Source organism: Streptomyces sp. NPDC004752 (genome assembly GCF_053601275.1).
This window is the reverse complement of the sequence record NZ_JBSGBN010000073.1, coordinates 1-48,768: the sequence shown is the minus strand read 5'-3', so window position 1 is coordinate 48,768 and position 48,768 is coordinate 1. Positions and strand designations below refer to the sequence as shown.

48 protein-coding genes and 2 pseudogenes are annotated in these 48,768 nt (G+C 68.2%); 35 read left to right on the top strand and 15 right to left on the bottom strand.

The window, feature by feature from the left end; genetic code table 11:
• Nucleotides 1-182 precede the first annotated feature (182 nt).
• Both ACWEKM_RS27555 and ACWEKM_RS27550 read left to right on the top strand, forming a co-directional pair.
• Nucleotides 183-1,265 carry an AI-2E family transporter gene (locus ACWEKM_RS27555; protein WP_451623934.1) on the top strand — a complete coding sequence of 361 codons (1,083 nt, stop codon included), beginning with the start codon at nt 183-185 and terminating at the stop codon, nt 1,263-1,265.
• Nucleotides 1,266-1,486: 221 nt separating this feature from the next.
• Nucleotides 1,487-2,188, top strand: coding sequence for a hypothetical protein (locus ACWEKM_RS27550; protein ID WP_451623933.1), 702 nt, complete (start codon nt 1,487-1,489; stop codon nt 2,186-2,188).
• Here the strand turns inward: ACWEKM_RS27550 and ACWEKM_RS27545 are convergent.
• On the bottom strand, nt 2,181-3,002 hold the full coding sequence (locus ACWEKM_RS27545; protein WP_451623932.1) for a LysR substrate-binding domain-containing protein: 822 nt from the start codon (nt 3,000-3,002) through the stop codon (nt 2,181-2,183). The genes ACWEKM_RS27550 and ACWEKM_RS27545 overlap by 8 nt on opposite strands.
• A 117-nt stretch (nt 3,003-3,119) precedes the next feature.
• Nucleotides 3,120-3,929 (bottom strand): polysaccharide deacetylase family protein, encoded by an 810-nt coding sequence (locus ACWEKM_RS27540; RefSeq protein ID WP_451623931.1) that lies wholly within the window; start codon nt 3,927-3,929, stop codon nt 3,120-3,122.
• Between the two features lie 338 nt (nt 3,930-4,267).
• Between ACWEKM_RS27540 and ACWEKM_RS27535 the strand changes: the two genes are divergently transcribed.
• The 9 genes from ACWEKM_RS27535 (at nt 4,268) to ACWEKM_RS27495 (ending at nt 13,492) form a co-directional block, all read left to right on the top strand.
• Nucleotides 4,268-5,137 (top strand): MurR/RpiR family transcriptional regulator, encoded by an 870-nt coding sequence (locus ACWEKM_RS27535; protein ID WP_451623930.1) that lies wholly within the window; start codon nt 4,268-4,270, stop codon nt 5,135-5,137.
• A 13-nt stretch (nt 5,138-5,150) separates the two neighbouring features.
• Nucleotides 5,151-6,020 carry a metallophosphoesterase family protein gene (locus ACWEKM_RS27530; protein WP_451623929.1) on the top strand — a complete coding sequence of 290 codons (870 nt, stop codon included), beginning with the start codon at nt 5,151-5,153 and terminating at the stop codon, nt 6,018-6,020.
• Nucleotides 6,017-7,387: a metallophosphoesterase family protein gene (locus ACWEKM_RS27525; RefSeq protein WP_451623928.1), complete on the top strand. Its 1,371-nt coding sequence runs from the start codon at nt 6,017-6,019 to the stop codon at nt 7,385-7,387. The genes ACWEKM_RS27530 and ACWEKM_RS27525 overlap by 4 nt, the downstream gene beginning before the upstream one ends.
• On the top strand, nt 7,384-9,042 hold the full coding sequence (locus ACWEKM_RS27520) for an ABC transporter substrate-binding protein (RefSeq protein ID WP_451623927.1): 1,659 nt from the start codon (nt 7,384-7,386) through the stop codon (nt 9,040-9,042). The genes ACWEKM_RS27525 and ACWEKM_RS27520 overlap by 4 nt, the downstream gene beginning before the upstream one ends.
• A 77-nt stretch (nt 9,043-9,119) precedes the next feature.
• Nucleotides 9,120-10,142: an ABC transporter permease gene (locus ACWEKM_RS27515; protein WP_451623935.1), complete on the top strand. Its 1,023-nt coding sequence runs from the start codon at nt 9,120-9,122 to the stop codon at nt 10,140-10,142.
• 119 nt (nt 10,143-10,261) lie between these two features.
• Entirely contained in the window at nt 10,262-11,077 is an 816-nt protein-coding gene (locus ACWEKM_RS27510; protein WP_451623926.1) for an ABC transporter permease, read from the top strand.
• Nucleotides 11,074-12,072 carry an ABC transporter ATP-binding protein gene (locus ACWEKM_RS27505; RefSeq protein ID WP_451623925.1) on the top strand — a complete coding sequence of 333 codons (999 nt, stop codon included), beginning with the start codon at nt 11,074-11,076 and terminating at the stop codon, nt 12,070-12,072. The genes ACWEKM_RS27510 and ACWEKM_RS27505 overlap by 4 nt, the downstream gene beginning before the upstream one ends.
• Nucleotides 12,069-12,824 (top strand): ABC transporter ATP-binding protein, encoded by a 756-nt coding sequence (locus ACWEKM_RS27500; protein WP_451623924.1) that lies wholly within the window; start codon nt 12,069-12,071, stop codon nt 12,822-12,824. The genes ACWEKM_RS27505 and ACWEKM_RS27500 overlap by 4 nt, the downstream gene beginning before the upstream one ends.
• 5 nt (nt 12,825-12,829) lie before the next feature.
• A complete protein-coding gene (locus ACWEKM_RS27495) occupies nt 12,830-13,492 on the top strand; it encodes an HAD family hydrolase (protein WP_451623923.1) in 663 nt (220 codons plus the stop codon).
• A 70-nt stretch (nt 13,493-13,562) separates the two neighbouring features.
• Here ACWEKM_RS27495 and ACWEKM_RS27490 read toward each other — a convergent pair whose 3' ends face one another.
• Entirely contained in the window at nt 13,563-14,444 is an 882-nt protein-coding gene (locus tag ACWEKM_RS27490) for an SDR family oxidoreductase (protein ID WP_451623922.1), read from the bottom strand.
• 88 nt (nt 14,445-14,532) lie between these two features.
• On the opposite strand from ACWEKM_RS27490, the gene ACWEKM_RS27485 reads away from it, so the two are divergent.
• Nucleotides 14,533-15,111, top strand: a complete 579-nt coding sequence (locus ACWEKM_RS27485) for a TetR/AcrR family transcriptional regulator (protein ID WP_451623921.1) — start codon at nt 14,533-14,535, stop codon at nt 15,109-15,111.
• A 234-nt stretch (nt 15,112-15,345) separates the two neighbouring features.
• A complete protein-coding gene (locus ACWEKM_RS27480) occupies nt 15,346-16,563 on the top strand; it encodes a glycoside hydrolase family 3 N-terminal domain-containing protein (protein WP_451623920.1) in 1,218 nt (405 codons plus the stop codon).
• A gap of 59 nt (nt 16,564-16,622) precedes the next feature.
• Here ACWEKM_RS27480 and ACWEKM_RS27475 read toward each other — a convergent pair whose 3' ends face one another.
• A complete protein-coding gene (locus tag ACWEKM_RS27475) occupies nt 16,623-17,558 on the bottom strand; it encodes a DMT family transporter (protein ID WP_451623919.1) in 936 nt (311 codons plus the stop codon).
• A gap of 76 nt (nt 17,559-17,634) precedes the next feature.
• Here ACWEKM_RS27475 and ACWEKM_RS27470 point away from each other — a divergent pair, with 76 nt between their 5' ends.
• The 6 genes from ACWEKM_RS27470 (at nt 17,635) to ACWEKM_RS27445 (ending at nt 22,206) form a co-directional block, all read left to right on the top strand.
• A complete protein-coding gene (locus ACWEKM_RS27470) occupies nt 17,635-19,017 on the top strand; it encodes an aminotransferase-like domain-containing protein (protein WP_451623918.1) in 1,383 nt (460 codons plus the stop codon).
• A gap of 164 nt (nt 19,018-19,181) precedes the next feature.
• Nucleotides 19,182-19,529, top strand: a complete 348-nt coding sequence (locus tag ACWEKM_RS27465) for a YciI family protein (RefSeq protein WP_451623917.1) — start codon at nt 19,182-19,184, stop codon at nt 19,527-19,529.
• On the top strand, nt 19,526-20,764 hold the full coding sequence (locus tag ACWEKM_RS27460; RefSeq protein ID WP_451623916.1) for an RNA polymerase sigma factor: 1,239 nt from the start codon (nt 19,526-19,528) through the stop codon (nt 20,762-20,764). The genes ACWEKM_RS27465 and ACWEKM_RS27460 overlap by 4 nt, the downstream gene beginning before the upstream one ends.
• A 210-nt stretch (nt 20,765-20,974) precedes the next feature.
• Nucleotides 20,975-21,466, top strand: coding sequence for a DUF2975 domain-containing protein (locus ACWEKM_RS27455; protein WP_451623915.1), 492 nt, complete (start codon nt 20,975-20,977; stop codon nt 21,464-21,466).
• Nucleotides 21,466-21,687: a helix-turn-helix domain-containing protein gene (locus ACWEKM_RS27450; protein ID WP_451623914.1), complete on the top strand. Its 222-nt coding sequence runs from the start codon at nt 21,466-21,468 to the stop codon at nt 21,685-21,687. Before ACWEKM_RS27455 ends, ACWEKM_RS27450 begins: the two co-directional genes overlap by 1 nt.
• A 339-nt stretch (nt 21,688-22,026) precedes the next feature.
• Complete coding sequence (locus ACWEKM_RS27445) at nt 22,027-22,206, top strand: hypothetical protein (RefSeq protein WP_451623913.1); 180 nt, start codon at nt 22,027-22,029, stop codon at nt 22,204-22,206.
• A 96-nt stretch (nt 22,207-22,302) separates the two neighbouring features.
• Here ACWEKM_RS27445 and ACWEKM_RS27440 read toward each other — a convergent pair whose 3' ends face one another.
• The 7 genes from ACWEKM_RS27440 to ACWEKM_RS27410 all read right to left on the bottom strand — a co-directional run bounded on the left by ACWEKM_RS27440 (nt 22,303) and on the right by ACWEKM_RS27410 (nt 29,216).
• Nucleotides 22,303-23,016, bottom strand: a complete 714-nt coding sequence (locus tag ACWEKM_RS27440; protein ID WP_451623912.1) for a GntR family transcriptional regulator — start codon at nt 23,014-23,016, stop codon at nt 22,303-22,305.
• A 234-nt stretch (nt 23,017-23,250) separates the two neighbouring features.
• Nucleotides 23,251-24,075 (bottom strand): alpha/beta fold hydrolase, encoded by an 825-nt coding sequence (locus ACWEKM_RS27435; protein WP_451623911.1) that lies wholly within the window; start codon nt 24,073-24,075, stop codon nt 23,251-23,253.
• 86 nt (nt 24,076-24,161) lie between these two features.
• Nucleotides 24,162-24,893 carry a glycerophosphodiester phosphodiesterase gene (locus ACWEKM_RS27430; RefSeq protein WP_451623910.1) on the bottom strand — a complete coding sequence of 244 codons (732 nt, stop codon included), beginning with the start codon at nt 24,891-24,893 and terminating at the stop codon, nt 24,162-24,164.
• A 101-nt stretch (nt 24,894-24,994) separates the two neighbouring features.
• On the bottom strand, nt 24,995-26,119 hold the full coding sequence (locus ACWEKM_RS27425; RefSeq protein ID WP_451623909.1) for an ABC transporter ATP-binding protein: 1,125 nt from the start codon (nt 26,117-26,119) through the stop codon (nt 24,995-24,997).
• A gap of 19 nt (nt 26,120-26,138) precedes the next feature.
• Entirely contained in the window at nt 26,139-27,437 is a 1,299-nt protein-coding gene (locus tag ACWEKM_RS27420) for an ABC transporter substrate-binding protein (RefSeq protein WP_451623908.1), read from the bottom strand.
• Between the two features lie 31 nt (nt 27,438-27,468).
• Nucleotides 27,469-28,347 carry a carbohydrate ABC transporter permease gene (locus ACWEKM_RS27415; protein ID WP_451623907.1) on the bottom strand — a complete coding sequence of 293 codons (879 nt, stop codon included), beginning with the start codon at nt 28,345-28,347 and terminating at the stop codon, nt 27,469-27,471.
• Nucleotides 28,344-29,216 (bottom strand): carbohydrate ABC transporter permease, encoded by an 873-nt coding sequence (locus ACWEKM_RS27410; protein WP_451623906.1) that lies wholly within the window; start codon nt 29,214-29,216, stop codon nt 28,344-28,346. The genes ACWEKM_RS27415 and ACWEKM_RS27410 overlap by 4 nt, the downstream gene beginning before the upstream one ends.
• A gap of 477 nt (nt 29,217-29,693) precedes the next feature.
• Here ACWEKM_RS27410 and ACWEKM_RS27405 point away from each other — a divergent pair, with 477 nt between their 5' ends.
• From ACWEKM_RS27405 to ACWEKM_RS27375, 7 genes are read left to right on the top strand one after another with little or no spacing between them, the layout of a single operon-like run.
• Nucleotides 29,694-30,395 carry a phosphonate C-P lyase system protein PhnG gene (locus ACWEKM_RS27405; protein WP_451623905.1) on the top strand — a complete coding sequence of 234 codons (702 nt, stop codon included), beginning with the start codon at nt 29,694-29,696 and terminating at the stop codon, nt 30,393-30,395.
• Nucleotides 30,392-31,033, top strand: coding sequence for a phosphonate C-P lyase system protein PhnH (locus ACWEKM_RS27400; RefSeq protein WP_451623904.1), 642 nt, complete (start codon nt 30,392-30,394; stop codon nt 31,031-31,033). Before ACWEKM_RS27405 ends, ACWEKM_RS27400 begins: the two co-directional genes overlap by 4 nt.
• Before the next feature lies 1 nt (nt 31,034).
• A complete protein-coding gene (locus tag ACWEKM_RS27395; RefSeq protein WP_451623903.1) occupies nt 31,035-32,231 on the top strand; it encodes a carbon-phosphorus lyase complex subunit PhnI in 1,197 nt (398 codons plus the stop codon).
• The gene (locus ACWEKM_RS27390; protein WP_451623902.1) at nt 32,228-34,069 is read left to right on the top strand and encodes an alpha-D-ribose 1-methylphosphonate 5-phosphate C-P-lyase PhnJ; all 1,842 of its coding nucleotides are present in this window, start codon (nt 32,228-32,230) and stop codon (nt 34,067-34,069) included. The genes ACWEKM_RS27395 and ACWEKM_RS27390 overlap by 4 nt, the downstream gene beginning before the upstream one ends.
• Before the next feature lies 1 nt (nt 34,070).
• Nucleotides 34,071-34,796, top strand: coding sequence for a phosphonate C-P lyase system protein PhnL (locus ACWEKM_RS27385; protein ID WP_451623901.1), 726 nt, complete (start codon nt 34,071-34,073; stop codon nt 34,794-34,796).
• A complete protein-coding gene (locus ACWEKM_RS27380; RefSeq protein WP_451623900.1) occupies nt 34,793-35,992 on the top strand; it encodes an alpha-D-ribose 1-methylphosphonate 5-triphosphate diphosphatase in 1,200 nt (399 codons plus the stop codon). Before ACWEKM_RS27385 ends, ACWEKM_RS27380 begins: the two co-directional genes overlap by 4 nt.
• A complete protein-coding gene (locus tag ACWEKM_RS27375; protein ID WP_451623899.1) occupies nt 35,989-36,807 on the top strand; it encodes an inositol monophosphatase family protein in 819 nt (272 codons plus the stop codon). Before ACWEKM_RS27380 ends, ACWEKM_RS27375 begins: the two co-directional genes overlap by 4 nt.
• 172 nt (nt 36,808-36,979) lie before the next feature.
• Here the strand turns inward: ACWEKM_RS27375 and ACWEKM_RS27370 are convergent, their stop codons facing one another.
• The gene (locus ACWEKM_RS27370; RefSeq protein ID WP_451623898.1) at nt 36,980-37,969 is read right to left on the bottom strand and encodes a hypothetical protein; all 990 of its coding nucleotides are present in this window, start codon (nt 37,967-37,969) and stop codon (nt 36,980-36,982) included.
• A 61-nt stretch (nt 37,970-38,030) separates the two neighbouring features.
• Between ACWEKM_RS27370 and ACWEKM_RS27365 the strand changes: the two genes are divergently transcribed.
• Entirely contained in the window at nt 38,031-38,738 is a 708-nt protein-coding gene (locus tag ACWEKM_RS27365) for a TetR/AcrR family transcriptional regulator (RefSeq protein ID WP_451623897.1), read from the top strand.
• On the opposite strand, the pseudogene ACWEKM_RS27360 reads toward ACWEKM_RS27365, so the two are convergent.
• A pseudogene (locus tag ACWEKM_RS27360) lies at nt 38,695-38,845 on the bottom strand (IS5/IS1182 family transposase); the annotation flags it as partial. The gene ACWEKM_RS27365 and the pseudogene ACWEKM_RS27360 sit on opposite strands and share 44 nt — an antisense overlap.
• A 212-nt stretch (nt 38,846-39,057) precedes the next feature.
• On the opposite strand from ACWEKM_RS27360, the gene ACWEKM_RS27355 reads away from it, so the two are divergent.
• The 6 genes and pseudogenes from ACWEKM_RS27355 to ACWEKM_RS27330 all read left to right on the top strand — a co-directional run bounded on the left by ACWEKM_RS27355 (nt 39,058) and on the right by ACWEKM_RS27330 (nt 44,889).
• A complete protein-coding gene (locus ACWEKM_RS27355) occupies nt 39,058-39,687 on the top strand; it encodes a class I SAM-dependent methyltransferase (protein ID WP_451623896.1) in 630 nt (209 codons plus the stop codon).
• A 228-nt stretch (nt 39,688-39,915) separates the two neighbouring features.
• Nucleotides 39,916-40,584: an RNA polymerase sigma factor gene (locus ACWEKM_RS27350; protein ID WP_451623895.1), complete on the top strand. Its 669-nt coding sequence runs from the start codon at nt 39,916-39,918 to the stop codon at nt 40,582-40,584.
• Nucleotides 40,581-41,684 carry a CU044_5270 family protein gene (locus ACWEKM_RS27345; protein WP_451623894.1) on the top strand — a complete coding sequence of 368 codons (1,104 nt, stop codon included), beginning with the start codon at nt 40,581-40,583 and terminating at the stop codon, nt 41,682-41,684. The genes ACWEKM_RS27350 and ACWEKM_RS27345 overlap by 4 nt, the downstream gene beginning before the upstream one ends.
• A gap of 388 nt (nt 41,685-42,072) precedes the next feature.
• Nucleotides 42,073-42,267, top strand: a pseudogene (locus ACWEKM_RS27340) (FAD-dependent oxidoreductase); the annotation flags it as partial.
• A 47-nt stretch (nt 42,268-42,314) separates the two neighbouring features.
• Nucleotides 42,315-42,734, top strand: coding sequence for a substrate-binding domain-containing protein (locus ACWEKM_RS27335; RefSeq protein ID WP_451623893.1), 420 nt, complete (start codon nt 42,315-42,317; stop codon nt 42,732-42,734).
• A gap of 601 nt (nt 42,735-43,335) precedes the next feature.
• Complete coding sequence (locus ACWEKM_RS27330; protein ID WP_451623892.1) at nt 43,336-44,889, top strand: bifunctional metallophosphatase/5'-nucleotidase; 1,554 nt, start codon at nt 43,336-43,338, stop codon at nt 44,887-44,889.
• 377 nt (nt 44,890-45,266) lie between these two features.
• Here the strand turns inward: ACWEKM_RS27330 and ACWEKM_RS27325 are convergent, their stop codons facing one another.
• Complete coding sequence (locus ACWEKM_RS27325; protein WP_451623891.1) at nt 45,267-45,548, bottom strand: hypothetical protein; 282 nt, start codon at nt 45,546-45,548, stop codon at nt 45,267-45,269.
• Between the two features lie 99 nt (nt 45,549-45,647).
• Here ACWEKM_RS27325 and ACWEKM_RS27320 point away from each other — a divergent pair, with 99 nt between their 5' ends.
• On the top strand, nt 45,648-46,268 hold the full coding sequence (locus ACWEKM_RS27320) for a hypothetical protein (RefSeq protein ID WP_451623890.1): 621 nt from the start codon (nt 45,648-45,650) through the stop codon (nt 46,266-46,268).
• A gap of 294 nt (nt 46,269-46,562) precedes the next feature.
• The gene (locus ACWEKM_RS27315; protein ID WP_451623889.1) at nt 46,563-48,524 is read left to right on the top strand and encodes a LamG-like jellyroll fold domain-containing protein; all 1,962 of its coding nucleotides are present in this window, start codon (nt 46,563-46,565) and stop codon (nt 48,522-48,524) included.
• 39 nt (nt 48,525-48,563) lie between these two features.
• On the opposite strand, the gene ACWEKM_RS27310 is transcribed toward ACWEKM_RS27315, so the two are convergent.
• Nucleotides 48,564-48,768 (bottom strand): hypothetical protein (locus ACWEKM_RS27310; protein ID WP_451623888.1); only part of this gene is annotated, 205 nt, incomplete at its 5' end.

Sequence of the window (48,768 nt, the reverse complement as noted above, 5' to 3'; positions counted from 1 at the left end):
CGGCCTCCGGCCACGGGCCCGGCCCGCCGACCCGGGGCCACTGGCCCCGGCCGCCGAGCCTCCTCGGGCCGGACGCCGACCCTCGGACCGCCGAACCCCGGCGGTCCGAGGCCCAAGGATCCAAGAGACGGGAACGCCACAAGACCGTGTGTGAACATCACGACGCCCGGGTGACTCAGTCCATGCCTGTGTGGCTTCCGAAGGCGATAGCCATCGGCCTCGTCCTCACGGCGGTGTTCGAGGTGACCGTCTGGGCGGCCCGGCAACTCGTCGGTCTCGGGGTGATGCTGCTGGTCTCCTTCTTCCTCTCGATGGTCATGGAGCCGGCCGTGCGCCGGTTCGAGGTCCGTGGGATGCGCCGATCGATCGCTACACCGCTCGTGTTCGCGGTGACGCTGGCAGCGATCGGCGGCTTCCTCGGCGCCGTGGTGACGCTGCTGATCGACCAGACGGCCCAGGTGTGGCACCGGCTGCCCGACCTGCTCGACACCCTGGTCGACCGGCTCAACGATGCCTTCGGTACGAAGCTCACCACGGACCGTCTGACGCCCGGCTCCGGGAGCGTCGAGACATACGCCCGGCAGGCCGCCGACCATGTGTGGGGGCTGTCCACGACAGTGATCGGCGGCATCTTCCAACTGCTCACGATCGCGCTGTTCGCGTACTACTTCACCGCCGACGGCCCGCGGCTGAGGCGAGCCGCCCTGTCGCTGCTGCCCCCGCGGCGGCAGGCGGCCGCGCGCCGGGCCTGGACCATCGCTCTGGCCAAGACCGGCGGATACACATACTCACGGGCTCTGCTGGCCCTGTTCTCCGCCGTCGCCCACACGGTGGCGTTCACGGCGCTCGGCATCCCGTACACGGTGGCGCTGGCGGTCTGGGTGGGTGTCGTCTCGCAGTTCGTTCCCACGGTCGGAACCTATCTGGCCGCGGCCCTGCCGACCCTGGTGGCGCTGACGGTCGCCCCGGTGGACGGCCTCTGGGTGGTGATCTTCGCGACGGCGTACCAGCAGGTGGAGAACTACGTGCTGCAGCCGCGCATCACGGCGCGTACGGTCGAGGTCCATCCCGCCGTGGCCTTCGGATCCGTCCTCGCCGGAGCGGCACTCCTCGGAGCGGTCGGTGCCGTCATCGCCATTCCCACCGTCGCGACCGTGCAGGCACTCGGCACGGCATACCTGCCCCGGTACGAGATCCTTCCCTCCCGCGAGCCGACGGGCGACATTGAGCCGACGGGCGGCACACCGGGAGATGGCACACCGTGAGGCCAGGCCGACGGCAGGGGGCGCCGACCGGGTGCCGAACAGCGCTGGTTCGGGAGCTTGTTGGGGTGCCTGTTCGTGATCATGTGATGAGTCTGCGACAGCGATGTCCTGGAACGAAGACGCCGGGATCTCCTCGGCTCACAGCCCCCTCATAATGATCAAGCAAGCGCCAAGAAGCCGACACCGCTTCGGCCTCAACCACTGATCACCAAGGGGATTTCATGTCCGGCAACCGTCGCAAGGCCCTTCTCGTATCCGCAGTCCTCGTCGGCGGCGCCATGCTGATGACGGCGTGCGAGGACTCGGGCTCGGACGCGGCCACGGACACCGGCGCCGCGCACGGTTCTTCGTCCGCCCCTGCGACCGACAGTGCGGCCACCCCGTCCGGCTCGTCGACCGCGGGCAGTGACCAGGGCACCGGTAAGGGCTCCGACGCGACGGACAAGGGAACCGCGGACGGGGCCGACTCCGGCTCTGACTCCGGCTCCGGCGCCGACACCGGCAACGGCGAGCGGGAGCCGGTCGAGCAGAGCTGCGGCGCCAACGACATCTCCTGGAGCACCAGGCCCGAGACCCAGGCCGGCGGTTACATCCTGATCATCGCGAAGGCGAAGTCGGGGATCACCTGCTACCTGCCCCCCGCGCTTCCGACCGTGGCGTTCGGATCCGACGGCACCGAGGCGGGTCCCGCGGAGCAGACCGTCGGCAAGCAGATCAAGCTGAGCGGGAGCACCGCCGCCTACGCCGGAGTGAACCCGAAGACCACCAACGGAAACGGTGGCAAGGAACTGGACAGCATCATCGTCGCCGTCGGCGACAACGACCCCAACCCGGTTTCCCTGCCGGTCGGCACCATCACGGTCGAGGACCCGATCGTCACCAACTGGCACACCGCCCCGACGGACGCCGTTCCCTTCAGCTGAACGAACCCGCGGCGTGCTTGGCGGTGAGGGTGCTGGTGATCAGATTGCGGAGCCAGCGGTGAGCGGCGTCGCGGTCGTGGCGGGCGTGCCAGGCGAGGACGACCGGGATGGGCGGAGTGGGCTCCGGCAGGGGGTAGGTGCGTAGACCCGTGGGGAGTACGTCCGTGCCGAGCAGTGCCGGGGCGACCGTGATCAGGCCGTGGGCGGCTACCGTACGCAGCGCCAGGGACAGCGTTGGCACGGTGAACGCGACTGTCCTGCACACATTGTGACGCTCGATCAGATCACTGAGGCGGTCGTGGGTACGGCCACGCCGGGACACCACGACATGCGGCACCGCGGTGAAACCCTCCCAGGTCGAGGGGTTGTACGGCAGATCGTCTTCACCGAGTACGCGCAGACAGACACCGGGCGCGGTGGCGGTGAGCGGGGCGGCGAGGCGCGGCAGCAGCGCGTCCGCCACGACATCGTTGCACTTCAGCGTGAAGGTGCGTGTCAGCGTGCCCGGGTCGATCTCGGCGGTCGGTGTGAGGACGGCCTGGTCGCGGGTGACGATCTCGTGCACCTCCTCGCGGATCTCTTCGGCGTACGGCGTGGGCAGCATCGCCCGCCCTGCGCGGACCAGGATCTCGTCGCCGGTCGCCCGCCGGATCCGGCTCAGGGTGCGGCTCATGGCAGTGATACGGCCAAGGCCCTTGCCCAGTACGAAGCCGCCCGCACCGCCCGGTTCGATGCCGTCCGCGAGCACGCCGCAGCCGTTGAACAAGCCGCTGACGCCGCCGAGTTCGCGCAGCGGTATGCCACATTCAGCCACTGGATGCTGACCACGGCACCCGCCACCTGAGCCGGTCGGGCAGCCGACGTAGTCGGAGCGGCATCGGGTGCGGAACTCGTGCTGGAGTGCTCAGTGGAACCGGGTGGGGCTGGGGGGTCAGCGTACGGGGAAGCCGAAGGTGTGGCCCTGTCCCTTGAGTTGGGGGAGGATGCGGCGCAGGGCTTCGACGGTCTGGGAGCGGTCGCCGCCCGCGTCGTGGAAGAGGAGTGTGGGTCCGTTCGGCAGTTCGCGTTCGACGGTGGCGATGATGGTGTCGGTGCCGGGCTGTTCGAAGTCTTTGGTGTCGACGTTCCAGCCGAGTGGGCGCATGCCGTGGGAGGCGGCGAGTGTGCGGCTGTAGGGGGTGAAGGCTCCGCCGGGTGCCCGGTAGTACATGGGCCGTACGCCTCCGGACGCTTTGGTGATCATGCGTTCGGCGTCGAGTATCTGCTGTGACTGGTAGGTGTGGGACTTGGTGTCCATGGTGGTGTCGTGGGACACGGTGTGGTCGCAGAGCCGGTGGCCGGCGGCGACGACCTTCTTCACGAGGTCCGGGTGGGCCTGTGCCTGTGTCCCGACCATGCAGAAGGTGGCCTTCACCCCGTACTTGCGCAGCACGTCGAGTACTTGAGGGGTCCACACGGGGTCGGGGCCGTCGTCGATGGTGATGTTGACGCCGTGCTCTCCCTTGTCCGAGGCGTGTGCGATGGTCACCTCCACGGGCGTGACGTCGCTGCCGGGCGTGGCATGGGTGCCGGGTGTGACGTCGCTGCCGGGTGTGGCCGTTGCGGCTGCGTGGGGTGACGAGCCGTGGACGGCTCCGGCCTGGGCGGTCCACACGGAGGCGCCGGCGGCCAGCATCGTCACCCCGAGCGCCGCCCCGACCACCTTGCCGTGCCAGCCCCGCTTCGCGCCATGCCGTGTCATGTCCGCCCCGCTTTCCCGCAGTTCGCCGCCGGTCCCTGGCCGCCGCGCGACCACATTGCAGGACGAGGAGCGCCGGCTGGGGGATGCGTCTGTTACCGATCCCGAACATATCCGGGGGAGTTCGCGGACAACTCGGCAACTATCCAGCGCCTGCCCCACCGTCGGGAGCCGAATCGCCATGCGGCGGCCCCTCCACGCGAGGGTGCCGTAGCGCTCGCGGGCCGATCGTGCCGGCATGAATGGCACAGAATTTCATGGCTGGGCTTGCAATGAAATTTCAAGTCGCTGTTCACTTCGGTGATGCCTGCCGTTGGACCCTCACGCTTACGTTCGCTGCCATGACGGACACCGTGACGCAGAACGAACAGCCCGGACGAACCGTGGAGCTCGTTCGCGTGAACCTCAACTCGCTGTCGCTTGCGGAGCGCAAGGTCGCCGAGGCGATCTTGCGCGACCCGGTAGCAGTGATCCACCTGTCGATCAGTGAACTCGCCGCCCTGGCGGACTCCTCGGCTTCTTCGGTGGTCCGTATGTGCGTGAGCATCGGACTTCGGGGCTTCCAGGAGCTGAAGATTCGTCTCGCCCGCGAGTCCTTCTCAACTGAGAAGCAGCTGCTGGCTGCCATAGACCCTGGCGACACCCCGCCGAGCGCAGCCCGTAAAGTCATCGTGGGCACTGCCGCCGCCCTCGAACAGGCCGCTTCGGTCATCGACTTCAACGCCGTCGCCCGAATCGCCGAGGCGCTGCGCGGCGCGAAACGTGTCCTCTTCTGCGCCGTGGGAACGTCCTCGCCCGTGGCCGCGGACGCCGCACAGCGTATGGTCACGATCGGCATCGACGCACGTCATGTAGGGGACGTGCACGCACAGCATGTCGCTGCGCGCATGCTGACGAACGAGGATGTGCTGTTCGTCATCAGCCATACCGGGTCGACGACCGAGACACTTGCGGCGGCGAGGGCAGCGAAGGCGGCCGGCGCGACTGTAGTCGCCTTGACGAGCTTTTCCGCCTCGCCCTTGACCGAGATCTCGGACGACGTCCTTGTGGCAGGAACCGCGGAAACGGCTTATCGAGTGGAGGCGATGGCCAGCCGCATCGTCCACATCACGGTGATCGACGCAATTTTCGTTGTCCTGTCCTTGAACGACGCGAGCGCGGTGCGGCACCAAAAACTCGCCGCCGACATCATCATCGAACACCGGATCTGACGCGATGGCACTCATGAAAAGCTTCAAGTTGGGCGTCCTGACGGATCTGCATCTCGCTCCGCCCCGGTCGCCGTCCGCCGAATTCAACGGTCCTGTCGAGCGGGGGCGTAGCCGGGAGCTGCTGGATGCGGCCCTTCAGACGATGGACAGCGATATCGAAGCGCTGCTTGTGCTCGGCGACTTCGCCGACCGACCTGTTGTGGACGAATATGCCCGCGCCGTACAGCGGTTCGGGATGCTCGATGTACCGGTGTATGTCATCCCGGGGAACCATGATGTCCCGCGATCGGGAGAAAGAGATTCCCTCTCGGCGGCTCTCAGCGGTGCGCGTCATGTCCAGCAGCTTCACGCCCAGGCGATACCGGGGCTCGACGCCGACCTGCTGGCCGGAGGACTCGTCCGTGACGGAGCAGGCTTCCGTATGACACGGTGCGATGAGGCCCTGTCGCGGCGCACCAGCCGGACCCTGACGCTCTGGGCCACACACTTCCCTGTCCTGAGCACGGCGGACGAGATCGCGCGCCGCGGGTGGAAGTACGCGGGCGACGCCGCCAACCACGACTTCGTCCGGGCGAGCCTGACCGCGCTGGAAACTCCGGTCATCGCTCTCACCGGCCACTTGCATATCCGTAGCCATGCGATCGGCTCCAACATTCTCCAGCTCACGCACGGCGCGCTGGCCGAGGCACCCTACGACGCCACGACCGTGACCATCGAACGGGTGGCGGACCGGATCACGGTTCGGCGGACGGCACGGCCCGCTGCGCAGGCGCTGCCCGGATCGGCGGCGGCGGTCATCGATGCGTGCGACACGACGTTCGTCTGGGACGGTTCCCGTTGGTCCGACCAGGGCTCCGCACCGTACCGGAGTGACGGGCGATGACCTGGAACATCGGCGATTCGCCGATCCGCGCATTGGTCCCCCGCGGGCGCGGGCATCAATTCGTGCAGTACGCCGACTCGTGTTCCGGGGTGCCGGACCGCGTCGAGGCATCCCGGCATCAGCAGGTGACCGACGTCCTTCGCAGACTCACGCCGGCGCCGGAGTTCATCAGCTTCCCCGGCGACGCGGTCATGGATGGCGGTGAACGCGCGCAGTGGGATCACTGGATCGATCAGGAAGTCGCGTGGGCTCGGCAGCGTGATATCCCGATCCTCCAGGCCACAAGCAATCACCACACCTACGACGACAACAGCACGGACGTGTACCGGTCGGTCTGGCCGAATGTGCCGCAGAACGGTCCGGACGGTCAACAAGGTCTGGCCTATTATCTCCGGTTCGAGGATCTCCTCTACATCTCTTTGCACCAGCCGGACCCTGCCTGGGAGATGGGCAACGGAATGCAGCGCCAAGTCGCCGACACGGAGGCGGCTTGGCTGACTTCAGTCATCGATGCCCATCGCGATGTCGAGCACATCGTGGTGGCAGGGCACTACCCGGTGTTCCCGGTGAATGGTTACCGCGAGGCACCTCAGTGGTGCTTCACTCGTGGAGCCGGCGCCCAACTCTGGGACTTGTTCCGGAAGAACGGGGTGACGGCGTATCTGTGCAGCCATGTCATCGCGTTCGACGTCCAGTCGCATGACGGCATTCTGCACATCACCTCCGGCGGCGCCGGCACCGTTTACGGTCCTGGCGGCGCTATGCCGGGCCCACCCGAGTACCTGCACGCTGTTCAGATGGCGCTCGATCAGCACGGACTGCGTTACCAGGTACTCGATGTCCACGGTCGTATGCGGGAATCGTTGAGCTGGCCCTTTTCCGAGCCGTCCGCGGACTGGCGTACGGGGGCGGTGGAAACACCTGGGACACTCACCCCCGACAGGATGCTCGTCCTGAAAGCCGGCGAGACGGGTCATGGCCGAAAGATGGCTGAGGGAGCGTTGCGCCCCGGCCCTTATCGGGACTACATCGCATGGCTTGTGTCCGAGGACGGCAGGTTCCGATTCGGCATCGACTGCACTGTCGACCGCTTCACGCTGGAGCTGGAGTTGGACGGCGTAGGTCGACAACGATGGGTGGGGCCGACCGCTGATTACGGGACACAGATCTCGATCGAGCTGGCCCTGCATCCGGGTATGGGCCCGGGAGGAATGCTGTACCGCCACAACGGCAATTCCAGGTGGTCCTCGATGGAATCCAGCTCGGCGAGCGGACTCGAATCCTATTCCTCGCCGACCCGGGTAGCCACGCCGTCGTCACTGATCCAGCTCCAGCATCAGGTAATTCCGCTCGACCGACCAGCGTGAGCGACGGAAAGCCAACCCCGTTGCCCTCGCCGCTCGACCCCCTGAACACTCCACACACCCAAAGGAAAGCCGTGAACAGTACGACAGCCGGGACCACCGCCGTAACAGTGCGGTCCCGCACACGACGGCATGCCGCAGCCGCGGCGGTCGTCGCCGCGGCCCTCGTCGCCCTGACCGGTTGCAGCACCTCCACCTCGGACACGACGCGGGCTTCATCGTCCGCGGCCCCCAGCACGATCCGCATCGCGGACGACGCGATCGTCAAGACGCTCGACCCGATGGCCAACGCCTCTTATGAAGCTGTTCAGTTCACCTACTTCTGGGGCGGGTTTCTCACTACGTACAACGTCGGCACCCAAGGCGGACAGCCCCTGCTCGCCAGGTCCGTGACCGAGTCCAAGGACCGTCTCGGCTGGACCGTCGCACTCAAACCCGGCCTCAAGTTCTCCGACGGAACCGCGCTGACCGCATCCGACGTCGCGGCGACCTTCAAGCGGCTGAAGGGCCTGCCGGGCGTGACCGGCGACAACTTCGTCGGAAACTTCTTCAGCAACCTTTCTTCCGTCGCCGTTGCGGGTGGCGACAGTGTCGTGTTCGAGTTCAAGAAACCCGAGCCGGACTTCGCGAAAGAACTGGCGATGCCTGAAATGGTGATTCTCCCCGCCAAGGGAGTCGCGAAGGGGAACGCCTTCTGGCAGCATCCGGTCTCGGCGGGCCGGTTCCAGGTCGAGTCCGCGGACTTCACCACTGGTCAGTACGCCTTCACCGGAAATCCGTACTACTCGGGAACCAAGCCGAAGACGAAGAAAATCGTGGTGAGCGGTGTCCCGAACGCGGCAACTCGGCTCGCTCAGCTGAAGAGTGGCCAGGTCGAATACGCGGAAAACCTTCCTGGAAATCTTTTGTCGCAGCTCAACGGAGACCTGCGCCAGGATGTCGCCGCGTGGCCCGGTGGATCGCTGTATCTGCTGCCCAACTTCAAGAACCCGCTCCTCGCGAACTCGAAGATCCGCCAGGCGATCAACCTCGCCGTCGACCGGAAGCAGATCTCGGAGACGGCGCTGGGCGGGAAGAGCATCGGTGCCCCGCTGTATGGCATCCCGTGGAATCAGAACGGTGCCTCTCCGAATGTGCGGCCCACGGCCCGGGACATCGCCAAGGCGAAATCGCTTCTCGTCGGCACACCGTGCGAGAACGGTTGCAGCATCCCGCTGACCGCCTACTCGGATGCGGTGTGGCAACTCCCGCTCGTCGCGCAGGTCGTACAGCAGCAACTGAAGGAAATCGGCATCACGGTCAACCTCCGCCAGGTCCCCTTTGCGCAGTCCGGTGAGTGGCCGAAGACGAATTGGGGCATGTTCGTGGGCTGGACCGGCTTCTATGACGACTCGGCAACCTACCTCAGCGGTTTCTACCTGAAGAACGCGGGCGGCAGGGCCCGTTCCGGCTTCGATTCCCCTGAAATGGACTCGCTGAGCGACAAGCTGGCCACGGCCACGAAGGAAGAGACGCCACGCTTGGTTCAGCAGGCGAACGCACTGTATGCCGAAGAACTGCCGATCATCCCGTTGACCACGTTGAGCTACGTCGCCGGGAGTTCTCTGCCGAAGTCCGTTCTCGGCAACATCCAAGCGGCGTACATCACCGTGCCGTGACCGATCGTGACGGCCGGGGTCCGGGCCCCGGCCGTCGGAGCATCTCCCACCCGATTCCCTTTGTCGAGGAGTTGAAGATGGCGATCGTCGATACGCCCGAAAGCGCCGCTGTCCGGGGTGACCCGGGCCGCCGTCGGCGCGCCTCCCTACGGAAACTCGCCGCGTCGCTGGCACCGGTTCCGAACGCGTTGATCGTCGCCTTCTGCGTCGTGGTGGTGACGTTCTTTCTGATTCGCGTCGTGCTGGGTGACCCTGCCTATCAGTACGCCATGAACCAGAACGGAGGGCAGCCGCCCGCGCCGAGTCAAGTGGTGGCGATCCGTCATTCCTTCGGCCTCGACCGACCTGTGCTGGTGCAGTTCGGCAGCTACCTGGTCGGGCTCCTGCATGGAGACATGGGTTTCTCGTACCAGAATCTCAGCGTCCCCGTCTCGACCATTGCCCTCGGCAATCTCGGCACAACGGCGATCATGACCGCGCTGACCGTCGTGACGTCTGCGTTGATCGGCATCGTCCTCGGGCTTGCGGTGGCCCTCGCGCGGTCCCGGACGCTGGACAATATGGTGCGGCTCATCGCGATGGTCGGCATTTCGGCACCGACCGCGCTGGTCGGGCTCATGCTGATCCTCTCGGTGTCGGTCGCGGGCCGGCTCCTGCCGGCAGGCGGCTGGGGGAGCGGATACCCGGAGAACTTCCGCTACCTCGTGCTCCCCGTGGCCACCCTGGTGATCTGGTTCGCTCCGGCGATCCTGAGAGTCGTACTGGAGCGCGCCCGCGCCGTCCTCGACGAGCCCTTCGTGGAGGCCGCCCTGGCGCGCGGCGTCCCCCCACTTCGGCTGGTCGTCTTTCATGTGCTGCCCAGTTGCGCTCTTCCTGTGATCAACTTCCTTGCGTTGAAAACCGCCTGGCTGCTCAGCGGTGCGGTCGTCACCGAGTTGGTCTTCGGCATGCCGGGCCTCGGACACACGATGTCCAGCGCCATCACAGCGGCCGACTACCCGGTCATCCAAGCCTGTGCGCTGCTCGCCGGTCTTCTCGTCGTGGTCTGCACGATGACCGCCGCGATCGTGGGCCGCGCGATCGATCCGAGGACGCGCTGATGACCATGACAACACCCCCATCACCATCGTCGCCGACGCTGGAGACAACGCCTACGAGCACTACGAGCACCACGAGTACTACGCGATCGAGGGGGCGCCGCAGACGCACCGGTGCGCTCATGATGCGCACCGAACGGTGGATCGGTATCTCGCTCATTCTCGTGATCGCATTGGCCTGCGTCGTGGTCCCCGTCCTGGATTCGGTCAGTCCGACCGCGGTGGGAACACCCATGCAACCGCCGTCGGCCGCCCACCTTCTGGGCACCGACCAATTGGGCCGCGACATCTTCGTACGACTTTTCTACGCCGGTCGGATCGACCTGGTGCTGACGACAGTCAGTGTGCTCGCCGCGTCCTGCGTGGGCACGACCGTCGGCCTGGTCGTCTCGGCGCTCCCGAAGACACTTCGCAGCATCGCGCTCCGCTTGATCGACGCGCTGAACGCCATCCCCTACCTTGTGCTCGTCCTGGGGATCGTGGCCGCAGTCGGTACCAAGCAGGTGATCCTCGGAGCGCCCGCCGGTGCCGTCGCCGTGGTGATCGCTCTCGTCATCGCGGGCTGGGCACCGTACGCCACTCTGACCCTGTCCCAGGCCCTGCTGTGGAGGAAGCGCGAGTCGGTCATCGCCGCGCGCCTCATGGGATACAGCTATCCGCGCATCCTGCTCCGCCACATCGGACCGGCGATGCTGCCGGCGAACATCTCGTACGCCGCCACCCATGCTGTTTCGACCATGTCCGCCCTTGCGGCACTGGCGCTCCTCGGCGTCGGCGTCCAGGAACCGACCCCGGAACTCGGGCAGATGATGCAGCAAGGTATCGCGCTGCTCCCGGTCGCATGGTGGGTGTCCATCATCCCCGGCCTTGCGATCCTCGCCCTCGGCATCGGCTTCGGCCTGATCTCCGACTCGTTCGACGCGAGGACCAAACGATGACCAGACCGCTACTCGCCCTCGATGATGTCCATGTTCAAGTCGGCGACGTCGACATACTGAGCGGAGTCTCCCTCGAACTGCACGAAGGCCAAGCAGTCGGCCTGGTCGGTGAAACCGGATCGGGCAAGACCATGACCGTCCGGACCGCAACAGGTCTGCTGCGTCGCTCCGGAGGCCGGATCACCAGCGGCTCCCTCCGTATCGAGGACAACGACCTGACGCACGCCGACGACCGCGCATGGCGTCGATGGCAGGGCCGAAGCATCACTCTCGTCCCCCAGGCGAGCATGTCGAGCCTCAATCCCCTTCGGCGTGTTCGCGCGCAACTCGCCGAAGCCGTATCCCTCGCGGACCGACGGGCGGATGTCGCACAGACGTCCCTGCGGCTGCTTGAGTCGGTACGACTTGAGCCGACCCGCGAACTTCTCGACGCCCGCGCACACGAACTGTCCGGGGGCATGCGGCAACGAGTGATGATCGCGCTGGCGCTGGCCACACGTCCGAAAATCCTGGTGGCCGACGAACCGACGACCGCCCTGGACGCGTCCGTCCGCATGAGCATCCTCAATCTGCTGAACGAACTGCGCCAGGAACAGCGCCTCGCGCTCCTCATGGTCTCCCACGACCTGGGCGCGATCGCGGCGGCGACAGACACGACCGTCGTCATTTACGCGGGACGCTCCATCGAGGCCGCGCCCACTCGCCGACTGCTCGATGACCCACGGCATCCCTATACACGTGCGCTGCTCAGTGCCCAGCCACAGCGCACCACCCCAGGATCGCGGATACCCACCCTTCCCGGCGGGCCGCCGCAGCCGGGCGGGCACGGCACCGGTTGCCCGTTCGCACCCCGCTGCTCCCTGGCTCGCGAGATCTGCGTCTCACAGCCGCCGAAGATCACGGCACCCGCAGCAGACCGGACCGTCGCCTGCTACGGGGAACAGCCGGAACACAAGCCCGAGTTCACGCGAACGCGCACAGGGACGGCGTCATGACTCCTCCGGAAGAGGACGGACCGCTCGAAGTCCATGCGCACCACCTGGACTTCGCATACGCGCGACGTCAGGTACTCCACGACATCGATCTGCGGGTTTCGTCACATGAACGCCTCGGAATCGTCGGAGAGTCCGGCAGCGGTAAGAGCACCCTCGCCAAGCTGCTCGTCGGCCTGATCCACTCCGCCGGCGTGACCGTGAACGGTCGGCCATGGGCCGATGTACGGCGCTCCGAATCCCTCCGCCGGCGAGTGCAGCTCATACAGCAAGACCCATTCGCCTCGTTGACGCCTCATCTCACGGCGCAGAGTTCGGTGGCCGAAGCCGCTCGCGTGACACGGCGTCTGCCTGCAAAGGAAGCGGCGGCCGTGGCGGAGGAACTGCTCACCAGGGTGGGCATGAACCGTTCGGTCGGCAGTCGGCGTCCGGGGCGGCTCAGCGGCGGACAGTGTCAGCGGGTCGCCATCGCACGTGCGCTGGCGACCGGTCCCGGGCTGCTCATCGCGGATGAGCCCACGTCTGCTCTCGACCTGTCGGTGCAGGCGCAGATCATCAACCTCTTTCTCGACATCATGAACGCCGACCGGCTGTGCTTTGTGCTGATTTCTCATGATCTGGCCGTCGTTCAGCATCTCACCGATCGCCTGATCGTGATGCAGGGAGGTCGAATCGTCGAGCAGGGCGCCACCGTCGAAGTTCTTTCGGCACCCACCCACCCCTATACCAAGACGCTCGTCGGGAGCATGAACTGAAAACCGTGAGAACAAAGGCTGCGGTCTTCGACTGCGACGGCCTGCTCATCGACAGCACGGCAGCATGGGCGCAAGCCTTCAGCACGTCGGCCGAGGCGTTCGGCTACCAGCTCAAGCCATCGGAGCAGCACAGTCTTCTCGGGAGTTCCGTGGTGAGCGGAGCAGCGATCATCTCCAGACTGACCGGTGCTCCCGTCCAGGAGCTGCAAGGAATCATCGCCGACAGGCTGAGTGCGATCGTCGACGACGCACCGCCACCCTCGTTGCCCGGCGCCACCACCCTGATCGGGGAGCTTCATCGGCACATGCCGCTCGCAGTCGCCTCCAACGGCCCTGCCGAAGTCGTCAAGCTGATGCTGGATCACGCGGGCCTTCTCGATGCCTTCGAAACGGTCTGCACGGCAGCGGAGGCGGGCGCGGCGAAACCGGACCCGGCGGTCTACCTGACGGCGTGCGAGCACGTCGGCGCGGAGCCGGAACTCTCCTACGGATTCGAGGACTCGGCGGTGGGAGCCGAAGCCGTACTCGCGGCCGGAATGACACTCGTCGTCATCGGCACCCCGACCTGCGAGCTGCCCCCCGCCGCGATCACCGCACAGAGGCTTGACGAAGAGCGAATCACCAAGCTGATTGTCGGCAGCGGAGGCATGGAAGAACGGTCTTGGTAGACCACAAAGGCCGAGCCGTTGGGGCCAGGCCCGGGTGCTGGCAGCGAGCCTGCCTGGTCTTCCCCGCTGGTCAGGGCTGGATGTTCGCCAGGTCCTCCAGAAGGCTGGGGTGTTTCGGCTGCCAGCCGAGCGCCTGCCGGGTGTGGGTGCTGGACGAGGGCTGGTCGGTCGCGAAGATGGGACCGAGGGGGCCGTAGGTCTCCGTCGGCACCGACTCGACCGGCAGGCCCAGCCGTCGGCCGATGACCGCCGCGATGTCACGTACTTCGTCTCCCTCGTCGGCCACGGCGTGCCAGGAGGTACCGGCTTCCGCCTGCTCCAGGGCGAGCCGGAAGAGGACGGCCGCGTCCAGTGCGTGCACGGCCGGCCAGCGCTGTGCGCCGTCGCCCGGGTAGCCGGACACCCCGGTTCGGCGTGCGATGTCGGTCAGCAGACCGGCGAACCCGCCCGTGCCCTGGTTGTGCACCGTGCGCGGCAGGCGTACGGCCGTGCTCCGGACCCCGCGCGAGGCAAGGCCCAGGACCGCCGTGACCGCGCGACCGCGACCACCGACCGGCCCGTCGGTCGGCACCGGGTCGGCCTCGATGGAGGCGCGGCCCGGCGCCTGGGGCGTGCCCGAGACGGTGACGAAGGGGCGGTCGCTGCCGACGAGTCGCTCGCCGAGGGTCTCCAGGGCGGCAGTTTCCTCGGCGACCGACTGTGCGAGGGCCTCGGGGCTGCTGAAGTCATTGCCGAATGCGAGGTGGATCACCCCGTCGGTCCGAGTGACGCCGGTGCGAAGGGTGTCGAGGTCGGCGAGGGCTCCCCGGAGCGGCTCGGCGCCGGCCGCCTCGGCGGCCCGTGCCGACGCTTCGGAGCGGGCGAGCGTGAGGACGGTGTGGCCATTGCCGAGGAGTTCGGCGACGACGGCGGACCCGATCAGGCCGGTGCCACCGGTGACGAAAACGCGCATGGAAACACTCCCGCAAAGTGATGGGACTCTTGTCCCATCACTGTAGCCGAGTGATGGGACAAGAGTCCCATCGCCTAGGATGGAGATCATGGGTCGATGGGAACCGGGAGCGCGTGAACGCCTAGTCGTGGCTGCCGTCGATCTGTTCACCGAGCAGGGGTACGACGCCACGACGGTCGCGCAGATCGCCGAACGCGCCGGGGTCACCAAGAGCACCTTCTTCCGGCACTTCCCCGACAAGCGCGAGCTGCTGGTGGCCGGACAGGAGACGCTGAGCCGACTGCTGACCGAGGGGATCGCCGAGGCGCCCGGTGACGCCAGCCCGCTCGAGGCGGTCGCTGCCGGTCTCAAGCGGGCCTCGACGGCGATGGGCCCCATGAATCGGGAGCTCGCTCCTCGCCTCAAGGCGGCCGTCGCCGCCAGCGCCGAGCTTCAGGAGCGTGACGCCCTCAAGAGCGTCAGCCTCGCGGCCGCGATGACAACCGCTCTCGTCGCCCGCGGTGTGCCGGATCCGACCGCGGCCCTCGCGGGCGAGCTGGGCGTCCTCGCCTTCAAACGCGGGTACGCCGAATGGTCCGAGGGTGACCGCGATGCCAAGGACGAGTTCGCCGGGTACATCCTGGCCGCCCTGGACGAGCTGCGTGCGGCAAGCGCATCACTGGGCTGACCGGACCCACCTCACCCGCCCCACCCCGCCCCGAGCCGCCGCCGTCAGGGCACCGCCGCCGGGCACTGCCGACACCACGGCGGCGGCCCGTCCGCGCCGCGCACAGCGCGCACACCTCACCCGTTCGGCGTAGCGTGTGGGACCGCGGCGAGTGCGGGCGGCTTACGACCCGCTGCCGGGCGGCGGCTCGCCGGTCCAGCACGGCCAGCACTCTTCATGAGTCAGGAGCGCACCATGGTCATACCCGTCCGACAGCGCACCGGCGGCCGTTCCCCCGCCCTGCGTGCCGGCGTTGGACTCGTCACCACCCTGCTTGCCGCGAGCGCGTGCACCGCGTCGGCGGCGGCCGCGGGCGCCGCTCACACGTCGGGCTCCGCCGCCCCGGCCCGCTCGACGGCCACCACCTGCGCCGACCGGGTCTATACGGCGATGACCCAGGCGCAGCGCGTCGGGCAGTTGTTCATGGGCGGCGTCGCCGCCACCCGCCCCAGCACCACGGACCTGCATACCCTGCGCGCCTACCACGTGGGGTCCGTCATGCTGACCGGGCGCAGCTCCGCCGGGACCGTGGCCACGAAGAAGGTGGTCGATGGGGTGCGCGGGCAGGCGGACACGGTCGCCGGGCGGCGGGTCGGAATGATCGTGGCGACCGATCAGGAAGGCGGCCAGGTCCAGGTGCTCAACGGCCCCGGCTTCTCGGCCATCCCCGCCGCCCTGACCCAGGGCACCTGGAGCACCACGACGCTGCGCGACCGTGCGGAGGGATGGGCGCGGCAGCTCAGGGCGGCCGGCCTCGATCTCAACCTCGCCCCGGTCGCCGACGTGGTGCCCGCGAGCCTCGGTACCCGCAACGGCCCCATCGGCCATTACCACCGCGAGTACGGCCACACGCCCGGCACCGTGACCTCGCACAGCGGCGCCTTCGCGGCCGGCTTCCGCAAGGCCGGGGTCATGACCACCGTCAAGCACTTTCCCGGGCTGGGCCGGGTGATCGGCAACACCGACACCACGGCGAACGTCGTCGACTCGGTGACGACCGCCTCCAGTTCGAGCCTCACGCCGTTCCGCAGCGGGATCGAGGCCGGGTCGCCGTTCGTGATGGTCTCCCTGGCGAAATACACCAAGATCGACGCGGGGCATCTGGCGGTGTTCTCCCCGACGGTCATCGGTTCGCTGCTGCGCAGCCGGCTCGGTTTCCAGGGCGTGGTCATCTCCGACGACCTCGGGAAGGCCGTCGCGGTCCGCTCCTACACCCCGGCCCAGCGGGCGGTGAACTTCGTCAACGCCGGGGGTGACATGATCCTCACGGTCCAGCCGTCCACCGTGCCGGCGATGGCACAGGCGATCCAGTCCCGGATGGCGACGGACGCCTCCTTCCGTGCCAAGGTCGCCGCCGCCGTGCACCGGGTCCTCACGGCCAAGGTTGCTGCCGGCCGGCTCAGCTGCGGCTGAGGACCGGCGCCGGGGCGCTTGCCGAAGCCGCCGGAAGAGCGGCCGACCTGCCATGCCGGTCATGATCTGTTGCTCTCGCGGTCCAGTTCATCCGGGACGACGTATGGAGGCGGGAGCCCGGGCCGGGAGGCAGCAGGCGTGGCCGTGGCACGGGTGCGCTGGGCGAGCCACACGAGTGCGGCGATGGCGACGCCGACGAGGTAGGTGTCGGCTGCGAGGGGTTCGCCCAGGAGTGCGGCGGAGGCGACGAGGGTGAGGATCGGCTGAACCTGCTGGATCTGGCCGACGCGGCCGATGCCGCCGCGGGCCAGGCCGCCGTACCAGGCGAAGAATCCCAGCAGTTGGGAGACGACGGCGATGTAGGCCATTCCGAGGATCACCGAGGGTCTCAGGTCGTAGGTGTCGGTCAGGGAGGCGATGCACGCGGCCGGGATCGACAGCGGCAGCAGCAGGACAAGCGTCCAGGAGATACTGCGGGCGCCGCCGATGCTCTTGGCCTCTCCGGCTCCGAGCGCATACCCGAAGCCGGAGCACACGGTGGCTCCCAGCATGGCCAGGTCTCCCCAGCCGAATCCGGTGGTCGCCGCACCGGGCCGGGTCAACACCAGATAGGTGGTGAGCACGGCGATCCCGGCCAGGGATGCCGCCCAGAAGCCGGCCGAGAGTCGCTCGTCCCCGATCACCTGGGCGAACATCGCGGTGACCGCCGGCAGCAGCCCGAGGATGACTGCCGCTCGTCCCGAGTCGATCGACTGCAGCGCGAGAGAGGACAGCAACGGGAATCCGCCTACGACACCGAGGCCGGACACCGCCAGGCGTGCGGCGGCAGCCCCGCGCGGGACCGGCGCCCGCACCGCCAGCAGATGGACACCGGCCAGGACGCCGGCGATCGCCGCCCGCCACATCGTGATCCCGACCGCGTCGATACCCGTGACGGCGATCTTGTTGGCCGGCAGCGACAGACTGAATGCCAGCACCCCCAGCCCGCCCAGCACCCAGGCTGTCGTCGTTGCACGCGGCGAACTGTTACCCGAAACCGCAGTATGTTCAGTTGCGTTACTCTTATCCTTCATGGAAAACGATAGCAGCCGAGCTGTGCTACTGGCGGCGCTGCATGAGATGGCCGCACGCGAGCCGGCGGGGACGCGCTTGCCGACGGTGCGTACGCTGCAACGTGAATACCGGGTGTCGCCTGCGACGGTGCAGGCCGTGACCCGGGAGTTGGCTGCCGCGGGGCTCGTGGAAGTCCGCCCGGCCGCCGGTACGTTCGTCGCCGCCCGCCGAGCCCCGGCACCTCGGGACACCGCCTGGCAGCAGGCCGTGCTCGGCGGGCGGACCCCCGACGCAGCGGTGCGCGCACTGGACCTGGTGACCGACCCTCCAGCGGGCACGATTCGGTTGTCGGGCGGCTATCTGGACGAGGAGACCATCCCGACCCGGGCGCTGGGTGCCTCACTCGCCCGCGCCGGACGCCGCCCGGGGGTGTGGGGACGCTCACCCGTCGACGGCGAGGAGGCATTGCGGCGATGGTTCGCCCGCGCGATCGGCGGCGTTTCCCACGACGAGGTCGTCGTCACCGCCGGCGGACAGAGCGCCCTGTCGATCGCCATCCGCGCCCTGGCCCGTCCCGGCCGGCCCATCCTCATGGAAAGCCCTGCCTATCTCGGCGCGATCTCCATCGCCCGCACCCACGGCCTTGAGGTCGTACCCGTCCCCACCGACGCTCACGGAATGCGTACCGACCTGCTCGACGACGCCTTGACCCGCACCGGGGCTCACCTTGTGGTCGTCCAGCCCCTGTTCGCCAACCCCACCGGAACCACCCTGGCCCCCGAACGCCGCACCCAACTCCTCGACGCCGCGACACGGCACTCCGTGTTCGTCATCGAGGACGACTACGCCCGGGATCTGGCCATCGACACCCCCGTGCCGGCGACGCTCATGTCCGCCGACGAGAACGGGCACATCGTGCATGTGCGTTCCCTCACCAAGTCCATCGCCCCCGGCCTGCGCGTGGCCGCGCTCGCCGCCCGAGGGCCGGCCCTCGCCCGGCTGCGCGCGGCCAAGGTCCTAGACGACCTCTATGTCTCGGGCCCCCTGCAAGCCGCCGCGCTCGACTTCCTCACCTCCACCGCCTTGCCCCGCCACCTGCGCGTCGTGTCCCGTCAGCTCAACGACCGCCGTGACACCCTCCTGCGGGCCCTCACTGTCCACCTGCCCGCAGTGCACGTCACATGTGTGCCCCGGGGCGGTATGCACGTATGGGTCAGGTTTCCGGACGGCACCGATGCCGACGTCCTCGCCGCACGCGCACTGGCAGCCGGAGTCCTCGTCTCCCCCGGCACCCCCTGGTTCCCCGCCGAACCCGACGGCGCCTACCTCCGCCTCACCTACGGGCAGGTCTCCGCCGACCAGATCGAGGAAGGCGTCCGACGTCTCTCCCAGGCAATCTGACACAGCAGGAAGAGCCTGGCTGCGTGGGGCCGATCGCGCGGGCCTGAAAATTCTTCTGGCGGGTTGTCGATCCGCGGCCTCGCCATTCGTCATCCCGGTGTTGCCGCACCATGGGCAACGCACGAACCCGACGAACGACGAAAGAGGAGTTCACCGTGAAGTACATGCTGCTTATCATCGGCACTCAGGATGCCGAGCCCTCGACGGCCGAAGCCGACCAGGGCCTCATGGAGGCGTTCATGGCGTACCACAAGGCCGTGTACGACGCCGGGGTCATGGTTGACAGCAATGTGCTGGACTCCTTCGAGACCGCCACCTCCGTCCAGGTGGGCAAGAACGGGGAGCGCATGGTCACCGACGGGCCCTTTGCCGAGACCCGGGAGTATCTGGGCGGCTACTACATCCTCGACCTCCCCGATCTGGATGCCGCGATCGACTGGGCTGCCCGCTGCCCCGGGGCCCGCGCCGGACGGGTCGAGGTGCGCCCGATCCAGGTCCTCGACCTGTCATGACCGGCGGGCGAGCAGCCGGCGTGGTCGAGGCGGTGTTTCGTGAGGAGCGGGGCCGGCTGCTCGCCATGCTCGTGCGCCAGTTCGGTGACCTCGACCTCGCCGAGGACGCAGCGTCCGAGGCCGTCGAGGCCGCGCTGGAGCGCTGGCCCGTCGACGGGGTGCCGACGACCCCCGTGGCCTGGTTGCTCACCACCGCGCGGCGCAAGGCCGTCGACCGCTTGCGGCGGGACAGGGCCTACGCCGAGCGACTCGCGATCATGCACGTCGAGGCGCGGCAACTCGTCCCCGCGGTGCCCGAGCGGGAGAGCGACGACGTCCCCGACGAACGGCTGCGCCTGTTCTTCACCTGCTGCCATCCCGCACTGGCGGTCGAGGCCCAGGTCGCGCTGACGCTCCGGTGCCTCGCGGGGCTGTCCACACCCGAGGTGGCGCGGGCCTTTCTGGTGCCGGAGGCCACCATGGCGCAGCGGATCGTGCGGGCCAAGCGCAAGATCCGCGCCGCGCGGATCTCCTTCCGTGTGCCCGAGGCGGACGAGCTGGCCGGGCGTATTCCCGGTGTGCTGCGGGTGGTCTACCTGATCTTCACGGAGGGCTACGCCGCCAGCGCGGGCGAGGACCTGGTGCGCGCCGACCTCACCGACGAGGCGGTCCGGCTGGCACGTATCCTGCACCGGCTGTTGCCCGCCGAACCCGAGGTGAGCGGACTGCTCGCGCTGCTGCTGCTGGTCGACGCCCGCCGCGCTGCCCGCGTCGACGCGGCGGGGGAACTGGTGCCGCTGGCGGACCAGGACCGCGCTCTGTGGGACGCCGACCGCATCAGCGAGGGCCGCGACCTGGTCGTCGCCGCCCTGCGCGGGCCTCGCTCCGGCCCGTACGCACTGCAGGCGGCGATCGCGGCCGTGCACGCTGAGGCCGCCGACGTCGCCACGACCGACTGGCCGCAGGTCGTGGCGCTCTACGACGTGCTGTTGCGGGTGTCTCCATCGCCGGTGGTCGAGCTCAACCGGGCGGTGGCCGTGGCGATGCGCGACGGCCCAGAGGCTGGTCTCGCGGCATTGGACGCGCTGAACGCCGACGCATTGCGGGGCTACCACCCGCTCCCGGCGGCGCGGGCGGATCTGCTGCGCAGACTCGGTCGCACTGCCGAGGCGGCCGCGGCCTACCGGGCCGCGCTCGCGTTCGTCGACAACGAGCGGGAACGGGCCTTCCTGCGCCGGAGACTGGCCGACCTCTGATCACTGACAATCAGGTCCGGCACATACAACCCGCCCGCAACCGCATCCCCCGGGGGAAGCCGCAGGGCGCCTTCGCATCGCGCCATGCCGCAGGAGGGGGCGGCGGCATCCCGCCAGGGTGCGAAACCGCCGCCCACTCTCCGACCCAGCCTTTGCTTAACCTATCGAGATTCGATAGATTCCCATCGTAGCTCGATGGAAAGATGGGTCATGGGAACGCTGACAGTGCGCGCGCTGCGCGCCGTGCTCGTGGTGGTGCTCACCGGCACCGTGTTCGTACAGGCATTGATGGTGTGGGCGTTGGTCAGTGGGAGTGACCCGGAGGACGGGTCGCTCCCACTGACCCCGCTGCGCGTGATCACGATCCTGGGCATCGGGACGGCCCAGGTCGCCCTGGTCTGTGTATGGCGACTGGTAACGATGGTGCGACGCGGAACCGTGTTCTCCCACGCCGCCTTCCGGTACGTGGACGTCATCATCGGCGCGATCGTTGCGGCTGCTCTCGTGTGGTTCGCGGTCACGGCCCTGAATGCGCCCGGCCAGCGGGACGACCCGGGCGTCACCCTCATCATGGGCGGGATCGGCGTGGCCATCCTGGGAGTCGCGCTCATCGTGCTCGTGCTGCGGATGCTGCTCGCCCAGGCCGTCGCCCGCGACGTCGAAGCGGCGCAGATGCAGGCCGAGCTGGACGAGGTGATCTGATGCCGATCGCCGTCGACATCGACGTGATGCTGGCCAGGCGGAAGATGTCCGTGGGCGAACTCGCGGACCGCGTAGGGATCACGCCCGCCAACCTGGCGGTACTCAAGAACGGCCGCGCCAAGGCGGTGCGCTTTGCGACGCTCGCCGCGCTCTGCGAGGTGCTCAAGTGCCAGCCGGGCGACCTGCTTCGCTGGGAGGCCGAGGACACCGGGGGCGAATGAACCGCGCCTGCCGACGCGTCATCGCCGATCCCGCTTGCCTTTGACCAACTCCGCGAGCAACCCGGGGCCGTACCCGGGGAGATCCCGGGCCTGCCGGAGCGTCTGGCCGAGGTGCCCGACCCTCGCGATCCGCGCGGCGTACGGCACGCTCTGGTCGTCATGCTTGCGCTGACCGCGTGGGCGGTTCTGGCCGGAGCGCCTTCCCGCCGGCCGTGGGTGAGTGGATCACCGACGCCCCGCCGTCCGTGCAGCCTCACTGCGGAACAGACCACACCCGCCGAGCTTGCTCGGCTGATCCGCAGCCACTGGAAGATCGAAGCCCTGCACCATGTCCGAGACGTGACGTTCGCCGATGACGCCTCCCAGCTGCGAACCGGCTCCGCACCCCGCGCCATGGGGACCTGGCGCAACCTCGCCATCGGCGCCCTTCGCCTCGCCGGGAAGAGCAGCATCGCCGCCGGCCTCCGGCGCAACGCCTGCGATGCCAGCCGACCTCTCGCCCTCCTCGGACTCACATGATCACGAAACGGAGGTCACGCGACTACGCCGAAGCCCTGGGGGTTGTCGACGTTGGGATCGAGACCGCGACGGCCACCCGATTCTGAACCAGGGTGGTCATTCGGTGTCTCCTAGCTCATATTTCACTCGTAGAACGTCGGGTCGGGTCCAGCCGTCGGCGGTCTCGACTCTGCGGCCGGTCTTTGTGTCGACGAGGCAGCTTCGAAAGCGCCATACGAGAGGACGACCATCGAGCAGTAGATGCCGACCGGCTTCCTCGTCGACCACTTCGAGTTCAGCGCTCATCCACAGCCGTCTCGGTGCAAAACCAAGAGCGACCATCAGCTTGTGCGTGGACCCTCCATTGGAGAGCAGATCGCTGAACCCTGGAGCGAGGTCGGCGGGAAAGTACATGGTGTTGTAGTTCGCCGGGATGCCGTCGATCTTTCCCAGTCGAACCAGCTTGACGACCTGAGTGTTTTCCGTGAGGCGCAGCGTCTCGCGCAGAGAGGCCGGGGCATGCATCGTCTCGACGCTGAGAACGCTGATTTCAGGCTTTCCTCCCGCCTGCTTCACCGTCTCCGTCCAGCTCGGGCTCCCCTTGTCACTCACGGTGTACTCAAGTCGCCTGGCTACGTAGGTGCCTGAGCCGCGTGTCCGGGACACCAGGTGTCGGCGCTGCAACTCCTCAAGCGCCATTCGCGAGGTCAGACGACTCACTTGATGCTGGGCTGCCAACTCGTTTTCCGAGGGGAGCCGAGTTCCGGGGGGCGCATCCTTCATCGCGTCCGCGAGCTCATCGGCGAGCCGTAGATACGTGGCGGTAGCCACAGGGTGCTTCCCCTTCGTCGAAGATTCGTATCGGCGCACGAGGCACCCGCGCGACCACTCGGACGGCACGGGGGCTCCATCGGACGGCACGAGGGCTCCAGTCGACTGGCGTGTGCCTACCCGATGACCGGCGACCCCAAAGTCTACCAACCTGTCGCTGCCGAGCAGTTCGGTGCGTACACGTAGGGTCCTGCCGGCCCGTGCGCCGGCCCGTTGCTTGCTTCTACGGACGCGCTATTTGTCCCCCGTCAGGAACGTTCGGATGCGGCCAATGACTTCCTCGTTCGCCTGGTTTTGCACGGTGTGGCCCAATTTTGGCATCACCACGAGTTCTGAGCTTTCGATCAGGTCGGCGATTTCGGCGGAGCAGGCGGGCGGCGTGACCCAGTCGTCCTCCCCGCACATAACCAGTGCAGGAATGCGCAATGACGGGAGCCGATCGCGTATGTCGTAGGACTTTCCGAGATACAGACGCGCGTGAAGGTCCGTGTTGACAGGGTTCATGAGCGCCGACCTGAGCGCTGCCTCGGCCGATGTGTTCTCGTTGTACAGCCGGCTCATGGCAAACATGATCATCCGGTGCTCGGTGTCGCTCACGAGTCGCCCGCGGAGAAATCTTTCGACCATGTCCCGGGTGGCCATCGGTGCTTGGTGTGCACGCTTTTCGTAATGGGCGAGCGCCAGGTCCACGAATTCGTCACTGGCTGTGCCGCCGATGAGGACGAGTCGGGAAACACTCCCTTGGTACCGCAGGGCGTGCATCATGGCGAGTTGCGCGCCGAACGATATCCCGATGAGCGTCGCCGGGGACGATCCGACCAGTGCTGACCGCAAGGACTCAAGATCCTCCACCAGCTGATCAACAGTCAGCGGTTCCCTGGTTTCGGATTCGCCGAGGCCGCGCCGCTGGTAAGCGATCACACGGAATTCGTCGCCGAGTGACTGAAATGCGGCGAATGTCCCGGGAACATCTGAATTACCCCGCCCGCCGTGGAGAAGGATGATGGGAGGTGCGTCGTGATCGCCCACTTCTTGGTAGGCGTGCAGCGCGCCGTTCACGCGTGCTTTTCCGTGCATCCGTGATCAACTCCTATGTTTCCTATGTGTGTTGGGTCGAACAGGCATCCGCGCACCGCCCGGGAAGATCATCCCTTGAACACCTCGGCCGCGAGTTCGGGCTTGTCGGTGATGATGGCGTCGATGCCCAGCGCAGCGAGCTGTTCGAGGGCGGGCCGGTCGGTTGGGGTGCCGAAACTTGACAGCGGCGCGGCGACTGCGATCGTCGAGAACCCTGCGGCACGAAGATTGTCCAGGACGCCGGGCTCATAGTCCCTCGGCAGCACGCGTATCCACCGCGCGCCGACAGCGCGTGCGGTCGCCATGGCATCGGCGCCACCGGGGAAGAACGTTCCGATGCCCGCTTCCGGAGAACGGTCCCGGATCAGTGCCGCAATGGACGGCGTGTAAGCCGAAAACAGGCTGCGTTCCAGAGCGCCGTGATTTTCGACCGCTTCGACGAACCGATCGATCTCGCGACGCCCGGCAAACTTCACGTCCACGATAATCGGGGAGGTGCCCGTCAGGGCGAGGAAGTCATTGAATTCGAGTATGCTCGGGAAGATTTCGCGAGCATCGGACAGTGACACCGCGTCCATGCGCTCCGACTTTCCGCACAGGCGGCGGAAATCGTCGTCATGAAAGCAGACGATGTGGCCGTCGACGGTCAGCTGGACATCGGTTTCGAGGATATCGGCACCGGCAGATAGTGCCAGTTCGAAGGAGCGTGCACTGTTCTCGATCGCCAGCTCGGGTGCGCCCCGGTGTCCGATCACAGCCGGGGCGGCCCGGTGCATGCGAGTTTCCAACCAGAATGACATGTGCTGTTCCTCATTCGATGATGAGCGCGGTACGTGTGGTCAAGCACGGGGCGTGTGTCTCGGTCTGGTGATGCCTGGCTGGACGGAGACACACGCAACGTCTAGAGGGATCCGCTCGATGGTGGCAGTGTGTCGGGGAGCCGTCGGCCCGCGATGTCGAAGAGGTGGATGTCCGCGGTATTCGCCACGACCGTGATCTCGGCGGGCACCGCCTGTTGGGCGGGCATGCGCACCCGGACGCGCTGTTCATCGCCGGTACGGAAGTGCACGAGCCGTTCCCGGCCCAGCAGTTCGTTCTCCTCGACCGTGCCGTGCAGCACGAGGTCCGCGCCGGTGGCGTCCTCGGACCCCGCCACCACTCGGAGGTCTTCCGGCCGGACACCGAAACAACCAAGCCGGTCGTCGGCGAGCGCGGCGTGCGGTTGCGTGGGCAGGACGGTGTGCGACCCGGTCAGGTCGAGGATGTTCATGCTGCCGAGGAAGGAGGCGACGAACCGGGTGGCCGGCTGCTGGTAGACCTGCTCGGGCGGGCCGTCCTGCTCGATCCGCCCGTCGCGCATCACCACGAGCCGGTCCGCGAGGGCGAGGGCTTCGGCCTGGTCGTGCGTGACATAGAACGTCGTCGCACCGCTGTGGCGCTGCAGGCGCCGGATCTCCGTCCTCAGCTCACCGCGCAACTCGGCGTCGATATTGGACAGCGGCTCGTCCATCAGCAGCACGTTGGGTTCGCGTACCAGCGCCCGTCCGATACCGACGCGCTGCCGCTGACCGCCGGACAACTGGGCGGGCCGCGATCCCGTCACTGGACCAAGGCGTAGCAGGTCTGCCATGGCGCGCGCACGCCGACGGCGGTCCTGGCGGGAAACCTTGGCCATGCGCAAGGGATATTCGATGTTCTCCAGTACGGTCTTGGTCGGGTAGAGGGCATAGTTCTGGAAGACCATCGCGACACCCCGGTCACCCGGTTCGCGGTGGGTCATGTCCTCGCCGCCGATCATCATCCGGCCTCCGGAGATCCGTTCGAGGCCGGCGATACAGCGCAACAGGGTTGTCTTTCCGCATCCCGAGGGGCCGAGCAGGACGACAAACGTGCCCGGCTCCACGGCCAGCTCTATACCGTCGAGTGCGTGCCTGCCGCCGGGGTACACCTTTGTGATCCCCGCGACGCCGACCGACCGGCCGGGGGCCGCCGCCTGCCTTGCCTGTTCGGCTCTCACCGTGGTCATGCTCATGGACACACCCACTTCACCGGGTGACAAGGCTGGTGATGGACTGTGCTGCTTCGTCCAGCGCCCGCTGAACCGGCTTGGTGCCGCTCAGCGCCGCGACAACCGCGTCCTTGAGCCGGTCCTGCGCCTCCTCCGCGTTCGAGCCGGGGAACTGATACCAGGGCACCAGCGTCTTGATCGCGTTGGTACCGGCGGCCCGCAGCGGGTCACGGTCCAGGTAGTTCTTCAGATAGCGGGAATCGGTGAGTGCTTGCTGGTTGGCCGATGTGTAGCCGGTCGTCTTCACCAGCTGTGTCTGCCCGGACGGCCCGATCAGTTCCTGGATCACCCGCCAGGCCGAGCGCTTCACCTTCTCGTTCTCGGTGAGGATCACCGCGGACCCACCACCGGCCGGTGTGCGCCGGCGGCCGCCGCCGGGCACGGGGGAGAGGTCGGTGCGGACCGAGAACGAGGCTCCGTCGGCGACGGCGCTGGTCTGCGCCGAGCTCTGCAGCATCATGGCGATGTCACCGCGGATGAAGGCCGCGGTCAGGTCGGCCGAGGTGATGACGGTGCTGGTGCCGTCCGCCACGAGATCGCGCCAGTACTGCAACAGCCGCACCACAGGCTGCTGGTTGACTGTCACATGTTTCTCGTCCTGGTCCATCAGTGACCCGCCCGCGGAGCGGAGCATGTTCTGCAGCCCGAAGTTGGAGTTGGTGTCGTAGGGCCAGGCGACTCCGTACCGGGCGGCCTTGCTCTTGACGACTTCAGCCGCGTACGTCTTCAACTCGCTGAAGGTGGCCGGTGTCCGGTCGGGATCGAGTCCGGCTTTGCGCAGCGCGTTCACATTGAGGTAGAGCACGGTCGTGCTGACGGAGTAGGGGACGCCCATCGTGCGGCCGTCCATCTTGTCCACGCCCAGCAGGGCCGAGGAGTACTGCGAGGCGTCGAACTTCGCCTGCGCCATGAGGTCGTCGAGGGGCTGGGCGAGTTTGCTGTCGGCGTAGGTGCGCACCGAGTTGGTGCCCACGAGCGCGACGTCGGGGCGGTGGCCCGAGGTGAGATCCGCCTGCAGCCGGGTGTCGACATCGGGCCACCACGGCCCGCCCGCCTTCTCCAGCTTCACCGTGATGCCGGTCCGGCGCGTGAACTCGGCCCCCAGGGTGGCCTGGACATTACCGGCGATCTTGGGATCGGTCGGGATGAGCAGGTTGATCGTCTTGGCATCGGTGTTACCGGTACCGCTACTGCTTCCGCAGGCGGTGGTCGTGCCCGCGGCGGCAACGGCGAGGGCACCCATCAGGGCGCGCCGCCGGGATATCGTGACGTTCATCGGGATTTCCTTCACTTGGGTGGAGAGAGGCCTATTCGCCGCCGTTGGTGAGGGCGATGCCGCGCACCAACTGGCGCTGGACTAGGAGGAAGAAGAGCAGGAGTGGCAGTGTGGCCAGCGTCGCCGCGGCCATCTGCGTGCCGTAGCTGCTGAGGCTGTCCGGCGAGGCGTAGCGGGCGATGCCGTAGGGCACCGTGGCCGCCCGGTCGGAGCGCAGCAGCACCGAGGGCCAGAACAGATCGTTCCAGTGCCCCACCACGGTGAACACGGCGAACGCCGCCAGCGCGGGCCTGACGTTGGGCAGCACGATGCGCCACACCATCGCGACCGGTCCGGTCCGGTCCAGCCGGGCTGCGTCGAAGACGCTCTGCGGGAGCGAGAGAACGAACTGGCGGAAGAGGAAGATTCCGAACGCGCTGCCTACGCTCGGCAGCACCAGTGAGGTGTAGCTGTCCAGCAGGTTCACTTTGGACAGGGCGTAGAACACCGGGATCCCGGTCACCTGCGGCGGTATCGCCAGACACAGCATGACCATCCAGAACGACAGCTCGCGGTTGCGGAACCTCAGCCGGGCCAGGGCGTAGCCGGCCGGCAGCGAGGTCAGCACCTGTGCCATGAACACCACCGCGACGACGAGCACCGTGTTCAGGTACAGGCCGGGCCAGTCGACGTCATGCCATGCCTGCCGGAAGTTGTCCAGCGTGAAGCCTGACAAGCTCACCGACCCGGGCTTGAGCCGCTTGTTCGGGGTGACCGCGGCCAGTGCCATGAGTGCGAACGGGGTCAGCATGAACACCGCCCCCGCGGCGAGCACGGCGCGCAAGCTCCAGCGGACCCATATGCCGCGGCTGTCAGTGGCCTGGCGGCGGGTGAGCCGTGGGCGCTTGCGGGGCATTGTTGCCGTGCTCATCGGCGACCGTCCTTTTCCCAGCGGCGCCCGCCGAGGCGCAGCTGCAGAGCTACCGTGATCAGGACCAGCACCAGCAGCACCGCGTTGATCACGGAGCCGCCCCCGATGTCGAGATAGCTCACACCTCGCTGCCAGGCGGCGAACGACAGGGTGCTGGTGCTCTGTTGCGGTCCGCCGTCGGTCATGACGCGGACCTGGTCGTAGACGCGCAGTGAGTCACGTGTCGTGATGACCAGCGCGAATGTCGTGGCCGGTCCGATCGCGGGCCAGATCACCGACCAGAACCGGTGCCAGGCCCCGGCCCGGTCGAGCCGTGCGGCGTCCTCCAGATGGGCGGGCACGTTCGACAGGCCGGCGAGAAACATCACCACGCACGACCCGATCCCCGCCCAGCTGCCGACGATCGCGACCGCGGGCAGTGCCAGCGTCGTCGACCCGAGCCAGCCGTCCTGCCCGACGAGCCGACCGATCGTCTCGTCGAAGATGCCGACATCCGGGTAGAAAAGCCACCGCCAGACCACTGACATCGCGGCCATGGTGGCCGCCGTCGGCGCGAAGTAGGCCGTACGCCACAGTCCGGCGCCACGGCCCGCGGCTCGGATGGCGAGCGCGATCAGCAGGCCGACTACGACCTCGGTGGGCACGGTCAGCGCGGTGTAGAGGAGCGTGTTTCCAGTCGCCTGCCACAGCTCCCGACTGGCCAACACCCGGCGCCAGTTGTCCAGACCGGCGAAGCTCGTCTCCTGGCTGAGCGGATCGAAGTTCAGCATCGCCAGCGCGCCCACGGCCAGGACGGGCAGCACGACGAACGCGACCAGGAAGGCGAAAGCCGGCCCCAGCAACGCCGCGGTCACCCTGGCCTCACGCAACCGGAGACGCTTTGGTGTCTCGTTTGGGCTTACAGCGGTTCTCACGGCGACAGAGCGTACGAGGGAGTTCCTGACGTCAAGGCGACTCGCTGGTTAACACCCGGGTAATCCTCTCAGAGAACTTTTTAAGTTGACAGGTGAACTTGGCCGCGCGTAGCGTCGTCGATCGATCACCGAGATCGACAGACGTGCGCGGCTCTTCGGCAAGGAAGGCCACTCGATGTTCGTCAGATCCCATCGACCGAGAGCAACGGGCAAGCCTTCTTGCGCAGGCCGAAAAGCTGTCACCGGTTGCACGAGCAGCCGTAGAGCGCACCGCCGCTTCCGGCGCGCCAGTCGTGCCGCGCGGACCCGAGACCGACACGATCCCGCCGGTGCTCCGGGCACCGGCAAGGAACGAGCGGATGTATCTGTGTGACGTCGTCGTGGCCACAGCGGAAGTGAGCCAGGAGATGTCCCGGGCCGGACTGCGTATGGGTGCTGACACGCAGGCGGCTCCAGCGGCAGCCATCTGCGACCTCGAAAACGCCATCCGGCCGCGCAGTGCTATCCGGTTGCGCGGCGCCATTCGGCTGCGCAGCGCCAACCGCCGGGCGGCGCCATCCGGCCGCGCAGCGCCAACCGCCCGCGCAGTGCCATCCCCGTTCCACTCGATCGACTCGTACGACAGGACGGCTGACCATTAATACCGAAACCACCACCACAGCCGACGCCGGCGCATCCGCCGCCTCTGCGCCGCCCCCGACCAGCACGGACGGTGACCGGGACACCCGAGTCGGCCTGCTCGCCCGCGCCGACCGCGACGCCCTTGTCCAGGCCGCCGATGCCTGCCTGGGTGAGCTGGAGGCTTCCACGCTCAGCGGCCCACAGTTGGGCACCGTGCTGTTGCAGGTACGCGAACCCATCGAACGGCGCCGTTTCTACCTGGGCGATGTCCTGGTCACCGAAGTCCGGCTGCGCCTAGGTGAACACGTCGGGTGGGCCATGCGCCTGGGCGATGACCCGGAAGCGACCGTCGCGGCCGCGGTCTGCGACGCGGCGTTCTACGCCGGAGGCGATCACCGCGCCAGGGTCCTGGAGCTGTGCACGAGAACGCGGGGCGAGCTTTCCGCGCAGCGGTCCGCGGAGATGGCCGACATCTCGGCGACCGCTGTCGCATTCGAGGAGCTGGGCGGATGAGCATGTCGACAGCCTCAGATGCACGTGTGCCGCTCGCCCCTCGGCAGTCGCCCTTGCAGGCGTGGAGCGGACGCGCCTTCCGGGTCCTGCTGGCCACACTGTCGCAACCCGGGCACATGGAACAGCTCCCCGCACCCGGCTTTCTGCGCACCCCCGTTCCTCCCGCCTGCCGACTGCCGCTGGCGCTCGCATCCCGCGGCACCGCCATCGCCCTGCCCGGTCTGATGACACCGGCCTCGCAGGAGATCGCCGACCTCACCGGGGCACGGATCACCGACCCCGCCCGCGCCGAACTCGTCGCCTACACCCGCCCCTTGGAAGGCGGCGAGCTGTTGGAGCTGGCCCGCGGTAGCGCGGCCGCACCCGAACAGGGCGCGTCCGCCGCCATTGGCGTCACCGCGATCCACCCGACCCCGCCCGACGCGGGCGCCGTACGGCTGTGCATCAGCGGCCCCGGTGTCGCCGGCCGCCGCACCGTCGCGGTCGATGCCGGGGCGAGCGGCCTTCAGACGATCCTGCGTGATCGGCAGGAGAGTTGCAGTCACCCTCCGACGGGGATCGACCTGTGGCTGTTCGACGGGGACGGGCAGGTCCTGGGACTTCCCCGAAGCAGCACCATCACCTGGCAGGAGTACTGAGATGGCCTACCAATCGCCCGGCCTGGCCGCTATCGAGGCCGCCGCCCGCCTGGTCGCGCAACGCCATCACGAGGACCTCAGTCGGCCGCTGGACCTGGACCAGATCATCGGCCGGCTGCGGATCGTCGTCGACCAGATCATGTCCGAAGGGGGCCTGTGGGACGAGGCCACCGCCGCTCGCGCGTTCCGGCAGGCCGAAGGCGACAGCACCGAGGCCGCCTATCTGGTGCGCTCGTTCCGGCTCAGTCTGCCGCGGCTGGGCACGACCCCCGCGGTCGACGCCGATGAACTCCTGCCGCTGCGACGTGTCGTACCGGCCTACCGCACACCTCCTGGACAGCAGATCCTCGGTCGCACGCGTGACTATATGCCCCGCATCCTCCAACGTGACCAGCCGCCAGGGCCCGCCCCGGAACCGGCCGACCAGCCCGATCAGCCGACCGAGCACCCTACCGGTGATCAGCTGGCCGAGCACCGTACCGGTGATCAGTCGGCCGAGCACCGTACCGGTGCCGGGCTCGGCGCGGATCCGGCCCCCGCCCCCGGGGACGGACCGGCGACAGACCAGAGCACACCCCCCGGTCGGCTGTACGAGCTGCTCAAGGCCCACGACATGATGGTGCCGCGGGCAGCACCGGGAGACCCCGACCCGATCGATGTCACCCGCCGACCGCGAACCCTCGAACCGGACCGTTCCGCCCGACTGGCCCTGCTCGCCCGGGGCGAGACCACCGCCCTGGTACTGCACTGGTACACCACCTATCTCAACTCCGGCCAGTCCGACCACAGCGTCCTCGCCGGGGAACTACGGACCGGGTATCTGCCCGTACGGGTGACCAACCCGCTCACCGGCGGTGCGGTGCACCTGGGCGACGTGCGCGTCACCGAAGCCGAAGCCGTCGAAGACCTCGACCGCACCGACGAGGACATCAGCCGCTTCGATCTCGGCTACGGACTGTGCTTCGGCCAGAACGAACGCAAAGCGATGGCGATGGCCTGCCTGGACATCATCCTCGAACGCGACCGCGGCCGCACCGAACTCGAGCAACGTATTCTGCGCACCGCCGATGGCATGGACGCCAACGGCCTGATCGAGCACCTCAAGCTGCCGCACTACGTCACCTTCCGCGCCAAGGCCGACCTCAAGGCCGCGTTGCGCGCCCGCAGCACGACACCAACTCCGGGATCCGCCCAATGACCGATACGGCCGTCACCGTCACCCCGCCCCGTACCAGCGTCAAGCAGCTGGCCGGCACCCCGCAGACCGACACCTTCGCGCTGCTGGACGAAGACACCAAGCGCGACGTCCGCCGCGTGACCCTCAAGGCCGTGGCGACTCCCGGGCACCAAGTTCCCTTCGCCGCACGGGAAATGCCGGTGCCCAGGGGCTGGGGCAGCGGCGGTCTGCAAGTCAGCCTGAGCGTCATCGAAGCCGACGACGTGGTCAAAGTCATCGACCAGGGCGACGACGGCGCGGTCAGCGCCGCGAACCTGCGGCGGCTGATCAGGCAGACCACGGGCGTGGCCGACACCAACAGCACCCGCGACGCGTCGCTGATCCAGAGCCGCCACCGCATTCCGGAACGACCACTGCGCAGTGACCAACTGCTCGTCCTACAGGTCCCGGTTCCCGAGCCCCTGCGCACCGTGGAGCGACGCCTGGACGAAGCGCTTCGGATGCATGCCGAACAGGACTATGCACTGATGTGGGTGAGCATCTACGAGGAGATCGTACGGTCGGGAACCACCACCCGGACCAGCGGCTACCCCGTCGTCGTCAACGACCGTTACATCATGTCGCCGTCCCCGATCCCCAAGTGGGACCTGACCAAGCTGGATCACGCCGAGCAACTCACCGTCTTCGGCGCCGGCCGGGAAAGCCGCATCTACGCGATCCCCCCGCACACCCGCGTCGAACCGCTCGCCTTCGACGACCTGGAATTCACCGTCGAATCCCTGCCCGGCCGCTGCGCCCGCTGCGGCAGCGACACCAGCTACCTCGTCGAAGTCCCGGACCCGACCGGCGCCGGCGGACGGTGGATGTGCAGCGACACCGACTGGTGCGCCGAGCACCACGACCTCGGCTCGCGTCCCCGCTCGGCCCCGGCTCCAGGCCGGCCGGTGGTCCACCGTCGCACCGCCGAAACCGGCAACCCTCCTGACGCGCTTCCCACCACGGCGGCTCCTTCGCCGACCGGCACGGCGGCTCCTTCGCCGACCGGCACGGCGGCTCCTACGCCGACCGCCCCGCAGACGAAGCGAGCCGGCGGGTCCGGCCCGGTCCTCCAGACGCGTGACCTGCTCGTCCGCTACGGCACATTCATCGCGGCGCAAGCCATCTCGTTCTCCGTCAACGCCGGTGAAGCTCTCGGCATCGTGGGTGAGTCCGGCTCCGGCAAGTCCACCGTGCTGCGCTGCCTGACCGGTGACCTGCCCCCCGACGAAGGACAGGTCCTGCTCCGCGGACCACACGAGCTCACCGATCTGTACCGCCTCACCCCGGCCCAGCGACGGGCGCTACGTGTCGGCCGGCTCGCCCTCGTCCACCAGGACGCCGCGCGCGGCCTGGACCTGCGGCTCAGCGCCGGCGGCAATGTCGCCGTACCCCTCGCCGCCGCCGGGGAGCGCAGCTACCACACCATCCGAGCCAGAGTGCGGGATCTGCTCAAGCGAGTCGAGATTCCCGAGGCACGTATCGACGACCCCGTGCACACCTTCTCCGGCGGCATGCGCCAACGGGTGCAGATCGCCAAGGCCATCGCCAGCTCACCGGCCATCCTGCTGCTCGACGAGCCGACCACCGGACTCGACGCCTCCGTCGCCGCCGGTGTCCTCGACCTGGTCCGAAACCTGATCGAAGAGCTGCATCTCGCCGCCGTCGTCGTCTCCCACGACTTCGCCGTCGTCGAACTGCTCTGCCGACGCACCCTGGTCATGCACCAAGGCCACATTGTCGAGTCCACCCTGACCGACCAGCTCCTCGAAGACCCCCAACACCCCTACAGCCAGCGGCTCGTCGCCGCGGCCCGAGGCTGACATGACCGAAGTCCTCACCGTCCGCGCCCTCACCAAGACCTTTGTCCTGCACCACACCGGCCGCCGCATCGACGGCCTGCGGGGTATCGACCTCACCGTGCACCGCGGCGAACACGTCGCCCTCGCCGGCACCAACGGCTCCGGCAAGTCGACCCTGCTCAAATGTGTCTACCGCGCCTACCTGCCGACCAGCGGCTCGGTCATCCTGCACACCGACCGTGGCCAGGTCGACATCGCTGCCCTCGACCCCAGCCGCGTCGCCGACCTGCGGGAACGCCACATCGGCTATGTGTCGCAGTTCCTGCGCTCCGAACCACGCCGCACCGTCCTCGACCTCGTCACCAAGGCCGCCACCCGCCTCGGACTCGACCCGAGCCAGGCCCGCGACGCCGCGACCGCCACCCTGCGCGAACTGAACATCAGCGAACGCCTGTGGCATGTCTACCCGACCCTCCTGTCCGGCGGCGAGAAACAACGGGTCAACATCGCCGCAGGCACCATCGCACCGCCCCCGTTGCTCCTGCTCGACGAACCCATCTCCGCCCTCGACCCGGCCAATCGTGACCTGGTACTCCGCCGGATCGAGAAACTGACCCGGCAGGACACCGCGGTCGTCTCCGTCTTCCACGACCCCGACGTTATTACCCGCGTCGCCGACCGCGTCGTCACCCTCGCCGACGGCCAGATATCCCACCAGAAGAAGATCCAGCACTCGGAGATCTCATGAACACGATAAATCGCACCGGCAGTGATGTGCCCGGCGCCGATCGCCCGGTCACCCACCACGTCGCCCTGCACGCCGCCCGCATCTACCCGGCCACCGGGCACGCCGACGACGGCCAACCCGGCTACCTCACCATGGCCGACGGCACCATCACCGCCGTCGGCCCCCAGCCGGAACCCGGGGCCACCGTGCTGGAACTCGGAGACGTCGACCTCATCCCCGGTCTGGTCGACCTGCACTCCGACTGCTGGGACCAACGCGCGCGCCCCCGATCCACGTACAGCTTCCCCCTTGAGGACGCGCTCATCGTCCTCGACACCGAAGCCACCTCCTGGGGCATCACCACCCACTACGCGTGCATCGCCATCCAGGACGACATCACCAAATCCCGCACCCTGGACCAGGCCCTGGCCGCGGTCGACGCCATGCGCACCCGCAAGGCCCACTTGCGTGCCGACCACCGCATCCACCTGCGCGTCGACCTGACCACCGAGCACCTCGACATCATCCGCCGACTCGTCGAGGCCGGCGATGTCTCCCTGATGTCCTACCTGGACCACACACCCGGCCAGGGGCAATTCAAACGCGAAGCCGACTGGCGCGCCGCCCTGAGCCACCGAGGCGCACAGAACCTCGACCAAGCACTCGCCAAGCGCTATGCACGCCGGCCCTACGTCGCGGCCATCCGGGACGAACTCGCCGCGCTCGCCCGCACCCACGGCATCACCCTGGCCTCCCACGACGACGACACATCCGAAGACGTCCGACAAGCCCGCGAACTCGGTGCCCGCATCGTCGAATTCCCGGTCACCGAAGACGCGGCCGCAGCAGCCCAGGCGCAGGGTCTGGCCACCGTCATGGGCGCTCCCAACCTCCTGCGCGGAAGCAGCCAGACCGCAGGCAACCTCTCCGCCCGAGAGGCCCTGAACGCAGGGTTGCTGAACATCGTCGCCTCCGACTACTACCCCCCGGCGCTCCTGCGCTGCGTCTACAAGATCGTCGGTGAGGGCATCGCCGCCCAGGCCGACGCGATCCGCCTGGTCACCGCCAACCCCGCCCGGGCAGCCGGACTCACCGACCGCGGCACCCTCGAACCCGGCAAGCGCGCAGACGTTGTGGCAGTCAGGCAACTGCAGGGCCAGCCCGTCGTCGCACAGACCTGGATCGCCGGACAGCCCGCCTTCGGAGCCCGGCCGTGACCCCAGAGGACCATCTCCACCCGGCCCTCACCACAGCCGCCCGCGCAGCCCACGCCGCCTACCACGCGGCAAGAACCAACCACACCCGCGAACACCTCGAAGCCGTTGACCGCATCGGCGCCGACGGAACCGCCACCATGGCCATCGACATCCTCGTCGAGGAGGCCATCCTCAACGCACTCGAACCCCTGCCCGTGAACGTCCTGTCCGAGGAAGCCGGCCACATCGACAACGGCCACGCGCTCACCCTGGTCATGGACCCCCTCGACGGCAGCGCCAATGCCGCGGCAGGTGTCCCGGTCGCCTGCTTCTCCGCCGCCCTCGTCATCGATGGCGGCTTCGAGCAGGCGATCACGTGCTGGCTGGAGACCGGACACACCTGGCATGCTTCCGAGCACGGCGCCTACGGCCCTCACCACAAACCGCTCACCCCACGCCGGGGAGTCGCACTGGCAGACGCCGCCGTCGACCTCCTCCGGCCGCATACCGACAAGCCCGCCGGCCGGGGATGGTGGGCGGTCGCCTCCTCGGTGAAACGAGTCCGTATCCTCTCCTGCACCACCATCGAGACCGCTCTCGTCGCCGACGGATCGATCGACGCCTTCGCCGACGCCGGCAGCGACACCCACCGCCTCGTCGACCTCGGCTTCGCCGCCACACTCGATCGGCTCGGCACCGGCGCCCTTCAGGATCTACACGGCCGGCCCATCGAATTCGACACCGACCTCACCCGCCGATGGAGCGCGGTCTACGCCGCCGACACCCAGCTGGCCCGACATGTCGTGGAACGTATTCACGACGGCATGCAGCGATGAGGATCGCCGAAAGAGCGTTCTGGGCGTGTAAGGAAATCTGCGCAAGTCCTTGATCGCTTGCCCGAATGGGAAGTGCGCGCGGTTGCGGGCGGTCTTTCGCGGCGACCGGGGTCCTGCCATCCGTCATGTCTGTCCGTTCCGGCTGGCCGGGGCCTTCAGCCAGCCTGTCAGATCACGGACTTACGCGATCTTTCTGACACGATCCTGGATCGCCCGGCTCGTTGATGAGGCGCCGGTATGTTTCGAAGGCCGGCTTGGGGGTGTAGTCGTCGCGCAGCAGGCCGAAGTGAGGGAAGAGCCCCTCGGCGGTGCTGTCGGCGTCTCGCAGGGCGAAGAACGAGTACCCGTCGATGTTCAGGTCGGCGGCGAGGGCGGCCACGGTCCGCACGACGGCTTCGAGAACCGCGGCCTGTCGCTGCTCGCTCCGGCCGGGGCCGGTGGGCCAGCCGTTCTCGCAGATACGGATCGCGACGCCGTCGGGGATCCCGGCCCTTGGCAGATCGGTGCGCCGGAACGCGGTGAGGACCGCGGTGACCGCTTCCACCAACTGCTCGGCGGCGATGGGGTGGAACACGTCCGGGAAGAAGTCCAGGCCGACGTAGTCCAGGCTCTGCCGGAAGCGGTCGTCGGCCAGGGTGCTGAGCTCGGACCAGAAGGTGTCGGCCGGATTGAACGTCGGCACGGCGTTGAAGCCGACCGCCAGGCTGAGGCCCAGGGCCCGGGCCTCCTGCTTGGCCGCGACAACCCCCTTGACGAGCGCGTTCAGGACGTTGGGGATGCTGCCGTCGAGCACGGGCAGGTCGGCGTTGGGCTCTTCACAGATCTGGACGGATGCCAGATGCGGCCCACCGGTGCGGATGGCCTCGCGGATGAACTCCAGCCACCCGTCCAACTCGCCGGACGGCTCGCGGAATTGCAGCACGAGGTCCAGCTTGCGGCCCCGACGGAGATACGACTGGGGATCGGCGGGCGTGGGCGGTTCCAGCGGCGTCCCGGTGGCTGCGAACGGGCGATAGGCACGCACCGACAGGCCAGCCCTGTCCCCTTGTAACGCGTCAAGCGCCTCGGTGATGCGGTTCGGCAGATCCGGGTGGCGCGGGTGGACGATGCCCTGGTCGTCACCGACGACCCCACCGGGATAGATACCGAAGTGCAAGGTCATGCTTGCTCCCACTCAAAAATTTGGTGTCACTACAAATTTATGGTGACACTATCATCTGGGCATGGGCCTTCGAGAGATCAAGAAGCAGCAGACCCGCACGGCGATCGCCGACGCGGCCCTGCCCCTCTTCCTGGAACACGGCTTCGACCGGGTCACGGTCGCCGAAGTGGCACGACATGCCGGTGTCTCCACCAACACCGTGTTCAACTACTTCCCCGCCAAGGAAGACCTCTTCTTCGACCGCCAGGCAGAAGTAGAGGGCCACCTCGCCGCACTCGTACGCAACCGTGCACCCGGCACCTGCCCAGTGGAAACCATCCGCGACGACCTCCTGACCGCCCTGCGGCACGAGGACCCTGCACTGGGGTTCCACCCCGACGCGCCCCGGTTCTGGCAGGTCATCCGCGACAGCGCCGCACTGCGGGCACGCGAACGCGAGATCAGCGAACGCGCCGAGACCGCCCTGACGGTCGCTCTGGCCGAGCACCCGCCGAACATCGCCAACGGGCCGAACCAGGCGGACCACCCGATGCTCGCACTTCTCGCAGGTGCCATCGCCGGCACGCACCGTGCAGCCCTGCGCGCACTGCAACAACGCATCCTGTCCGGCGAATCACCCACGGAAGCCCGCGACAACGTCACCACAGCCGCAGCCCAGACATTCAACCTGCTCTGCTCCGGACTTCACACAGATGCCGACCATGCGCCGCAGGAGCTACGGCTCCCTCAATCTGGAGCAGGACGAGGGCGGCGCGGGCGATCCGGGTGATGGCCGCGGGTCTGGGCTGACCCGGGGCTGACCCGGCGCAGGGCCTTGAAGGTGACCTTCAGCAGGGCGTTGGCGCGTTCGGCGACGGCGCGGGCGCCCCGGATCACGGTGCCGTCCAACCGCAACCATCATGTTGCCGAGAAGACCTCAGCGCCGAGTCAGAAGTCACCCGCGTACAGCAGACCTTCTTGCTCAGGAATACGGCAGCCACGGAACAAGTGCCCTGCGCCAGTACCGCTCAAGAGCCAGTTCCCAGGGGAGGGGGTCGGTACGGGGCCGGAGAACGGCTGCGAACGGTACGGGTGTTAGCTTCTTCCCCATGGTGGAACATCAGGATGAGACCAGGGCGGCCTACGACGGGATCGTGGAGCTGTATGCGTCGATGTTCGCTGATCGGTTGGAGACGCACCCGTTCTCGCGGAACATGATCGGCACCTTCGCCGAGCTGGTGCGCGGGACGGGGAACCTACGGGCAGCCGACGTCGGGTGCGGGCCCGGCCATCTGACCGCCATGCTGCACGACTTGGGGCTGGACGCCTTCGGGCTCGACCTCTCCCCGGCCATGGTCGACCACGCCCGGCGGACCCATCCGGCGCTGCGGTTCGACGAGGCGCGAATGGAGGCCCTGCCGGTCGAGGACGGCACTCTCGGCGGAGTGCTGGCCCACTACTCGATGATCCATACCCCGCCTGGGGAATTGCCCGCGCTGCTCGCGGAGCAGGTGCGTGTCCTGGCACCAGGGGGCCTGCTCCTGGTCTCGTTCTTCGGGACTGAGGGACCGGAGCCGGTCCGCTTCGATCACAAGGTGACGCCCGCCTATAGCTGGCCGGTGGACCGGTTCGCCGAGTTGCTGGCGGGGGCCGGGCTCGTCACGGTCGCTCGGCTGCTCCACGACCCGGCCTCCGAGCGGGGCTTCCTCGACGCCCACTTGCTGGCCCGCCGTCACTAGGGTCTGGGCCTGGAGTACGACCATGTCGTCGCCGTCGTGCTGTCGGGGGCGGACGTCGCTGGGGGCCGTGCCGCGGGGTCTGGACTGGCTGTACGTCGTCCTGGCCCGCGCGGTGTTCCGCCTGGACGTGGTGTACGGGCGGCGGCTTCCCTGGCGATGGAGGCGCTTCGCGGGGCCGGTGTGACGTAGGACACGGGAACTCGCCCGCATCCACAGGCAGTTCTGGACGTGACCACAGATATGCGAACCCGGGTGCGGACCGGAGATCCGGACGCCTTTGCGGAACTCTTCGACGCATACGCCCGCGCGGTGTACAACCATGCCTTCCGGCTGACCGCCGACTGGTCTGCGGCCGAGGACGTCATGGCGACGACATTCATGGAGGCGTGGCGGCGCCGTGCGTCGGTCGAGGCCGAAGGAGGCTCGCTGCGGCCGTGGTTGCTGGGCATCACGACCAACGTCGCCCGCGGCCAGTACCGCAGCAACCGGCGCTACCGGAAGGCGGCCGAGGCGGCGGCAGCCGCGGGCGCCGCCGGGGAGCAGGTCGAGGACCACGCCGAGGAGATCGCCGGACGGCTTGACGACCGGCGTCGGGTCACCGCCACGCTCACCGCGCTCAGCCTGCTCAGACGCCCCGAACGCGAGGTCCTGACGCTGTGTCTGTGCGAGGGCATGGAGTATGCCGAGGCCGCTGTCGCCCTTGGTATCCCCGTCGGCACCGTCCGTTCCCGGCTGTCCCGCGCCCGCGGCAGGCTCCGCAAGCTGGCCGACGCGGAACTGCTCAGAAGAAAGAGCGCGGAACCGCTCGAAGGAAAAAGGGAACTCACCACACCGAACCGGCAGACAACAGGTGATCGCGGATATGTGATCCGGTCCGCACAGGAAGGAAACCGATGAACGCCAGCCCCTCCCAGCCGCACCCGGCTGAGTGGACGGAGACCCAGGGCCTCCTGCCCTCCGTCGCACGGGATCTGCCGGCGGGCCGCCACCAGTTCCACAAGGAGCAGATGATGACCCGGATCCACGAGGACCTCCACACCACCAGCACCACCCACACCACCCGAGCCACCCGGGGCGACAGCCGTCCGACCGTCGCCCCGCGGCGCCGCAACCCGTTCCTGCGCCGTGCGGTCCTGCTGCCCGCCGCGGCCTGCGCCCTGGCCGGCGCGGTCGTGGCCGGCGTCGCCCTGTCCGGCGGCGACGGGGGCGGCGACAGGACCGCCCTGGCCACCGGCCCCGCGCTGACCACCCAGGTCGGCGCCGCCGACGCCAAGGGCGCCCCCCGGCTGCTCGACCGTATTTCCCTGGCCGCCGCCGACGTCTCCGGACCCACGCCGCACGCCGGCCAGTTCGTCTACATCGCCTCGAAGGTGGCCGGCACCTACCCCCGGACCATCGACGACAAGACTACGGTGGTCAGCCAGGCGCTGCACTCCCGCCAGGTCTGGAACTCCCTCGACGGCAAGGACGGCTGGCTGATCGAAGCGGGCGAGACGAGCGACAAGGGCATCACCCTGTCCAGCAACACCCCGTCCAGCTCGGCCTACGACGCCCTGGTCAAACTGCCCACCGACCCCGGCACGCTGTTGCAGCGGATCTACCGGGACTCGGACGCCGTCCGGGACCACGAAGTGCCCCGCGACCAGGCGGCCTTCGTCGCCATCGGTGATCTGCTGACCGAGAGCTACCCGCCGGCCGGCCTCGCCGCCGCTCTCTACAAGGCCGCGGCCAGGATCCCCGGGGTTGTGGCGGTGGACGATGCGGTCGACGCCGTGGGCCGTCACGGGGTGGCGATCGCACGGCAGAACCACGCCGACGGCGAGCGCACCGAGTGGATCTTCGACAAGAAGACCCTGGAGTTCCTCGGCGAGCGCAACGTGGTGGTCGAGAAGGTGACGGACAGCCCGTTCAAGGTCGGCACCGTCACGTTCACCAGCGCCATCACGCAGCGCGCGGTCGTCGACGCCAACAAGCAGGTTCCGGGGCGGGCCAGTTGATGCGCATCGGTCCCTCATCGGCGGCGCTGGCCGCCCTGCTGGTCGCGGGAGTGATGACGGGCGTCTCGGTGGCGCACACCGGCACGGGGCTCGGGTTGCGGACCACGGACGCGGACACCGCGCCTGCTGCCGGTACGGGGCTTGATGTGCGGACCGCCTGCGCGGCCACCGCCGCAGGGACGGGCGCCGGACCCCGGCCCGGTTCGTCACACCGGTCACCGGGGACCGGGTCCAGCCGGACGCCCGGAGCCGGGTGACCGGCCTAAGAGCTGCGAACAGAATGGGCGCCCGGCGTGCGGCGTCTGGCACGCACGCTCGCGGCGTTGCCGAAACGCCCTAGTAGCTCCGCTACGAGAACCCGGGCTTCGGCCTGTTCGCATACGAGCCGATGCCCCGCCCCCGCACCGTGGACCTGCCGCAAGGGCTCGTCGAGCATTTGGTCTATCTCGTCGTCAGTGGCTCATGCGAGGGCATCGCCGCGGCCCGCCTCGGCCGCAGCGTGGCCCTGGTGAACAACAGGCCCGTGTTCGGCGGGAATTCATCGAGCGAAGTGCGCGTGTGGGTGTGCGGGGCCACCGCGCACGGCGTCCAGCGGTATGCCCGGGAGACCGGGAAGGTGTCGTCGAGCGCTTGCGCGAGCGAGGCATGCAGATGGTGGTCCAGCGGGCGCTGCGTGGCGACTGGAGCGGTGGTTGGGGTGAAGAAGCAGGGCGTCGCCTCCTGCCACGGATCGGCCGGCTGGACGCGATCTTCTGCGGCAACGATGCGATCGCCCTGGGCGTCGACTCGGTGCTCGTACGTCACGGTATTCGAGTGCCGGACGATGTCGCCCTCGTCGGATACGACAACGCAGAGGGACACGGCCGGCCCGGCGACAAGTACCCGCGTCGACAGCACCTCACCACCATCGAACCGTGGCTCGGCGAAATCGGCCGTTGCGCCATCGAGGCCCTGGCAGCGGCAGCCGCGGGGACTGCTCAACTACCCCGTGGGCCGCAGCCCGTGCCGGGGGAGCTGGTTCTGGGTGAGACCACCGCGGCATCCACCTGAGCCCCGCCACGGGCGATGCAGCATCTGCGGTACGGCCGGAAGCATGACCGAGTTCCTCCGTAGCTGCGGTAGCTGCGGTAGCTGCCGCAACTGCTGCAGCGAATCGCCTCGGTGAGCGCCGGTCCCGCAAGACCGGGGTTGCACACCACGGCGCCGCTGGGCCGAGGCATGCCGGTGGACATGGCACGCCCCGATGCCCAGGCGCTTCGCCCTCACGCGCACGCCGCCGGCTCAACAAGCCCGGTCCGCCGCCAGCCCCCCGGCACTACGGCCTCGGCCGCTGCCTCGGCCGCCGCCCCGGACGCGGCCGGGCTGGACGGGGACGGGGGCGGCACCGTCCGGTTCTGGTCCACGGAAGTGGTGCGCAGCCTGACCGGCTCGGGCCGTAACCGGTCCGGTGTGCGCGTGGACGGGGTCCGCAGGCGCCGGAGGCCGGGCTGCCGACGCTGGTGCTGGAGGTCGACAACCGCGCAGGACGCCGGCCGCCGTGCCGTTTACTCCAGCCCTGGTCACGCACTGTTCACTCGCCGGAGGATCACGCCTTCAACGCCGCGGCCTAGCGTGCCGAGCCGTAAGTGATGTGTTCTTCGGAGGTTTTTCCATGCACCGTCCCCTCGCCCGCGCAGCCGGGCTCCTCGGCACGCTCGTGCTCGCGTCCGGGCTGACCGTCTCGGGCTCGACGCCCGCGGCCGCCGAGGCGCCCACAGCGCAGCCCGCTCGGGGACAGGCGAAGCCGCGCCCCCAACACACGGCGTCGCTCCTGTACTTCAACGACGCGCACGAGATCGGCCCGGTCCTGACCGGCGGTCAGGACCGGGGCGGCGTCGCCCGGCTGGCCACGGCGGTGCACTCGGTCGAGAAGCAGAACCCCACGTCCGTCGTCTTCGGCGGGGACCTCGCCGGCGGCACCCTCTTCGGCGGCCTCTACAAGGGCGTGCCCATGGTCGACGCGTTCAACAAGATCGGCGTGGACCTGGCGAACTTCGGGCAGCACGACTTCGACTTCGGTGTGGACCACACGCGCGAGCTGGTCGCGGCGTCCGCATTCCCGTGGATCACGTCCAACCTGACCAACGCCGACGGGTCGCCCTTCGTGAAGAACGGCACCTGGGCGGTGCAGCGAGTGGGCAAGGTCCGCGTCGGATTCGTGGGACTCACGGATGGGATGGACACGACCATGGCCGCGGGGAAGGTCATCCAGACGGACCCGGTCAAGGCGGCCCGCGCCGCCATCGCCGACCTGAAGGCGCACACCAAAGTTGACGTCGTCGTGGCCGTGAGCCAGTACCAGATGGCCGAGAACCACAAGCTGGCGCGCGCCGTGCCGCAGCTGGCCGCCGTGTTCGGCGAGGAGGTGGCCGAGTACGACTCGGTGATCGAGTACGAGGGCGACGTGCCGCTCATGGCGCCCGAGGGGAACATCGGGTCGATGATCCGCCTGGACATCACCAAACGGCGCGGCGAGTACCGGGTGCAGCCATCGGTGGTCGAGGTGGACGACACGGTCACGCCGGACCCGGAGCTGCGCGAGGTCGAGAAGCAGTACGCCGCGGAGATGGACCAGCGGCTCTCCGGGGTACTGGCCGGCATGCGGACCCCGCTCCGCAGCGAGGGCAGGCTGTCCAAGGAGATCGCGCTGGGTGACTTCGTCGCGGACGCGTTCCGCGAGCAGCTCCATGCCGACATCGGCTGGATGCCCGGGGGCGGCCTGCGCGCCGATGCGCCGGGGCCCAACTTCACGCTCCGTGACGCCTACTCGATCGCCCCGTTCGGCAACCGGGTTATGAAGGTACGGGTCACGGGCGCGGCGCTGCGGCAGTCGCTGGAGGACGCGGTCTCGCGAGTGGAACACTCCGGCGGTGGCTTCCCGCAGGTCTCCGGCATGACGTACGCCTACTCGCCGACCGCCGCCGTGGGCTCGCGCGTGAGCAACGTCAGCGTGGGCGGGCAGCCACTCGACCCGGGCGCCACCTACACGGTCGCGGCGACGAACTACGTGATCGGGGGCGGCGACGGCGTCAGCGGGTTCGCCGGCGCCGAGGTCCTGGTGCCCCTCGCGGACGCCCCGGTCGACGCCGAGGTGATCGCAGAGCACGCCCGCACCCTGGGCACCATCGACGTCGCACCCGAGGGCCGCATCACGGTCCTGCCGTAGGCGGCCGAGAACGTACGACCTGGACGGGCGGCGAGCGACGGCCACCATCGGCCCGTGAGGTGGAGCGTTGCCTCGGTACGTGTTTCTGACTGGCCGCGTCGTCCTTCCCTGGTTGAGTGGCAGGGTGGGACGACCCGGGGTCCGAGGTGTCGGCGTCTTGCTGCTGGCAGGAGCAGTTGCGGGCGAGCGCCTCATGCCTTCCGGGGCCAACGTGCTCCTCATGCTGGGCGGCCCTGTTCCCATACGGGCGGCTCAGGTACTTGGAGGTCGGGAGCCTGGGACAGGCTGAGTAACGCCACGGATGGACGGCGGGGGAGGATGAGGACTGCGAACGGTGCAGCCCGGCCGACGGCCCAGTGTGTCGTACTCAGCTCGTGTCACGGGCCGGCGGTGTCGGACCGCAGCCGGGGCAGCGCGAGCGGGGTGCGGTCGATGCTCTCGTACAGCACGAACGCCTCGGGCAGTTCGACCAGGTGGACCAGGTGGTGGACGCCCGGGAAGAGGCCGTCCGGGAAAAGGCCGTCCGGCCCGTGGACGTGCCACAGCCGCTCAAGCCGTGCCAGGTGGGTGCGCAGGTAGTCCTCCAGCGCCTGCGGATACGTGTCCCGCTCCGTCGCGTACGACACCCTGGTGCCCCGTTCAGCTCCCCATCTCGTCATGAGAGCGAACAAAAAAGCCTCTTCACGCGTATCCGGCGCATAAGAGATTGGAAGCTGAGTACTTTGACAAAGTCCATCACAGGTCGCAAAAGGGTAGCCATGCTCGCGGCTGGCAGTGCTGCAGGATGTGCGCTCGTACTGCTGGGTGCCGCCCAAGCCGAAGCGGCGGATCCGGCGGCAGACTTAGCCATCACCATGAGCGGACCCGACGCCTGGTTCCTCAACCAGGGCGCCCTCACCTATCAGATCACTGTGACCAACAACGGACCCGACGCTGCGTCCGGCTGGACCGTCAAGGTCCCCTACGGCGGCCCGATCCCCGACGGCGCGAACCCAACCGTAGTCGGACTCACGACTTCGGACTCACGCTGCACGACCGCCCCGCGCCCGGCGCCCAGGCCGGGTACGAACCTGGTCTGCTCCGGTGGCTCTCTGGCCGCAGGAGCCAGCGAAGCCATCAACGTCGTCATCGGCTGGCGTATCGGAGTATCTTCGGTCGGCATCGACGCCACGGTCGAGGGGCAGGAAGCCGATCCCAACACCAGCAACAACAACGCCAGGCACGGTACGAGTCTTGTGCCTCCGCCGCCCCCGGTCGACGTCCCGATGATCGACCCTCGAATCGCCTCGGCCGCCGCGGCCAGCGCCCTCATCGGCGGCGCAGTCACCCTGAACCGCCGCCGCGCCCGCAACACCGGACAGCCGGTCCAACGCGCATAGGCCGGAAGCCGTTCCTCACAGTCAGGGCCGTGCTGTCTCCGGGCCAAGGGGACGGCACTACCAACATTCCGCCGGTCGACCCCGTTGTGTGGCTGTGTCCCAGGCCCCACGCAAAGACCCTCGGCTCCTCAAGTTGCTGTCCGCACACAGGAGATGAGCTACCGGTCACAGTTCGACTTGCGCTTCAGCCCTGGCCAGATACTTAATCTCCGCTGGTCATCTCACGTCTGCCTGGCTTCGGCTGCTTCCGATTAGCCTCGTCTCGTCTGGAGCATCCACCCCGGAAGGACCCCTATGTGCACCCATAGTGACCTGCCGTCACCCGACACGGCCAGGCAGGACCGTCGTGGTTTTCTGCGCAACGCGGCGCTGGCCGGTGCGGGAGCGGCAGTCGCAGGAGCCGTCGCGTCCCCGCTCGGCGTGACGCCCGCATTCGCCGCGGACACCGCCAGGACCGGCAGGACCGGCAGGACCGGCACATGGAGACCGGATTCGACCTCCCTCCAGTTCACCCTCGCTGTCATGCCGGACACCCAGTTCCTGTACTGGGGCAGCCAGGACAGCGTCAACCGGACGCCGCAGGAGGAATCGTTCCGCTACATCATCAACAACAGCGGGAACGACGCAAACAACATCGTGTTCATGGCGCACCTCGGTGACCTGACGCAGGACGCCGACCCGTCGTCGTTCCAGCAGGTCGACAAGGCGTTCGCGGTGCTGGACGCGCACGGCGCCGCATACAGCGTGGTGGCCGGCAATCACGACGTGTCCGGCGACGACAGCCGTGGCGATTCGTCGTACCTGCAGACCCTGGGCCCGAAGCGGTTCAAGCGCTCGAAGACGTTCGCCGGGTCGGACGCGACGGGCTACAACACCGCGCACATCTTCCAGGCTGCCGGCCGCTCTTGGCTGGTGCTGGCCCTGGACTGGCGGACCACCGACCAGGGTTTCGCGTGGGCCAACGACGTCATCAAGGCCCACCCCAAGATGCCGGTGATCCTCACGGCGCACGACATCGTCTACTCGGACTACGATGACAACGTTTTCCCGTACGAGTCCGGCGACCCGGAGAACAATGCCGCGCTCTCCGGATACGGCGAGACGATCTGGGACAAATTGATCAAGGAGAACGACCAGGTCTTCCTGACCATCAACGGCCACTACTGGCCGTCCGGACGCACTACCAAGAAGAACGCCGCCGGCAACGACGTGCACATGCACATCACGAACTACCAGAACCGCTACTTCGGCGGTGGCGGCATGATCCGGCTGTACCACTTCGACCTGGCCCGCAACACTATCGACGTCGAGACGATCAACCCGTGGATCCTGGCCCAGGACCCGGAGTCCCGCAACGAGTTGGCCGCCGAGCACGCCCGGATCACCGGCCCGGTCGACGACTTCTCGATCGCGGTCGACTTCGAGAAGCGGTTCTCCGGCTTCATCCCGGTTCCGGTCCGGCCCGCCCGGCCGGCCGGCAAGGAACTGGTGAAGGGCACGCTGGCGTACTGGCGCTTCGACGGGCAGGGCGCGCCCGGCACCGCGCTCAGCGCGGGCCAGACCATCCGCGACCTGTCCGGCAAGGGCAACGATCTGACGGCGGTGACCGTGCCGGGCACGGCCGCCGACGCGCTGACCTGGTCCGCCGACCACCACCCTGACCAGCCCGGGCACGCCAGCCTGAAGTTCGCCGGTGGCAGGAACCCGCTGCACGGCACGTACTTGACCACAGGGCCGAAGGCTCCGCTGAACACCGAGACGTTCAGGTCCGGGTACACCATCGAGACATTCGTGATGATGCCGCTGGACTGGGACGCCGGCAACAACGGCTGGGCGGCGATACTCAGCCGTCGGGGTTCCGCCGGGGCCGCCGGCAAGCACGGCAGGAACACCGACCCGAACGAGCCCGTGGTCCAGTTCGCCATCTCGAACAATGGCCGCGAGCCGCAGTTCAACCACTACCCGCTGAACACCACCTATCCGACGACCAACTGGGGTCACGGCTTGGTGGAGCTCAAGTGGTGGCACCTTGCGGTGGTCAACGACGGCCGTTACACCAAGCTGTACGTCGAGGGCGCCCCGGTCGTCGCCAACCCGAAGCGGGTGTCGGTCGGCCTCACCTCGCTCGGGCTGCCCTGGCTGCTGGGCGGCCACGAAAGCGCGGGCGCCGTTGACATCGTCTTCCACGGCAATGTCGGTGACACCCGCATCGTGAATCGCCCCTTGCCCGTCGACGAGTTCCTGACCGCCGAATAGAAGAGTGTTCTGTCCCGGCTGGGGTGTTTGGCTCCAGGTTCAGGTGTCGCGCCAGTTCATGGTGGGTTCGCGCGTGAGCCGTCGGCTCATGAAAACAACGAGTTCGCAGACACGATGAAATGCCGAGTAGCCGAGGGGAGTTTCCCCCTCGGTCGGGTAGCGACGGCGCATTGCTGCGCCGCCGCCCCCTCGGAACCGTGCATGCGACTTATCGCCGCACACGGCTCGGGCAAGCCTCACGGGC

What these genes read in the sequence shown, in the direction of transcription:
- ACWEKM_RS27480 (WP_451623920.1), top strand. Translation starts at nt 15,346, where the DNA reads ATGGTCATACCCGTCCGACAGCGCACCGGCGGCCGTTCCCCCGCCCTG.
- ACWEKM_RS27490 (WP_451623922.1), bottom strand. Translation starts at nt 14,444, where the DNA reads ATGCGCGTTTTCGTCACCGGTGGCACCGGCCTGATCGGGTCCGCCGTC.
- ACWEKM_RS27485 (WP_451623921.1), top strand. Translation starts at nt 14,533, where the DNA reads ATGGGTCGATGGGAACCGGGAGCGCGTGAACGCCTAGTCGTGGCTGCC.
- ACWEKM_RS27535 (WP_451623930.1), top strand. Translation starts at nt 4,268, where the DNA reads ATGACGGACACCGTGACGCAGAACGAACAGCCCGGACGAACCGTGGAG.
- ACWEKM_RS27460 (WP_451623916.1), top strand. Translation starts at nt 19,526, where the DNA reads ATGACCGGCGGGCGAGCAGCCGGCGTGGTCGAGGCGGTGTTTCGTGAG.
- ACWEKM_RS27385 (WP_451623901.1), top strand. Translation starts at nt 34,071, where the DNA reads ATGACCGAAGTCCTCACCGTCCGCGCCCTCACCAAGACCTTTGTCCTG.
- ACWEKM_RS27390 (WP_451623902.1), top strand. Translation starts at nt 32,228, where the DNA reads ATGACCGATACGGCCGTCACCGTCACCCCGCCCCGTACCAGCGTCAAG.
- ACWEKM_RS27530 (WP_451623929.1), top strand. Translation starts at nt 5,151, where the DNA reads ATGAAAAGCTTCAAGTTGGGCGTCCTGACGGATCTGCATCTCGCTCCG.
- ACWEKM_RS27355 (WP_451623896.1), top strand. Translation starts at nt 39,058, where the DNA reads ATGGTGGAACATCAGGATGAGACCAGGGCGGCCTACGACGGGATCGTG.
- ACWEKM_RS27325 (WP_451623891.1), bottom strand. Translation starts at nt 45,548, where the DNA reads ATGACGAGATGGGGAGCTGAACGGGGCACCAGGGTGTCGTACGCGACG.
- ACWEKM_RS27320 (WP_451623890.1), top strand. Translation starts at nt 45,648, where the DNA reads ATGCTCGCGGCTGGCAGTGCTGCAGGATGTGCGCTCGTACTGCTGGGT.
- ACWEKM_RS27525 (WP_451623928.1), top strand. Translation starts at nt 6,017, where the DNA reads ATGACCTGGAACATCGGCGATTCGCCGATCCGCGCATTGGTCCCCCGC.
- ACWEKM_RS27500 (WP_451623924.1), top strand. Translation starts at nt 12,069, where the DNA reads ATGACTCCTCCGGAAGAGGACGGACCGCTCGAAGTCCATGCGCACCAC.
- ACWEKM_RS27430 (WP_451623910.1), bottom strand. Translation starts at nt 24,893, where the DNA reads ATGTCATTCTGGTTGGAAACTCGCATGCACCGGGCCGCCCCGGCTGTG.
- ACWEKM_RS27365 (WP_451623897.1), top strand. Translation starts at nt 38,031, where the DNA reads ATGGGCCTTCGAGAGATCAAGAAGCAGCAGACCCGCACGGCGATCGCC.
- ACWEKM_RS27330 (WP_451623892.1), top strand. Translation starts at nt 43,336, where the DNA reads ATGCACCGTCCCCTCGCCCGCGCAGCCGGGCTCCTCGGCACGCTCGTG.
- ACWEKM_RS27505 (WP_451623925.1), top strand. Translation starts at nt 11,074, where the DNA reads ATGACCAGACCGCTACTCGCCCTCGATGATGTCCATGTTCAAGTCGGC.
- ACWEKM_RS27345 (WP_451623894.1), top strand. Translation starts at nt 40,581, where the DNA reads ATGAACGCCAGCCCCTCCCAGCCGCACCCGGCTGAGTGGACGGAGACC.
- ACWEKM_RS27370 (WP_451623898.1), bottom strand. Translation starts at nt 37,969, where the DNA reads ATGACCTTGCACTTCGGTATCTATCCCGGTGGGGTCGTCGGTGACGAC.
- ACWEKM_RS27380 (WP_451623900.1), top strand. Translation starts at nt 34,793, where the DNA reads ATGAACACGATAAATCGCACCGGCAGTGATGTGCCCGGCGCCGATCGC.
- ACWEKM_RS27395 (WP_451623903.1), top strand. Translation starts at nt 31,035, where the DNA reads ATGGCCTACCAATCGCCCGGCCTGGCCGCTATCGAGGCCGCCGCCCGC.
- ACWEKM_RS27425 (WP_451623909.1), bottom strand. Translation starts at nt 26,119, where the DNA reads ATGACCACGGTGAGAGCCGAACAGGCAAGGCAGGCGGCGGCCCCCGGC.
- ACWEKM_RS27465 (WP_451623917.1), top strand. Translation starts at nt 19,182, where the DNA reads ATGCTGCTTATCATCGGCACTCAGGATGCCGAGCCCTCGACGGCCGAA.
- ACWEKM_RS27420 (WP_451623908.1), bottom strand. Translation starts at nt 27,437, where the DNA reads ATGAACGTCACGATATCCCGGCGGCGCGCCCTGATGGGTGCCCTCGCC.
- ACWEKM_RS27510 (WP_451623926.1), top strand. Translation starts at nt 10,262, where the DNA reads ATGATGCGCACCGAACGGTGGATCGGTATCTCGCTCATTCTCGTGATC.
- ACWEKM_RS27415 (WP_451623907.1), bottom strand. Translation starts at nt 28,347, where the DNA reads ATGAGCACGGCAACAATGCCCCGCAAGCGCCCACGGCTCACCCGCCGC.
- ACWEKM_RS27400 (WP_451623904.1), top strand. Translation starts at nt 30,392, where the DNA reads ATGAGCATGTCGACAGCCTCAGATGCACGTGTGCCGCTCGCCCCTCGG.
- ACWEKM_RS27470 (WP_451623918.1), top strand. Translation starts at nt 17,635, where the DNA reads ATGGAAAACGATAGCAGCCGAGCTGTGCTACTGGCGGCGCTGCATGAG.
- ACWEKM_RS27455 (WP_451623915.1), top strand. Translation starts at nt 20,975, where the DNA reads ATGGGAACGCTGACAGTGCGCGCGCTGCGCGCCGTGCTCGTGGTGGTG.
- ACWEKM_RS27450 (WP_451623914.1), top strand. Translation starts at nt 21,466, where the DNA reads ATGCCGATCGCCGTCGACATCGACGTGATGCTGGCCAGGCGGAAGATG.
- ACWEKM_RS27540 (WP_451623931.1), bottom strand. Translation starts at nt 3,929, where the DNA reads ATGACACGGCATGGCGCGAAGCGGGGCTGGCACGGCAAGGTGGTCGGG.
- ACWEKM_RS27515 (WP_451623935.1), top strand. Translation starts at nt 9,120, where the DNA reads ATGGCGATCGTCGATACGCCCGAAAGCGCCGCTGTCCGGGGTGACCCG.
- ACWEKM_RS27550 (WP_451623933.1), top strand. Translation starts at nt 1,487, where the DNA reads ATGTCCGGCAACCGTCGCAAGGCCCTTCTCGTATCCGCAGTCCTCGTC.
- ACWEKM_RS27315 (WP_451623889.1), top strand. Translation starts at nt 46,563, where the DNA reads ATGTGCACCCATAGTGACCTGCCGTCACCCGACACGGCCAGGCAGGAC.
- ACWEKM_RS27555 (WP_451623934.1), top strand. Translation starts at nt 183, where the DNA reads ATGCCTGTGTGGCTTCCGAAGGCGATAGCCATCGGCCTCGTCCTCACG.